The sequence below is a fragment of the Polaromonas sp. A23 genome, assembly GCF_002001015.1.
Lineage (GTDB): Bacteria > Pseudomonadota > Gammaproteobacteria > Burkholderiales > Burkholderiaceae_C > Polaromonas.
On record NZ_MUNO01000018.1, the window covers coordinates 222,392 to 279,920 of the forward strand.

The window sequence follows — 57,529 nt, forward strand, 5'->3', positions numbered from 1 at the left end:
GTGCGTAACATGCTGGACGAGGCGCAGGCCCTGCAGATCGTCCGCGAAATCCGCCTGCCGCGCACGGTGGGCGCCTGGCTGGCCGGTGCCCTGCTTGGCCTGGCCGGCGCGGTGGCGCAAGGCCTGTTTCGCAACCCGCTGGCCGACCCTTATTTGCTGGGCAGCGCCTCGGGTGCCTCGCTGGGCGTGGCCAGTGCCATGGCGCTGTTCGGCGTGTCGCCGTTGGCCATGCACTGGCTCGCGCGCATCGGGCTCACCGGCGCGGCATTTGTCGGCGCCGTGCTGGCCGTGCTGCTGACCCTGCTGCTGGCCAAGGGTGTGCAGCACACCCTGCGCCTGTTGCTGGCCGGCGTGATCGTCGGTGTGGTGTTGGGTGCTTTCACCTCATTGATCCTGCTGCTCACGCCCGAGATCATGCAGGCCATGCAGTCTTTCATGCTGGGCAGCACCGGCTTTGTCGGTTGGACCGCGTGTGCGTTGATGGCGGTGGTGCTGGCCGTCACCGTGCTGGCCGCCTGGATGATGAGCCATGTACTCGATGGCCTGGCCCTGGGCGAGTCCACCGCGCAAAGCCTGGGCCTGCGCCTGCCCCAAATGCGGGTGGCACTGGTGGCGGTGCTGGCGCTGGCCACCGGCACCGCCGTGGCGCAAACCGGACTGATTGCTTTTGTCGGCCTGGCCGCACCGCACCTGGTGCGCTCTGTCGTCAAGACCACCCACGGCCGCCTGATTGTGCTGGCCAGCCTGATGGGCGCGGTGCTACTTACGGCCGCCGACACCCTGGCGCGCTGGCTGGTGGCGCCGCAGGAGCTGCCAGTGGGTGTGCTGACGGCCGTGCTGGGCGGCGGTTACTTGCTCTGGCTGATGCACCGGCACACCGGAAGAGGGGCAGGCCTGTGATGCCAATCACCTCTTCGGTTGCTATGGATTCAATAGCTATCGATGCCCGATTTATAAGGGCCAGGCTCGGAAATATCGAGGTATTGCACGACATTTCCCTGGCGCTGCCGGCTGCGCGCTGGACCAGCATTGTTGGCCCCAACGGCGCCGGCAAATCCACCCTGCTAAAGGTGCTGGCCGGTTTGCTGCCGCACCACGGCGAGGTGGCCTTGCTCGGCCATCCGCTGCTTGCCATGCGCGCGCGTGAACGCGCGCAGCAGCTGTCCTGGCTGGGCCAGAACGAAAGCTCGGCCGACGACCTGACCGCTTATGACGTGGCCATGCTGGGGCGCTTGCCGCACCAGGCCTGGCTGGCCCCGCCCAGCGCGCAGGACCATGCCGTCGTCGAACGCGCGCTACAGGCCACGCAGGCCTGGGACTGGCGCAGCCGCGCCCTGGGCCAGCTCTCCGGCGGCGAGCGCCAGCGTGTGCTGCTCGCGCGTGCGCTGGCAGTTGAGGCGCAGGTGCTGCTGATGGACGAACCGTTGGCCAACCTCGACCCGCCGCACCAGGCCGACTGGCTGCGCATGGCGCGCGAACTGGTGAACGCCGGCAAAACCGTGGTCAGCGTGCTGCATGAAGTTTCCTTTGCGCTGCAGGCCGACGACCTGGTCGTCATGGCTTCAGGCCGGGTCACGCACCAGGGCGCCTGCGGCGCTGCGGCCACGCACCGCGCGCTCGAAGAAGTGTTCGACCACCGCATCGCCGTTCATCAACTCGCCGGCCAGTGGCTGGCCGTGCCCAGAATCTGAAAGACCTCACCATGCAAATAGAAGCACCCCCGACAGAAAAGAGCTACGAGAAACCCGAGGGCGAACGCCGCGGCCTGATCATTGTCAACACCGGTGACGGCAAGGGCAAAAGCACGGCAGCTTTCGGCCTCGCCCTGCGCGCCCACGGCCGCCACCATGTGCATGGCAAGGCCGTCAAGATTTTCCAGTTCATGAAGGTGCCGAGCGCGCGTTTCGGCGAGCACCGCATGTTCGAGCAGATCGGCATTCCCATTGAAGGCCTGGGCGACGGCTTCAGCTGGAAGAGCCAGGACCTGGAACATTCGGCCCAGCTCGCGCGCAACGGCTGGGAGAAAGCCAAAGCCGCCATTCTCGGCGGTGAAAACTTCATGGTCGTGCTGGACGAACTGACCTATCCACTGATCTACGGCTGGATGCCGCTGGACGATGTGCTGCAGACGCTGAAGAACCGGCCGAAGGATGTTCACGTTGTCATCACCGGCCGGCGCTGCCCTCTCGAGATCATCGAGCTGGCCGACACCGTGACAGAGATGACCCTGGTCAAACATGCGTTCAAGGCGGGTATACCAGCCCAGCGCGGGATCGAAGACTAGAAGATGCGAATAAATCTACTGCGCCCACCGATCTCGCACCTGCGGTCCTCACCGTACGTGTGTACGGCTCCGGTCCTTGATGCAAGCTCGGCGCGCTCGCTACGATTTCTTCGCACCTTCTGAGCGCTCAACATGAGTGGTCAATCCCCGAGTCACGCCTTTTCCCTGCCCGAGATAGCAGCGGTCTACCGCGCCATTGACGAGCGGCGCGACATGCGGCATTTTGCCGGCGGTGAGGTGGCGCCCGAATTGATGCGACGTCTGCTGCAGGCAGCGCACCACGCGCCCAGCGTGGGCTTCATGCAGCCCTGGCGTTTCATCCGCATCTCGACGCGTCCGCTGCGCGAGACGCTGCATGCATTGGTGGAACAGGAGCGTGTCCTGACGGCGCGCGCCCTCGGCGAGCGCGAGGAAGAGTTCATGCAGCTCAAGGTGGAAGGCCTGCTCAGTGCAGCAGAGGTCTGGGTGGTGGCGTTGGCCGATGGCCGCGAGAAACATGTGTTCGGCCGCCGGACCCTGCCGCAGATGGACCTGGCGTCCGCCGCCTGTGCCATCCAGAATCTCTGGCTGGCCGCCCGCGCCGAAGGCCTGGGGATGGGCTGGGTGTCGTTGTTTGAGCCGGCGGCAGTCAGTGCGCTGCTGCAGATGCCGGCCGGTGCTGAACCGATTGCCTTGTTATGCCTCGGGCCGGTGAGCAAGTTCTATGAAGAGCCGATGTTGCAGCGGGAGCGCTGGGCGAGGCGTTGCGCGTTGGAAGACCTGGTTTTTGAAAACAGCTGGGGCCGGCCAATGGCCCCGGCTCTTCCTGTTGCCGCCGGCCCGATACTGCCGCTGGCCCGCTGATGCTGCTCGCCCTGTATGTCCCGCACAACCCGATGGGTCTGGCTCTTCTGGCCGCTGGTTTGCTGCTCGCCCTGTGGCTAGCGCTGGTGATCGACTGGCGCTGGGGCGAGCCCGCTGCGGCCTGGCATCCGGTGGTCTGGATGGGGCGTTACCTCGGCGTCTGTGGCAGGCGCCTGACAGCCTGGCCACCAGCCGCAGCTTTCGCCGGCGGCGCGCTGGTCTGGTGCGCCGGCGCTGCTGTGGTAGGCGGGCTCGCGCTCGGACTGCAGTGGCTGTTCGTGCGCCAGCTGCTGCGCCTTGACATCGCTGCAGTCGGAAATGGACTCCCGGCCGTGGCGCTGGTGCTGCTGCTGGCAGTGCTGCTCAAACCCATGCTGGCCTGGCGCATGTTGCGCGAGGAGGTGCTGGCCGTGGAAGCCGCCTTGCAGACTTCGCTTGCGGCGGGTCGGGAGCGCTTGTCGTGGCTGGTCAGCCGCGATGTCAGCCAGCTCACGGAGGGCGAGGTGCGTGAAAGCGCGATCGAGTCGCTCGCCGAAAACCTCAACGACTCCGTGGTGGCGCCCGTTTTCTGGTTTGTGCTGTTTGGTTTACCCGGTGCAGCCGTTTACCGCTTTGCCAATACGGCGGATGCGATGTGGGGTTACCGAGGTGAATGGGAATGGGCGGGCAAGTGGGCCGCGCGCGCCGACGATGTGTTGTCGTGGTTGCCCGCCCGTTTGGCTGCGGTTCTGATATGGCTGGTTGCGGGCGAGTTTCGCTTGGCGGGCCTGCGCAAGGAGGCGCTACAAACCCCATCGCCCAACAGCGGTTGGCCCATGGCCGCCATGGCGTTGGCTCTGGGTGTTTGCCTGCACAAACCCGCGGTGTACGTCTTGAACAAGGCTGGCAGGACGCCACAGGCTGTGGACACGGCTCTGGCCGTCAGTATTGCATCAAAAGTGGTGGTTGCCCTTATTCCCTGTGCGCTACCAGCTACTTTTTTGATAGCGCTAGGAGTCGCCTGATGGAAGACGGGAAAACGTTTCCAGCACGCAGCCACGGCGGCGCCGACGGCGAGGGCGTGCCGCTGCATGACTTCTCGACCAACAGCAATGCCTGTGGTCCGTGTCCGCAGGCGCTGCTCGCTGTGCAGCAGGCCGACGCGTCGGCCTACCCCGACTCCAGCTACACGGGTTTGCGTGCGCAGCTCGCTGCTTTCCATGGCGTGCCGGCGCAGCAGGTGCTGTTGGCGGGCAGTGCCAGCGAGTTCATTTTCCGCGTGACCTCGCTGGCCGCGCAGCGTACCGGTGCAGCCGTCTGGTTACCGCCCTACAGTTATGGCGACTACGCGCACGCAGCGCGAGCCTGGAAGCTGCCGGTGGTGGCCGATCCGGCGCAGGCACAACTGCGCTGGGCCTGTGACCCCTCCAGTCCACTCGGTAAGGGGCAGGCCGCGCTTGACCAGCTGATAGATTCGGCTGCGCTCTGTGTACTCGACCGCGCCTACGAACCGCTGCGCCTGGGTGACGCCCCCGCCTGGCGCGCCGAAGTCCTGCAGCAGTTCTGGCAGCTTTGGACTCCCAACAAGGCGCTGGGGCTGACGGGCGTGCGTGCCGCCTATGTGGTGGCTCCTCCGGGCTCGGAAGACCTGGTGGCGCAACTGGAGAGCCTGGCGCCCTCGTGGCCAGTGGGGGCGCACGGGGTTGCGATGCTTCAGGCTTGGGCATTGCCCACTGTGCAAGCTTGGCTGGCGGGCTGTCTGCCAGTCTTGCACGAATGGAAGTCGCGGCAAATCGCGTTGTGTGAGGCATTGGGTTGGACCTGTCTGCCCAGCGAGGCCAACTTCTTTTGCGCCCAGCCTGCCTTGCCGAAGGGAACGAGTCTGCAGGACGCATTGGTGCAGTTGCGCCGGCACGGTATCAAGCTGCGGGACACCACTTCATTTGGGTTACCCGGCCATGTGCGGTTGGGCGTGATGCCGCCTGCCGCGCAGGACGCGCTGCACAATGCGTGGCAACACATCGAGGCAGATTCATGAGTGCAAAAAGCGTGATGGTTCTGGGCACCACCAGCGGCGCCGGTAAAAGCTGGCTGACCACCGCCCTGTGCCGTTACTACGCGCGCCAGGGCCTAAAGGTTGCGCCCTTCAAGGCGCAGAACATGAGCAACAACGCCCGGGTAGTTTCCGGTGGAGAGATCGGCAGTGCCCAGTATTTTCAGGCGCTCGCGGCAAGTGCTGTACCTGAAGTCCGCATGAACCCCTTGCTGCTCAAGCCCGAGAAAGACACGCAAAGCCAGGTCGTCCTGATGGGCCAGGTCAACGCCGAGCTTTCGCGCATGGCATGGCGTGGCCGCAGTGCCTCGGTCTGGCCCGTGGTGGCGCAGGCGCTTGACGAGTTGCTGGAAGAAAACGACGTGGTCGTGATCGAGGGTGCGGGTTCACCCGCCGAGATCAACCTCAAGCACAGCGACATCGTCAACATGCGGGTTGCGCTACATGCCAATGCAGCTTGTCTGTTGGTCACCGACATCGACCGCGGCGGTGCGTTTGCACACCTGTACGGCACTTGGGCGATGCTCAATGAAGCAGAGCGGCAGTTGATCAAAGGTTTCGTACTCAACAAATTCCGCGGGGACGCAACTTTGCTGGCACCCGGCCCGCAGATGTTGCAGGATTTGACTGGTGTGCCCACGGTGGCCACGCTGCCCATGTGGTGGCAACACGGCTTGCCGGAAGAAGACGGTGTTTTCGACGACCGCAGCAAGGCATCGGGCGCAGTGACCAGAACGGTGGCCGTGATTGCCTACCCACGCATCAGCAACCTTGACGAATTCCAGCCCCTCAAAAACATGCCGGGCATTCGCCTGACGTGGGTGCGCAGCCCGGCCGAACTTGCTGCCATGGCACCCAGTGACTGGATCATCCTGCCCGGTTCCAAACATACCAGCGGCGACCTGGCCTGGCTGCGCGGGCAGGGGCTGGACCAGGCCATCGCGGCACACGCAGGCCGGGGTGGGGTGGTGCTTGGCATTTGCGGCGGCTTGCAGATGCTGGGCGAAGCGCTGATTGACCCGCACGGCATTGATGGCAACGGGCCCGGCCTGGGCCTGCTGCCTGTGGTGACACTGTTTGAAGAAAGCAAAACCGTGCAGCACCGGCAGGCCGGCTTTTCATCCGTGAAGGGAGCGTGGGCGGCACTGTCGGGCGTGCAGGTGCAGGGCTACGAGATTCACCATGGCCAGACCGCACCGCACAGCGCCATGGCCGCGGCCGGCGATGTGGCATATGCCGTCATGCCGGATGGGCTCGCCTGGCAAAACGGTGGCGGTAATGTGCTGGGCATTTACCTGCACGGCCTGTTTGAAGACCCTGCGGTGCTGCATGCCCTGTTCGGCGCGAATGTCCCAACGCTTGATTCGGTGTTCGATGGCCTGGCCGACTACATCACACAGCATTTCCAACCCGGGGTGCTGGATGCGCTGGCTGTCTGAGGTCCGAGCGCCTATAGTTCGCCTGTCTTCAACAACCCTTTGCACCGGTCCAACGTGATCACCATCGTCCTGGTAAATATTGCAGTCGTCCTGGTTGCCGTGGTCATTCACTACGAATTCCTGTTCCGACTGACCCGTTGGTTGCCGAAGGTCCGGGTCAGGCATCGGTTCAAGGTGCTGCTGGGTGTCGGTGGCGCCCTGGTCGCCCATGCGGTAGAGGTCTGGCTTTTTGCTGTCGCCTATTACCTGATGCACCACGCCGAGGGGTGGGGCCGCCTGACAGGCAACTTCAACGGCAGCTTCATGGACTGCGTTTACTTTTCTTTCACCACATTCACCACCCTGGGCTTTGGCGATATCCAGCCCATGGGTGACTTGCGCTTCCTCACCGGTATCGAGTCCCTGACCGGCCTGGTGCTGATCACCTGGACCGCATCATTTCTGTTTGTGGAGATGCAGAAGTTCTGGGATTCGAAGTAAGGCAGAGCGAAGAGCAGTCCAGGAAGTCGAGAGGCTGGCTACAATACTGGCTATCCATACAGTCTATAGCCAGCAAGCCCACCCATGACCGCCGCCCCCCACACGGACACGCCCTATGTGGTGGCCGTGCGTGCGCTGTGCGATTTCACCGCCAAGCTGGGCGACCTGGACCTGCGTTTCACACCTTCGCCGTCCGCGCTGGAAGGCATGGCCGGTCACCGCATGGTGGCACTCCGCCGGCCAGCGCACTACCAGACCGAAGTCAGCCTGAGCGGTGACTACAGACATTTGCGTGTGCGCGGCCGTGCCGACGGCTACGACGCGGAGCTGGGTCAGCTTGAGGAAATAAAAACATATCGCGGCAATCTGGACGCGATGCGGGACAACCACCGGCAACTGCACTGGGCGCAACTCAAGGTGTATGGCCATCTGCTGTGCCGCAAGGAAGACTTGCCCGGTATCAAGCTGGCGCTGGTGTACTTCAATGTCGCCACCCAGGACGAAACGCTGATCATCGAATCGCACAGCGCGCAAGACCTGCGGGTCTATTTTGAACAGCAGTGTGAAAGCTTCCTGGCCTGGGCGCAGCAGGAGCTTGCGCACCGCAGCGCGCGCAACGAAGCGCTGCAGACCCTGGCGTTTCCGCACGAGGGTTTTCGCCCCGGGCAGCGTGAACTCGCCGAAGCGGTCTACAAGTCGGCCAGCAGTGGCCGCTGCCTGATGGCGCAGGCGCCCACCGGCATTGGCAAAACCATAGGCACGCTTTTTCCGTTGCTCAAGGCTTGCCCTACGCAGCAACTCGACAAGGTGTTCTTTCTTGCCGCCAAGACGCCGGGCCGGCAACTGGCGCTGGATGCCGTGGCCCGCATCAAGCACAGCGCCCCGCATGTGCCACTGCGGGTGCTGGAGCTGGTGGCGCGTGACAAGGCTTGCGAGCATCCCGACAAGGCCTGCCACGGCGAGTCGTGTCCGCTGGCCAAAGGTTTTTACGACCGTCTGCCTGCAGCGCGCCAGGCTGCCGTGGACGCATCGGCTTCCGGCGCGGGCGCGCTGGACAAAACAACGCTGCGCGAAGTTGCCCTGGCGCATCAGGTCTGCCCCTATTACCTGGGCCAGGATCTGCTGCACTGGAGCGACGTGGTGGTCGGCGACTACAACTACTATTTCGACGTCAACGCCATGCTCTACGCCCAGGCCCAGACCAGCCAGTGGCGGGTGAGCGTGCTGGTGGACGAGGCGCACAACCTGGTAGAGCGGGCGCGCAAGATGTATTCAGCCGAGCTCGACCCAGCCCACCTTGCACTGGCAAGGCAGGCTGCGCCACCGGCCATCAAGACTGTGCTGGGCCGTCTCGGTCGTGCCTGGCAGGAGCTGTACCAGAACCAGGTCGAGGAATACCAGGTTCACGACGAGGTGCCGCAGGTTTTTTGCGGGGCGCTGCAGCAGACGGCGAGCGCTATTCTGGACCACTTGGCCGACCATCCGTCGGGCATTGACGCGCGGCTACAGAATTTCTTATTTGAAGTGCTGCATTTTTCGCGCATGGCGGAATTGCTCGGTACCCATTCACTGTTTGACATCACGCTGGTGGAGGGCGGGGCGATGCTTTGCCTGCGCAATGTCGTGCCCGCGCCTTTCCTGGCACCGCGTTTTGCCGCGGCCCGCTCAGCCGCGCTGTTTTCCGCCACGCTGGGGCCGGCCCACTATTACAGTGACCTGCTGGGGCTGCCCGACAACACCGCCTGGATCGACGTGGCTTCGCCTTTCAGGGCCGAGCAGTTGTCGGTGCAGGTGGTGAGTGACGTGTCCACGCGCTTTCAGCACCGGGAGAGTTCACTGTCTCCCATGGTGGACCTCATGGCCCGGCAATACACCGCCGAGCCGGGTAACTACCTGAGTTTTGTCAGCAGCTTCGATTACCTCCAGCAGTTGGCCGATCTGTTCAAGGCTCGTTACCCTGCTATTCCCGTGTGGGAGCAGTCGCGCGGCATGGAAGAGGGCGCGAAGAAGGAGTTTCTCGAGCGCTTCACCCCGGCGTCCCGCGGCATTGGTTTTGCGGTGCTCGGCGGTGCGTTTGCCGAGGGTATCGATTTACCCGGCAAACGGTTGATTGGCGCGTTCATCGCCACGCTGGGTTTGCCACAGATCAATCCCGTCAACGAGCAGATCCGCCAGCGCATGGAGGCCAGCTTTGGCAAGGGGTACGACTACACCTATCTGTACCCGGGCCTACAAAAGGTGGTGCAGGCCGCAGGCCGGGTGATCCGTACCGAGGCTGACGAGGGCGTGGTCTACCTGGTGGACGACCGCTACGCACAGCCCGAAGTGCGCGCACTGTTTCCCGGCTGGTGGCATGTGGGCTTTCAGCAGGCGCGAATACAAGGGCGTCGAGTTGCCTGAGCTTGCGGTGAAACGGCCGCTCCGACGTCGGTAGACCCGGTTTGGTAACAAATCGGTCTCCTGCCCAATGTACACCTGGGCTGACAGCTATCAAAAACAGAGCGATTCCACACAGGGATGCATATATGCGGGTGCAGGGCAGATCGTACCGCCGGCCCGGGATGTAGCGCGTGGCTTCAGTCCACGAAGGTTTGCACAAAGTCGAGGGCCGACACCACGCCTTTGATGTCGTTGCCGTCCATCACCACCACGTGGTGGATATTCGATTCGATCATCAACCTGGCGACCTCACGCAGCGTGGCGTCCGGGCGCACCGTGACAGGCTTGTAGGTGCACAGCTGCCAGGCGCTGACTTTGGGGGTAAGCATTCCACCGGCATGGTGACGCAACAGGTCGGTGCTGCTGATGACGCCCAGCACGTTGCCGCCGTCGACCACCGGCACCCAGCTAAGTCCGTTGGACACCAGCTTGGCTTCCACGGACTGCAATGTATCGTCGGGAGCTGCGGTGTACACCTCGCGGTGCATCAATGAAGCAATGGTCAGGTTCATGACGGTTTCCTGGTGAAAGTGGAAAAGGTGGGCCCGGTCGCCGTGTTGCGCGGCGCACGCCCCAACCTTGCTTCGACGGCGAGCACGTCGCGGGTGGTTCGCAGCAAGGTGTCGGGCGTGACGCTGATGGAGTCAATGCCGAGCTCCACCAGGTACTGCGCAATCTCCGGATAGTCCGAAGGTGCCTGGCCGCAGATGCCCACATGGCGCTGATTGCGGTGTGCGCCTTCAATGGTTTGCCGGATCATCTCCTTGACGCCCGCGTCGCGCTCGTCGAAGTCGAAAGCCACGATGTCCGAGTCCCGGTCCACCCCGAGGACCAGCTGCGTAAGGTCGTTGGAGCCGATCGAGAACCCGTCGAACAGCCGGGCAAAGGCATCCACCTGGATGACATTGTTGGGAATCTCGCACATCACGTAAATCTCCAGTCCTTTATCCCCTTTATCGTCTGCTTGCCCGCCGCGTGCCAGGCCGTGGCTCGCCATGGCTTGCAGCACGCGCTCGCCTTCCTCAACGCGCCGGCAAAACGGAATCATCAGCTTCACGTTGGTCAGGCCCATGTCGTCGCGCACACGTTTCATGGCCGCGCATTCCAGTGCAAAGCCCTCTGCGTAAGCCGGGTGCGCGTAGCGCGAGGCACCACGAAACCCGATCATCGGGTTGGCCTCGGCTGCCTCGAACCAGCGTCCGCCAAGCAGGCTGGCATATTCATTGGTTTTGAAGTCGGACATGCGCACAATCACCGGCTTGGGGTAAAAGGCCGCGGCGATGGTGGCCACGCCCTCTGACAGCTGACGCACAAAATAATCCGCCGGCTTTGCATGGCCGCGCGTGAGGTGGGCGATCTCATCGCGTACGGAGGCGTCGTCAATTTTCTCCGGGTGAACCAGCGCCATGGGGTGCGCACGAATGTGTTCAGCCACAATGAATTCCATGCGTGCCAGCCCCACGCCGTCATTGGGCAGCTGTGCCACCTGGAAAGCGGTGTCGGGGTTCGCAATGTTGACCATCACATGGGTTTGCGGCCGTGCGAGACCGGCAACATCGATGTGTGTGGTGGTGAAAGGCAGCAGGCCTGCGTAGATGTGTCCGGTGCTGCCTTCAGCGCAGGACACGGTGATCTCGTCGCCGGTGCGGATGGCGGTGGTTGCGTTGCCGCAGCCCACCACAGCCGGTATGCCCATCTCGCGCGCGACGATGGCCGCGTGGCAGGTTCTGCCGCCGCGGTTTGTTACCACGGCAGCGGCGATTTTCATCACCGTGCCCCAGTCAGGCATGGTGGTGTCCGCCACCAAAACCTCTCCGGGCTGGAACTGGTTGAGCTCGCTGACATCATGAATGACGCGCGCCCGGCCCGAAGCAATTTTTCCGCCCACGGCGCCTCCGCTTGCCAGCACGGGGCCCTTGGCGTTGAGCCGGAAGTCGTCAACCGTTCCCGGCGGCTTTTGCGCTGCCACGGTCTCGGGGCGCGCCTGCACGATATAGAGCTTGCCGTCCAGGCCATCCCTGGCCCATTCGATGTCCATCGGCATGGGCGATCCAGACCTTCGGCTGTAGTGGGCTTCAATCGTGACGGCGGCATCGGCCAGTTCCAGCACCTCCTCGTCGCTGATGCAGTAACGCGTCTGGTCTTCCAGCGGCGTTGGCATGTTGCGCGTGGTCTCGCGCCCGGCAGCTTTGGCATACACCATGCGTATTTCCTTGCTGCCAAGCTTGCGTCTGAGCACGGTGCGATAACCCTGCTTCAGCGTGGGCTTGAACACATAGAACTCATCCGGATCGACTGTTCCCTGCACCACGTTTTCGCCCAACCCCCAGGCCCCGGTGACAAACACCACGTCCCGAAAACCAGTCTCGGTGTCCAGGGTGAAGATCACGCCGCTGGCACCGCGGTCAGCGCGCACCATCTTCATTACACCGACCGACTGGTAAACCTTGAAGTGATCAATACCGTGGTCCACACGGTAGGCAATGGCGCGGTCCTTGAAGAGGCTGGCAAAACACTGGCGCACCGCATCCAGCAGGCGGGCCTGCCCTGCGATGTTGAGAAAGGTTTCGTGCTGGCCGGCAAAGCTGGCCGTCGGCAGGTCTTCTGCGGTGGCCGAACTGCGCACTGCCAGGGTCAGCGTCTCGCCGTACTCGGCTTGCAGCCGGGCGTACGCAGCAGTGATGTCGGCCACCAGGTCTTCGGGCAGGGGCGCGGACTGGATGATGTCCCGCGCCTGCTGCGCGCGCCGCGCCAGGTCGTCCACGTTCTTGACGTCCAGGCCGTCGAGCGTTGCGCGCAAACCCGGCCAGGCGTTCGCCTGATCGAGCACGTAACGGTAGGCTTGCGCCGTTACCGAGAAGCCGTTGGGCACGCGTACGCCCTGCGAGCCAAGTTCGCGGACCATTTCGCCGAGCGAGGCGTTTTTGCCGCCCACCAGCGCGACGTCGTCAGCGCCGGTTTCTGCAAACCAGCGAATATGGGCTTGTGTGTTCATGGCGTGCCGGTTTCCGTTACCTGTAACACTGCCTACCTTAGGCGCCCGGAACCGGTGTTGTTTTGCGCAAGATCAAACGCAGGGCTGCATCGGCGCCTGGTGCCGGCCCGCGACCTCCGGGCTACCCGAGCCAAACTGAATGGTGGTGTGAACGCTGCCTTGCGGTCTTCAGGCTGGCGTCACGATCACTTCTCGACTGAACCGCTCGACATCCGACGGCTGGCAAAGCGCGGTGCCCGGTGTAAGCAGCGCGGCAGCGCTTGCGGCCATGCCGTGGCGAAAAGCGTCGTCCAGGCCCTGGCCGCGATTCAGTGCCCAGACCAGCCCGCCCACAAAGCTGTCGCCTGCACCAATGGTGCTGGCCACCTGAACCTGCAGGGCGGATGCCCGCAGCGCCTTGTTGGCCGTCACCAGCAGTGCACCGTCTGCCCCCAGGGAGAGGGCCACGATCTCGGCCTGGCCCTGGGCGATGATGTCTTGCGCTGCTTCGCGTTGTTGCGCTGTGTTTTCCAGCGGCTGTCCGGTCAGCTCGCGCAACTCACGCAGGCTGGGCTTGAACAGGTACACGCCCTCAGCCAGCGCTGCCACCAGCGCCGGCCCCGAGGCATCGACCACCATCCGGCTGCCGCGTGCCTTGGCCAACCGGGCCAGCCGGGCATAAAAATCAGGAGGTACGCCGGGCGGCAGGCTGCCGCTGGCCACCACATCGCGCGGCGGCGTTGCAAGGCCGCTTACGTAGTCCAGGCAGGCTTGCCATTCGGCCGCCTCCAGCGAGGGGCCGGGCAACACAAAGCGGAAGTCATTACCGCTGGAAGTTTCGTGCACGGAAAAACTCTCGCGCGTTTCGCCGGCAATGCGCCAGCAATGGCGCGGCACCTGCTCCTGGTCCAGCATCTGGCCCAACCGCTCGCCCGTAACGCCGCCTGAGGGGTAAATCGCCAGGCAGCGGCTGCCCAGCCGGTGCAAAACGCGGGCCACGTTGATGCCGCCACCTCCGGGGTGAAACTGTGCGGCCGCGCAGCGCAGCTTGTGGGTATCGACAACCTTGTCCGTCGACGTTGATACGTCCAGGGCGGGGTTCAGGGTGATGGTCAGGATCTCGGGCGTGTGCATGGTTTCACTTTACTCCGCCCGTTCGTTTGTTCGCGTACGCCGCGCCGGTAAGGCGTCAGGTTCGCAGCTGTTGCGCCAGCAGCAGCGCCACGTGAATCGCCTCGCGCTGTGCTCCATCGCGTATCTGGTGTCTGCAACTGGTGCCGTCTGCCACCACAATCGCATCGGGTTGCCGGCGAATCGCGGGCAGCAGGCTCAACTCGGCCATCTGCATCGACACCTCGTAATGACTGGCTTCATAACCAAAGCTGCCGGCCATGCCGCAGCAACTGGACTCGATCAACTCCGGTGCTGCGCCGGGTATCAGTTTGAGCACATCCATGATGGGGCTCACCGCGCCAAACGCCTTCTGGTGGCAATGGCCGTGCAGCAGGATGGCTTCGTCCACCGGATGTAGCCTGGACTTGAGTTCGTCAAGCCTGCCCGCTGCGGCTTCGCGCGCAAGAAACTCTTCGAACAACAAGGCTTGCTTGCCGATGGTTTCCGCCGCGTCTCCCAGACCCATCACCAGCATTTCGTCACGCATCGTCAACAGGCAGGACGGCTCCAGCCCGACGATGGCAATACCCCGGTCTGCAAAGGGCAGCAGCGCGCTCACAAGTTCGGTGGCCTTGGCCTTTGCCTCGTCCACCATGCCGCTGGCGAGGTAGGTGCGGCCGCAACACAGGTGTTTTCCATCTGCTATCTTTTTGGTAGCTATATGCACCGTGTAGCCGCCGGCTTGCAGCACTTTTAATGCTGAAAAAGCGTTATCGGATTCAAATGTGCCGTTGAAGGTGTCCACGAAGAGCACCACCGGTTTGTTGGCTGCCAGCACCTCTTCCCTCGTGGCACTCCTGGGGGCGTGGTTGAAAAAAGTTCGCGTTTTCCATTGCGGCAATGTGCGCCTGGCAGAAAACCCCATGATCTTCTCGCTCAGCACGGCCAGCCCCGGAATCCGGTCGCGCAGGTTCAGCAGGGGGGCCCAGCCGCTGGCCCGGTGAGCGTAGTCGGGCAGGCGTGCAACCAGCTTGTCTTTCAGCGTGTGGCCGTGCCTGGCCTTGTAGTGGTGCAAAAACTCCACCTTCATCTTCGCCATGTCCACGCCGGTGGGGCAGTCACGCTTGCAGCCCTTGCAGCTCACGCACAGGTCCAGCGCGTCCTTCACTTCCTCGCTGGTGAACGCGTCGCGGGCGTTCAAGCCCTCCAGCTGGCCCGAGAGCGCCAGCCGCAAGGTGTTGGCCCGTCCGCGGGTCAGGTGTTTTTCGTCACGCGTCACGCGGTAGCTCGGACACATGGTCCCCAGATCGAACTTGCGGCAGTGCCCGTTGTTGTTGCACATCTCCACCGCTTTGGCCAAGCCATGCGCCGGGTCGCCGCCGCTGCCGGGCGCGCTGGTTTTTTCTGTCACTGGATCGTTCTGCACATTCCACGCGCTCCAGTCCAGCGCCGTCTTGATGGGGATCACCTTGTAGCCGGGTGCAAAACGCATCAGCCGCGTGTCGTCCATCTTGGGCGGGTCAATCATTCGGCCGGGGCACAGCAGATTGATCGGGTCCATGGTGTGTTTGATGGCGGCAAACGCTTCGTCGATCTGCGGGCCGAACTGCCACTTGATCCACTCGCCGCGGCACAAGCCGTCGCCGTGCTCGCCGCTGTAGGCGCCCTTGAACTTGCGCACCAGCTCCGAGGCTTCCTCGGCAATGGCGCGCATCTTGGGCGCGCCTTCTCGCCGCATGTCGAGAATCGGCCGCACATGCAGCGTGCCTACCGAGGCGTGCGCATACCAGGTTCCCTTGCTGCCGTATTTCTGGAAAATTTCGGTCAGTGCGTCGGTGTATTCGGCGAGGTGCTGCAGCGGCACGGCGCAGTCTTCAATAAAACTCACCGGTTTGCCGTCGCCCTTGAGGCTCATCATGATGTTGAGCCCCGCCTTGCGCACTTCCCACAGATTCTTCTGCGGTGCGTCATCCACCAGTTCAACCACCGAGCCGGGCAGCAGCAGATCACCCATCAATTCGCTCAGGCGTTTGAGTTTGGGCAGCAGCGCCGTCTTGCTCGCGCCGGAAAACTCGACGAGCAAGATGGCCGCAGGCTGGCCGATCAGTGCGCTGCGAATGGTGGGCGCAAAAGCCGGGTTCTGCAGCGACAGATCAATCATGGTGCGGTCCACCAGCTCAACCGCCGTCAGCGTGCCGCCACCAATCTTCACAATGTGCTGCGCCGCGTCCATGGCGCGGTAGAAGGTGGGGAAGTTCACCACGCCCAATACCTTGGCGCGAGGCAACTCGCTCAGCTGCAGCGTCAGTGATTTGGTCAGCGCCAGCGTGCCTTCACTGCCAACCAGCAGGTGTGCCAGGTTGACCGAGCCGTCGGCGGTGTAGGGCCGCTCGCTCTGCGGGTCAAAAATGTCCAGGTTATAGCCGCCCACACGCCGCATCACCTTGGGCCAAAGGCGTTTGATGGACGGCGCCAGTTCTTCCGCCAGCGAGCGCACCTGGTTGCCCAGTTCGCGTGCTTTGCCGCTGCTTGTGCCGTAAGGCCCGAGCTGCAGCAGCTCGCTGGCCGAAGTCCAGGCCTGCATGCCCAGCACGTTGTGCACCATGTTGCCGTAGGCAATGCTGCGGCTGCCGCAGGAGTTATTGCCGGCCATGCCGCCCAGCGTGGCCTGCGCGCTGGTGGAAACATCCACCGGAAACCAGAGGCCGTGCTTTTTCAGATTGGCGTTCAGGTCGTCCAGCACAACGCCGGGCTCCACCTCGGCGGTGCGATTTTCAACATCCACATCAATGATGTTGCGCAGGTGTTTGGCGCAGTCGATCACCAGTCCGGCGCCCACGGTCTGGCCGCACTGGCTGGTGCCGGCGCCCCGCGCGACTATTGGCACGCCCATGTCGCGGCAGACGTCGAGTGCGGTTTTGACGTCGGGTGCGCTGCGCGGCACAAACACGCCGACCGGCATCACCTGGTAAATGGAGGCGTCGGTGGCATAGCGGCCGCGGTCTGCCGATGAGAACATCACTTCGCCGCCGGTTTCACTGGCCAGCCGGGCGGCCAGGCGGCCGGCCACTTCATTGCTGATGCGTGCAACGCTGTCATAGGCGTGCGCCGCTGTTTCCTGCGCCACTTTCACGGGTAAGGGGGCGTTCATGGGATGGCTCAAGCGGTGGCCGCCGGCCGTGCCGCGCGCAGTTGCTCCATCACCACGTCACGCTTGTTCTGCAAATGGGCCAGCAGCACCGCGCGCATGGCAGGCGCATCGCGGCGGCTCAGGGCGTCAATCATGGTTTCATGCTCTTTCACCGCGGCGTTCCATTTCTCGCCATCCTGGTTGGAGCGAAAGCGCAGCGCTTGCAGCCGCGCGTTGACCTGATCGTAGGTTGCGGTCAGCACCGGGTTTTTGGCCGCGGTGTTGATGGCGCGGTGAATGGCCGCGTTGAGTCGGTAGTAGGCGGGCAGGTCGCGCCGCGTCCAGGCCGCCAGCATTTCGTAATGCATCGCCTTGATCTCGTCCAGCTCGGCATCGGTGATGCGCCCGGCGGCCAGCTCGCCAGACAGCGCTTCCAGCCCGGCCATGACTTCAAAGGTGTTGAGCACATCCGTCTCGGACAACTCCACCGCAATCGCTCCGCGGTTGGGCAGCAGCTCAACCAGCCCTTCGGCGGCCAGCATCTTGATGGCCTCGCGCAGCGGCGTGCGCGAGACCTTGAGCACTTCACTCAGCTCGCGTTCATTGAGCTTGGCGCCCGGGGCGATGCGGTTCTCAACCAGCATCTGGCGCAGGCGGTGGGCCACCTGCTCATGCAGGGCCGCGCGCGGAATGGAAATGATGTCAGCAGTCATAAGTCAATTTTGTATGCAAAAAATACCTGTGTCAAACCCTATAAATGGCAAAAATAGATTGACAAATGAATTTTGTATGCAAAAAATGCGACATCTACGGAGTTTTATCTTTTACTTATGTTGACTCTCGACTTCCATCCCACAGGCCGTCACTTCCTGCAGATTCCCGGGCCTTCACCCGTGCCCGATCGGGTTTTGCGCGCCATGAGCCTGCCCACCATTGACCACCGCGGCCCCGAGTTTGCTGCGCTGGGGCTGAAGGTGCTGGCAGACATCAAAAAGATTTTCAAAACCAGGCAGCCGGTCATTATTTACCCGGCATCGGGTACCGGCGCCTGGGAGGCCGCACTGGCGAACACGCTGAGTCCAGGAGACCACGTGCTCATGTACGAAACCGGCCACTTCGCCGCCTTGTGGGAAAAGCTGGCGGCGCGTATGGGCCTGAAGACAGAGGTCATGAGTTACCCCGGCCCGGACATGTGGCGCCACGGCGTGCGTGCCGACCTGATTGAAGAGCGCCTCAAGGCCGACACCCAGCACAGCATCAAGGCCGTGTGCGTGGTGCACAACGAAACCTCCACCGGTGTCACCAGCAACATCGCTGCCGTGCGCAAAGCCATCGACGCAGCCAAACACCCGGCGCTGCTTCTGGTGGACACCATTTCCGGCCTGGCCTCGGCCGACTACCGGCACGACGAATGGGGCGTGGATGTCAGCATCAGCGGTTCGCAAAAAGGCCTGATGCTGCCGCCGGGCATCAGCTTCAATGCGGTGTCCGTCAAGGCGCTGGAAGCCAGCAAGACTGCCAGGCTGCCCAAGGCCTTCTGGGCCTGGGACGAAATCATCGAGATGAACAAGGCAGGTTACTGGCCGTCCACTCCCAACACCAACCTGCTTTATGGCTTGAATGAAGCCTGCGACATGTTGCTTGAGCATGGCCTGGACGTGGTGTTTGCGCGCCACCAGCGCTGGGCCGAGGGCGTGCGCGCCGCCGTGCGCGCCTGGGGCTTGCAGATCCAGTGTGCCGACGCAGCCGTGTATTCGCCTGTCCTCACCGGTGTGATGATGCCCGAAGGCGTGGACGCTGACGCAGTGCGCAAGATCATTTACGAACGGTTTGACTGCTCGCTCGGCACCGGCCTGGGCAAGGTCAAGGGCAGGATGTTCCGTATCGGCCATCTTGGCGATTGCAATGACCTGACGCTGATGGCGGCGCTCTCCGGCTGCGAGATGGGCCTCAAGCTCGCGGGCGTCAAGCTGGCCGGCTCCGGCGTGCTCGCGGCCATGGACCATTTCTCAAACCACGCGGCCGTCGTGCCGCTGCGCAAGGCGGCATGAAATTGTGTACGCGTTTGCGGGCTTGACGCGCGGGCCGTGTTGGTTCACCGTGATAGAAATCGGGTCACATCCGGAGTGACCGGCAGAGAAAGTTGAATTCAAGGAGACAAACATGCAACGCAGAACCCTTATCACCGCCGCAGCTGCCAGCGCTGCCCTTGTGGCTGCCCCCGCCTTGCGGGCGCAAAACCTGCCCGCCGGAACGGTTCGCATCGTTGTGGGCTTTCCGCCAGGCGGCGGCACGGACGCGCTCGCGCGTGTGGTTGGCCAGAAGTTGGGAGTCATGTGGAATGTTTCTGTGGTCATTGAAAACAAGGCGGGTGCGGCCGGCGTCATTGCCGCCGACTATGTGGCCAAGCAGCCTGGCGACGGCAACACGTTGCTGATGGCGCACATCAACAGCCATGCGCTGGCGCCGGCACTGGGCATCAAGCTGGGCTACAACGCCGAGCGCGACTTTGTGCCCATCAGCATGGTGGGCGTGACGCCCAACATTCTGGTGTGCAATGTGGACCAACCTGCCAAAATCGTGAAAGACGTGGTGGCGCTATGCCGGGCCAAGCCCGGGCAGATCAGTTTTGCCTCGGCCGGCGGTGGCTCTGCCCAGCACTTTGCGCTGGAGATGTTCAAGCTGCAGGCCAAAATTTTTGCACTGCATATTCCCTACCGCGGCTCCGGCCCGGCCCTGGTTGACTTGATTGGCGGTCAGGTCAACTACTGCTTTGAAACCATGACGTCGGCCACGCCGCACATCAAGAGTGGTAAAGCGATCGCCATTGCGCAAACCCGGCTCAAACGCGCCAAGGGCCACCCCACAGTGCCGACCATGGACGAGTCCGGTTTTCCCGGGTTTGAAGCAACGGTGTGGTACGGGCTGATGGGCCCTTCCAAAATGCCACCGGCCATGGTGCAGCGCATGAACGATGACGTGAACAAGGTCCTGGCCATGCCCGACGTCCAGGAAAAAATGGAGCAGTATGGTGCAGAAGACGGTGGCGGCAGCACCGAAAAGTTTGCATCTTTCATTCGTGAAGAGCAGAAGAAGTGGGCGCAGGTGGCGCAGCAGGCCAAGGTTCGGGTAGACGCCTGATCAGGGAAGTCCGGCCTGGAAGAGGGGCAGTTACCTCAGGCCTGGTCGCGATAATGCGCGCACAGCGTTTCGATCAACGACTCGGCATAACGCGGCAGCGCATCGCGCTTGCGCACCAGGATGTAACGCTCGCGCACGCTCCAGGGCTCCAGCAGCTCGATCAGTGTTATGCCCATGGCCACCTGGTTGCGCCGCGCGGCTGACTCTGGAACAATGCCCACGCCCACGCCGGCACCAATCATGCGGCACATGGCATCAAAGCTCGAGAGCTGGATGCGCAACTTCAGCGGCTTGCCCAGGCTTTCGACCACCTGCGCCAGAAAGGTTTGCAGCGTGCTGCCCGACTGCATGCCTACCGCGTCTTCATCCAGCGTTTCTGCAAAGGCAATTTTTTTGCGGCGTGCGAAGCGGTGGTTTTTGGCAGTGGCCAGCACCAGCCGGTCGGTGCTGAAATGAATCGCCTCCAGCCCCAGCGTGTCCACCTTGCCGGCGACGATGCCGATGTCGGCCCGGCCGTCCAGCACGCCGCGCGCGATCTCGGCGTTGGGTTTCTCCTGCAGGTCGATGTTGATCTTAGGGTTCGCCGACAAAAAGTCCGGCAGGATTTCCGGCAGGAAGTCCGTCACCGCGGTGGTGTTGGCAAACACCCGCAAATGGCCGCGCAACCCGCCGCCGTATTCCTGCAGGTCGCTTCGCAACTGCTCGGCCTGGCGCAACACGCCGCGCGCGTGGAATAAAAAGGCCTCCCCAGGCGGCGTCAGCCGCACGCCGCGCGCTTCGCGGTAGAGCAGGCTCAGGCCGGACTGGGCTTCGAGCGCCTTGATGCGCGCACTGGCCGCGGCCAGCGACAGGTGCTGGCGCTCGGCGGCACGTGTCATGTTGCCTTCGTCGGCCGTTGCCACAAAAAGCCGCAGGTCCGTCAGGTCGAATTGCATGCGCCATGCTAACGCACGGTTGCCTGAAGTCTTCGGCGGTGACTAAGTCTTGAGATCAGGGTTTACCCTTTGTTTTGGATATTCCATTGGAGAAATTCTCTTCTGTGGCATGAAGAGACTTCCAAATTTCAGAAGTCTGGCTGCTGAAATGGCAGATTGTTGATTGGCCCGCTTGCGGCGACGATGCCTGCTCTGCCCCAAAGGGCGTTTACGACAGCAGGAATCAACAATGAGCGGAACAGGCATGCTGGAAGGCAAGGCAGTGGTCGTCACCGGTGCCGGTGGCGGTATCGGGCGGGACATCGCCTTGGCGATGGCGCGTGAAGGCGCGCGTGTCGTGGTCAACGACATAGGTGCATCGGTGGCGGGCGAGGGCAGTGACGCCGGCCCCGCGCAGGCGGTGGTCAATGAAATACGCGCTGCCGGCGGCGAGGCCGTGGCCAATACCGACAGCGTGTCCGAGGCGCAGGCTGCGCAGCGCATCATCACCACGGCCATGGACAGTTTTGGCCGCATCGACTGCGTGGTCAACAACGCCGGCATCCTGCGCGACCGGTTTTTCCACAAGATGGGCGACGACGAATGGGACGCCGTGATCAAGGTGCACCTGTATGGCGCTTATTACGTGAGCCGCGCTGCCGCGCCGCATTTCAAGGCCCAGGCCTCCGGCAACTACATCCACATGACCTCGACCTCCGGCCTGATCGGCAATTTCGGCCAGGCCAATTACTCGGCAGCCAAGCTCGGCGTGGCTGCGCTGTCCAAGTCGATTGCGCTGGACATGCTCAAGTTCAATGTGCGCTCCAACTGCATCGCCCCGTTTGCCTGGAGCCGCATGATAGGCGCCATCCCGACCGACACACCCGAAGAGCAGGCCCGCGTCGACCGCATCAAGCAGATGACGCCGGCCAAGATTGCACCGCTGGCGGTCTGCCTGGCCAGCGAGGAAAGCCGCGGGGCCAACGGACAGATTTTTGCCGTGCGCAACAACGAGATCTTCCTCATCAGCCAGCCACGCCCGGTGCGCTCGGTGCACCGCTCCGAAGGCTGGACCCCGGCAACGGTGGCCAGCCACGCGCTGCCGGCGCTCAAGGCCAGTTTTTTTGATCTGGACCGTTCGGGCGACGTGTTCAGCTGGGACCCCATTTGAAGCGGATGACAGCCATGAGCCAAGAAGCAAGCAACCCGCCTCCATCACCCGGACCTTCCGACACTGGTGTCCAGGCCTTTCATCAAGCGGCGCTCGACAGCGGCCGTTTTCTTATCCAGCAATGCAAGGAGTGCCGCAAGCACGTTTATTTTCCGCGGGAAATATGCACGCACTGCGGTTCGGCAAAACTGGACTGGGTCACGCCTTCCGGCGGCGGCACGGTGTATGCGGTGACGACGGTACGGCGCAAACCCGATGCGGGAGGCGACTACAACGTCTCGCTGATCGATCTCGACGAAGGCGTACGCCTGATGAGCCGGGTCACCAATCTCCAGCCCGATGCGGTGCGCATCGGTCAGCGCGTGAAGATGCACGTGCAGCTCACCGACGGCTGCGGCCTGGTGCTGGCCTCTGCGCTCGAAGGGGGGGCGGCATGAGCGGGTCCCTGAACCATCTGCGCGGCAGTGCTGCGATTGCCGGCGTCGCCACCTTCGGTTGCGGGGAGGCCCCCGGTTTTACCAATATGGAGTTGCTGGCCCGCGCGGCCCATGCGGCAGTCGCTGACGCCGGCCTGAAGATGAGTGATATCGACGGACTGTGCACCGCCAGCGCGTCGGCCACCATGTGGTCCATGCCCGTGGTGGAGTACCTGGGAATCAATCCGCGCTATATCGACGCCACCATGATTGGCGGCTCCAGCTTTATCGCGCATTTGTTGCCCGCCATGTATGCCTTGCAGTCGGGCCAGTGCAATGCGGTGCTGGTTTGTTATGGCAGCGCCCAGCGCACGGCAGCTTTTGGCCGCAAGGAAATCGTCGCCAGCCGGAAGTTCCTGGACCCCCAGCCCTACGAGTACCCCTACGAGCCGATGTCACCGCTTTCCGCCTATGCGCTGGCGGCTTCGCGCCATATGCACCAGTTCGGTACCACGCGCCGCGATCTGGCTGAAGTGGCGGTGGCCGCGCGGGCATGGGCGCGGCTTAATCCCGAAGCCTTCATGCGCGGCCCGTTGAGCATCGAAGACGTGTTGTCTGCCCGCATGGTGTCGGATCCGCTTTCCGTGCGCGACTGCTGTCTGGTCACAGATGGCGGCGGCGCCTATGTGCTGGTGCGTGCCGACCGGGCCAGGGACTTGCCGAAAAAGCCGGTCTATGTGCTGGGCAATGCCACGGCGGTGTGGAACCGGCAGGTCTCGTCCATGCACGACCTGACGGTTACCGCAGCCAGCCAGTCCGGCCGCGAAGCCTACGCCATGGCGGGCCTGTCGGCGAAGGACGTTGGCGTGGCGCAGCTTTATGACGCTTTCACCATCAACACCTTGTTGTTCCTGGAAGATCTGGGGTTTTGCGCCAAGGGTGAAAGTGGGGCGTTTGTGCAGAACGGTGGCATTGGCCCCGGTGGCCACCTGCCAGTCAACACCAATGGCGGAGGTCTGTCGTGTGTGCACCCCGGCATGTACGGCATCTTCGCGCTGATCGAGGCGGTACGCCAGTTGCGCGGCGAATGCGGCGACCGCCAGGTGGCAGGCGCCGAGACTGCGATTGCCCATGGCAACGGGGGCACCTTGTCCAGCCAATCCACAGCATTGCTCGGCACGGCCAGCACCTTGTAAGGCACCCCATGTTCAAAGACGACCTTCTCCAGGGCAAACGCATTCTCGTCACGGGTGGGGGCTCCGGCCTTGGTCGTGAAATTGCGGCCCGATACCTTCAATTGGGCGCAGAGGTCTACATCTGCGGCCGGCGCAAGCCGGTGCTGGATGAAACAGCGGCCGAACTCATGAAACTTCATGGCGGCAGCGTGAAAACCTTTGCCGTCGACATCCGCAGGGCTGCCGACGTGGCGCAAATGGTCGACGCGATCTGGGCCGATGGCGGCGCGCTGCACGGCCTTGTGAATAATGCGGCGGGCAATTTCGTCAGCCGCACGCAAGATCTGTCGCCGAACGGTTTCGATGCTGTCGCCAACATCGTGCTGCACGGAACCTTTTATGTCACGCAGGCCGTGGGCAAACGCTGGATAGCCGACAAGCTGCCCGGTTCCATCGTGTCGGTTGTGGTGACCTGGGTGCGCAGCGGTGCGCCTTTTGTGGTGCCCTCGGCCATGTCAAAAGCCGGCATCGATGTCATGACCAAATCATTGTCGGTGGAGTGGGGGCCTTACGGTATCCGGCTCAACGCGATTGCGCCGGGCATTTTCCCCACCGAAGGCGCCAACAAGCGCCTGAGCCCGAACGCCGACTGGAAAGACGGTGTGGTGCGCAACCCGATGAACCGGGTCGGCCGCATGAACGAGCTGCAGAACCTGGCCGTGTTCCTGATGGCCGATGGCGTGGAGTGGCTCACGGGAGAAACCATTGCCATCGACGGTGCCGGCCACCGCCAGAACGGTGCGTCGTTCACCGACCTGGCCGACCTGAGCGATGAGCAGTGGCAAGCCATGCGCGAAGCGATCCGCAAAAGAGACGAACAAGACAAGAAGAATCAGGCGACATCGACCTGATCCTGCTGATAACACGTGAAAACCCAAGGAGACAAAAAATGATCACTCGACGCCGCGCTATCGCTCGTCTGTCCGTTGCCGCTGGTGGAGCGGCCATGCTGGCCAGCCCCCATGTTCTTGCCCAGGGGTTTCCTGACCGCCCCTTGCGATTGATCACCCCGTATGCGGCGGGTGGCTCCGCCGATGGACTGGCACGCGGGGTGGCCGAGCAGATGCGAAAAATTCTGGGGCAATCCGTGTTGGTCGACAACAAGCCGGGGGGCAATACCGCCGTCGGGGCGCAATTGACGGCCGCGGCTGCACCGGACGGCTACACCTTGCTCATCTGCACCGGCTCGACCGTCGTCACCAACCCGCTGCTCTACCCCAAGCTGAGCTACAACCCGGAGCGCGATCTGGCACCCGTTGCCCGTGTCGCTGTCAGCCCACTGGTTGTGTCTGTCAACCGCGCGCTGCCGGTTCAAACCTTTGCCGACCTGATCCGGCTGGCCAAGGCGCAACCGGGCAAGCTCAACTACGCCTCCACGGGCACCGGCAGCGTTTTGCACCTGGCCAGTCTTTTCCTTGAAGCGCAAGCCGGTCTGGACATGACGCACATACCTTTCAACGGTAGCAGTCCCGCCCTTGCTGCCGTCATGGGAGGAGAAGTTCAGCTGTTTATCGATTCAATTGCAAGCTCGCTGCCCCAGATCAAGGGTGGGAAGCTGCGCGCTTTGGCCGTGACCACCCCTGATCGGCTGCAGGTGCTGCCCGACATTCCTACCGTCGCAGAAAGCGGTTTTCCCGGCTTTGACGTGAGCGCCTGGTACGGCATCATGGCGCCGGCCAAAACACCGCCGGACATCATCGCGCGGCTCAATGCGGCCATTGGCAAAGGGCTGGTGGACAAAGCCTTTCGTGAGCAGTTCGAGGCGCTGGGCCTGGTGATACCTGCACCCACCAGCCCGCAGGCTTACGGCGACTACATCCGCCAGGAGCGCGACAAGTGGGGCCCCATCATCAAGGCCAAAAAGATCACTCTGGAATGAATCGCCGTGCGCATTGACTGCCTTGTAGACAATGTCGCCGCCAGCCCGGACGGCGCCCGCACGCTTGCCTTGCTGGCCGAAGACGGCAGCTCCCTGACTTACGCGGCGTTGTCCGCGCAGATCACGGCCGCCGCGAGCGCCTTGGCGCAGGCTGGCCTCGGCCCGGGGCAACGTGCTGTGCTGGTGGGTGAAAACAGTGTGGACATGGTGGTGATGCTGTTCGCGGTCATGCGTTTGCGTGCCTGGGCCGTGCCTCTGAATGCGCGCATGTCCCAAACTGAAATCGATGAAATTTGCGCACACTGCCAGCCGCGCCTGATTTACTTCGCAGCGCAGTCTTCGCCGGAGGCGGCCGGCCACGCGGCGCATCATGGCGCGCAGGTGGTGGCGGGGGAGAGTCTGTCGCAAGGGCTGGTCGCGCTGCGGCACGCGCACGTAGAGGCCGACGGCAGCGACGACGGTACGGATGATGATGTTGCGCTGATGATTTACACCTCAGGCAGCACCGGCATGCCCAAGGGCGTGATGTTGACCCATGCCAATCTGGACTTTGTGACCAAGGCCTCGCTGGCGCAACAGGTGTTGCTGCCGGGGGATCGCATCTTTCATGCCTTGCCTATTTCCCATTCCTTCGGCCTGGTGTCAGCCTTGCTGTGCGGCCTGCGGGCTGGTGCCACTTTTCAGCTGGTCACGCGGTTCAGCCCGGAAAAAATGGCTAACGCGATCCTTCGCGATGGCATCACTGTGTTTCAGGGCGTGCCTGCCATGTATGCGCGTCTGTTTGAATGGTCAGCAAAAACCGGCACGGCCTTGAAGCCCAACCGGCTTCGCATGCTCTACATCGGTGGCTCGCAAATTGATGCCACCCGGAAAGCCCAGACCGAGGCACTGCTCGGGGTGCGGCTGCATCATGGCTACGGGTTGACCGAGTCCGCACCAGCGGCGACGCGGACTTTCGGCCATCCGCCGCCCACGGATGTGACGGCCGGCTGGCCGATTCCCGGCATCGAGGTTGTACTGCGCGACGAGGCGGGAAACGTAGCGGCAGCAGGTGCGCGCGGGGAGGTGTGCATCCGTGGGCCGAATGTCATGAAAGGCTATTTTCGTGACCCGGAGCAAACCCACGCGGCGATCGATGCGCAAGGGTGGCTGCACACCGGTGACATCGGCGTGTTTGGCCCCGACGGTGATTTGTCCATCGTTGGCCGCATCAAGGACATGATCATCCGCGGTGGCTTCAATGTCTACCCTGCTGAAATAGAAAAAGTCATCGCCACCTGGCCGGGTGTCGCGCAAAGTGCTGTCGTCGGACGCAGCACTGGGGGGGACGAGGACATTGTGGCTTTTGTTGAGCCCCTGGGCGGATGCACGGTGGATGCCAGCGCTCTGGGCGTGCACTTGCGCCAGCATCTGGCGCCCTACAAGGTGCCCGGTGAAATTGTGTTGATGACGCAATTGCCTGCATCGGGCACAGGCAAGGTGCTCAAGGCGGTGCTTAAAAAACAGCTTCTTGACGCAGCTCGAACGGCTGCCATCCATTAACCAAAGAAGGATTTTCATGCCTATTACAACCTGCATTTGGCACTGCGGCTGCGTTGCACCAAGCTTTCAGAGGGCTTCATCATGATCAGGGACCCGGAAACCATGACGGCGCTGCTGGACACCGTGAGCCGCTTTGTGCGCGAGCGCCTGGTGCCGGCAGAAAAAACCGTCGAAGAAACCGACCAGATCCCGCCGGCGATTGTTCAGGAGATGAAAGACATGGGCCTGTTCGGGCTGACCGTACCCGAAGAATACGGCGGCTTTGCGCTGACCATGGAAGAAGAGGCCCAGGTGATCCTGGAGCTCGGCAAGACATCGCCCAGCTTTCGCTCCCTGATCGGCACCTCGGTCGGCATCGGCTCCCAGGGTATCGTCCTCGACGGCACGCCGGAACAGAAAGCCAGATACCTGCCCAGGCTGGCAACCGGCGAGATCATTGCCTCCTTTGCCCTGACCGAGCCCGATGCCGGTTCGGACGCTGCCTCGCTGCGCACCACCGCCATCCGCGACGGCGACGACTACATCGTCAACGGCACCAAGCGCTACATCACCAATGCGCCGCTGGCCGGCATCTTCACCTTGATGGCCCGCACTGACCCGGCGAACAAGGGCGCCGGTGGCGTCTCCGCCTTCATCGTCGAAGCCGGCACGCCCGGCTTGAGCATTGGCAAGATCGACAAGAAGATGGGGCAGCGCGGCGCCCATATTGCCGACGTGATTTTCGAGAATTGCCGCGTGCCGGCCAGCCAACTCATAGGCGGCAAGGAAGGCCAGGGTTTCAAGACCGCCATGAAGGTGCTCGAAAAAGGCCGTATCCACATTGCCGCCCTGTGTGTCGGCGTGGCCGAACGCATGCTCAACGACGCGCTGAATTACGCCATTGAGCGCAAGCAGTTCGGCGAGGCCATTGCTGGTTTCCAGCTGGTGCAGGCCATGCTGGCCGACAGCCGAACTGAGTTGTACGCGGCGCGCTGCATGGTGATGGACGCCGCCCGCAAGCGCGACAACGGTGATGACGTCTCGATCGAGGCCTCGTGCTGCAAGCTGTATGCGTCAGAGATGTGCGGGCGTGTGGCCGACCGCGCGGTGCAGATCTTCGGCGGTGCCGGCTACCTGGCCGAGTACAGCATCGAGCGCTTTTACCGCGACGTGCGCATCTTCCGCCTGTACGAGGGTACCAGCCAGATCCAGCAGATCGTCATTGCACGCGGCATGGTGCGCGAGGCCACCGCGTGAAAACGTCAGAGAAAGAGAGAAAGAGTAAGTCAGTAGAAGTCAATCATCAACCACCCCCGAGGAGACAAGACATGCGTAACCCATTTTTCCAGTTCCACTTTTCCCGCCGTAGCCTGGTGGCGGGGCTGATGGCCAGCGCAGTGCTGGCGGCGGCCCCGGCGGGTGCCCAGCCCGACTCCGACCAGCCTGTGCGCTTGATCGTCGGTTATGCGGCAGGCGGTCCGGTGGACGCTGCAGCCCGGTTGTTTGCCCCCGTGTTTGCCAAGGAACTGGGCCGGCCGGTGGTGGTTGAAAACCGGCCCGGCGCCGGTGGCGTCATGGGTGGCGATACGGTGGCCAAAGGCAACCCCAACGGATCGGTGCTGTTTTTTGCGGCCAGTCCCACCATCACCATCAGTCCGCATATCCTGAAAAAAATGGCCTTCGACCCGGCAAAGGATCTGAAGCCCATTGCCCCCATCCTGAGCTACGCGAACGTGCTGGTGGTTGGCAAGGACCAGCCCTTCAAAAACGTCAAGGAGTTGCTTGCCTACGCCAAGGTCAATCCCGGAAAACTGACCTATGGCTCGGCCGGTGTGGGCGCTTCCAACCACCTGAGCGGCGAGCTGTTTGCCAAGCGGACCGGCAGCGAGTTCAATCACATTCCCTACAAAGGCAATGCCCCGGCCATGACCGACGTGATAGGCGGGCAGCTCAACATGATGTTCGACATCGTGGGTAGCGCCCGCAACCACATCGCCTCCGGACGAGTGCGTGCGCTTGCCGTGACCTCGCGGGAGCGCAATGCCTCGATGCCTGATGTGCCGACCATGCGCGAAGAAGGCATTGCCGACTACGAGGTGAACGGCTGGTATGGCCTGTACGCGCCGGCGAAATTGCCCGCCGGCATCGCGGCCCGCTACAGCGAAGCCACACGCAAGGCGCTGGCCCAGGCGGCGTTGCGCGACAAGCTGGTCGAGCAGGGTTACGACCTGTGGCTGGGGTCACCCAAGACCCTGTCGGACCGCGCAGCGAAAGAGCTGGCGATGTGGGCCACGGTGACCAAGGGCATCCAGATCGAGTGAGCCCCTTCTTGCTTCTTTCCTGCAGGACATCATGACCCATCACCGCATTCATTCGCTGTTTGACCAACGCCGCAGCGCGTCACCCGACAGGCCTTTTCTGTTGTTGCCCGACGCGAGCATGAGTTATGCCGAACTGGACGCCTGGGTCACGCTTTTAGCGCAGGAGCTGCTGGACGACGGCGTACGACCCGGGGACAGGGTCATGGTCCTGGCCGAGAACTGCGCGGAACACGTTGCGCTGATCCTGGCCTGCAGCCGTGTCGGCGCCTGGTCCTGTGGCATCAATGCCCGCATGTCGCCCGGCGAGGTCAAGGCCTTTGTGGACAAGGCCGACCCGCGCGTGGTGTATTTCACCAGCGCCGTCTCGGAGGCGGCTCAACAGCACGCAGTTCGCGCCGATGCGCGGCCCTCGGTCCTTCCCGCCTTGCAGCGCAGCCCGGTGCGGGCCGCCGCGCTGGCGGCTCAGGGTGAGCTGGTGGAACGCGTCGCCGCCGTGATTTTTACCTCCGGCACCACAGGCGCGCCCAAGGGTGTGCTGGTCACCCATGCCGGCCTGCTGCAGTTCGCGCGTGTGTCTGCAGCCTCCCGCGCATTGGGGCCGGACGACCTGTCTTATGCCTACCTGCCCATGACGCATATCTTTGGCCTGGGCACCGTGCTGATGGCTTCGCTGCAGGCCGGTGCCGGCCTGGTGATGCGCAGCCGCTTCGATCCTGCTGATGTGTTTGATGCCTTGGCCCGGCTCGGCGTGTCCAACCTGCAGGGGCCGCCGGCCATGTTCACGCGCCTGCTGGCCTGGCTGGACGAGGCTGGCATCGACAAGCCGCATTGCCCCGGCTTGCGTTATGTTTACACGGGTGCCGCGCCGCTGGACATGGCGCTCAAGCAGGCGGTTCAGCAGCGCTTCGGGCAGCCGCTTTACCACGGCTATGGCTTGTCGGAATACGCCGGTGCCCTGTGTCTGACCCCGCGAGGCGTGCAGCGCGAGGACACCTCGGCGGGGTATCTGGTGGAGGGCGCCGAACTGCGTATCGTCGACGGCGACGGGCGCGACCTGCCGTCCGGTGAACGCGGCGAGATCTGGATGCGCGGTGTCGGCCTGATGCCCGGTTACCTCGGCGACGAAGCATCCACGGCCCAGGTGATGCGTCCCGGCGGCTGGTATGCCAGCGGCGACCTGGGCTACCTTGCGCCGGACGGTGCGTTGTTTGTGGTGGGCAGGCTCAAGGAAATGATCATCCGCTCGGGCTTCAATGTCTACCCCGGTGAAGTGGAAGCGGTGCTCAACAGCTTTGCCGGTATCCGTTGCAGTGCGGTGGTCGGGCGGCGCGAGTCCGACGGCAATGAAGAAATACTTGCGTTTGTCGAGCCGGTACCTGAAGTGACGATAGACATGGCGGCGCTGCAGGCTTTTCTCAAGGAGAACCTGGCGCCTTACAAGCGGCCGGAGCGGGTGGTGTCCATTCCAGTCCTGCCGATGACCCACAGCGGCAAAGTGCTCAAGCGCAGCCTGTTGGAGCTGTATCCACAACCGGCGACAGGCTGATGAATACTGACATTCGAACCCTGGACGCCACCATGCTGGCAAAGTTGCAGGGCTGGGTCGGAAAAACCGAAACCCTGCGCGACGACATCACGGCCGCGCCACTGCGCAGCCTTTCGGCCACGCTGGACCGCGCCGATCCGCTACCCGCAGAGGGCACCGCCGTGCCGCCGCTGTGGCACTGGTTGTACTTTTTGCCGTCCCAACCCCAGTCGGAAATCGGTCCCGACGGGCACCCGAAGCGCAGTGGCTTTCTGCCGCCCGTGCCTCTGCCGCGCCGCATGTGGGCCGGCGGGCGATTGCAGTGGCACCAGCAGGTGCTGCAGGTCGGTGATGCGGTGACCCGGACCTCCCGCATTGAATCAGTAACCCACAAGTCGGGCCGCTCCGGTGACCTGGTGTTTGTGCTGGTCAAACACGAGGTAGGCAATGCTCGGGGCCTGGCGTTGACAGAAGAACACGACATTGTTTACCGCGCCAATCCGCAGCCCGACGACCCCGTTCCGCCGCCACAGGCCGCAGAAAAAGACGCGGCCTGGTCAGACATCGTCAAGCCCGACGATGTGCTGCTGTTCCGCTACTCGGCGCTGACCTTCAACGGCCACCGCATCCACTATGACCGCCGTTATGTCACCGAGGTCGAAGGCTACCCGGGCCTCGTCGTGCACGGCCCGCTGATCGCCACCTTGCTGGTGGATCTGCTGCGCAGGAACATGCCCGGTGCCCGCCTGCTGGGTTTCCAGTTTCGTGCGGTGCGGCCGGTGTTCGACATCGCGCCCTTCAAGTTGCACGGCAGGCCATCACCTGACGGCAAGATCGTGCAGCTCTGGACCGAAGACCATGAAGGCTGGCTCACCATGCAGGCCATGGCGACGCTCGCCTGAAATTTGACCGACGAAGAAAAGACATCCATGAAAACCCAAATCCCCACTCCCGACGCCTACCAGGACATGCGCGAAGCACTGCGCGGCATGCTGGCCTCGTTTGACTCCGCCTACTGGCAGAAAGTCGACCACGAGCGCGGCTACCCCGAAGCATTTGTCAACGCGTTGACCGAAGCCGGCTGGCTGGCCGCGCTGATTCCTGCCGAGTACGGCGGCTCCGGCCTGGGCCTGGCCGAAGCCTCGGTCATCATGGAAGAGATCAACTTCGCTGGTGGCAACGCCGGTGCCTGCCACGGCCAGATGTACAACATGGGCACCTTGCTGCGCCATGGCTCGGACGCGCAGAAGAAACTCTATTTGCCGAAAATCGCGAGCGGCGAGTTGCGCCTGCAGTCCATGGCCGTGACCGAACCCACCACCGGCACCGACACCACGCAGCTTAAGACCATGGCGTTGAAGAAGGGCGGCAAGTACGTCGTCAACGGCCAGAAGGTCTGGATCTCGCGCATCCAGCATTCCGACCTGATGATTTTGCTGGCGCGCACCACGCCGCTGGCCGAGGTGAAGAAAAAGTCCGAAGGCATGTCGATCTTCATCGTCAATCTCAAAGACGCCATCGGCCAGGGCATGGCGGTGCAGCCCATTCCCAACATGGTGAATCACGAGACCAACGAAGTTTTTTTCGACAACCTCGAAATCCCTGCGGAGAACCTGATCGGCGAGGAAGGCAAGGGCTTCAAGTACATCCTTGACGGCCTGAATGCCGAGCGCACGCTGATTGCCGCCGAATGCATCGGCGACGCCTACTGGTTCGTCGACAAGGCGCGCCGCTACGCCAGCGACCGCGTGGTGTTCAATCGCCCTATCGGCCAGAACCAGGGCGTGCAGTTCCCCATGGCCGACGCGTATATCGAAACCGAAGCTGCGAACCTGATGCGCTTCAAGGCCTGTGAGTTGTTTGATGCGGGCAAGCCCTGTGGCGCGGAGGCCAACATGGCGAAGTACCTGGCTGCAAAGGCTTCCTGGGAAGCGGCCAATATGTGCCTGCAAACCCATGGTGGGTTTGGGTTTGCGAATGAATATGACGTGGAGCGCAAGTTCCGCGAAACCCGGCTGTACCAGGTGGCGCCGATTTCCACGAATTTGATTTATTCGTATGTGGCGGAGCATTTGCTCGGGTTGCCGAGGTCGTTCTGAACGCCGGACTGCATACATGAAGTCTTTTCCTCCAGCGGTGGTGTTTGCCAATAAGCCGGGTCTCGCCCCGGCGGGCGAGGTGCGCCGGCTGCCGTTCCCTGGTGCCGCTCGGGCTGAGCTTGTCGAATTCGTCTTTGCCTCTTGCGCCGGAGGTGTGCCAACAAGCCGGGGGTTGCCCGGCGGCAACTCACTTTCTTTTGCTTCGCCAAAAGAAAGTAAGCAAAGAAAAGGCGACCCTGCTGTCTGCGTCCCTCCTTCGCTGACGCTGCGGAGGGAAACCTGCGGTGCTCGGTCCAGCCGGGGCCGGGCTCGAACTCGCTACGCTCAGACAATCGCCCGTCCTGATCCGTCTGGCCCTGCGCTCCTCGGCGCATACAGAAGGGTGGGGGAATCGGAGTCGGGAGCGGGTTCGGATTCGCAATCGGGTTCCGGCGAGGACGCGCTTTGCGCGTCCTCGCCTCCCCGCATTTGCATTCGTTCCCCCTACCCGTCGGGCCGGGCCGAGGAGCACAGCCGAAATCGGATCAGGGCGAGCGATTGTCTGAGCGCAGCGAGTTCGAGCTCGACCCCGATTTCGGCGAGCACCGCAGGTTGCCCGCAGCGAAGCGGAGGGACCCGGACCATCGGGTCGCCTTTCTTTTCCTTAGGTTTCTTTGGCGAAGCAAAGAAAAGTAAGTCGCCCGCCGGGGCGAGACCCGGCTTGCAGCCCCGCCACCATCGTCTCATCACAGCCCCAGCCAAGGCAAACATTCCCCGGGATCCTTCATGAACCACCAAACACGGCCGTTGGATGGCATCACCGTCGTCTCCCTCGAACACGCCATCGCCGCCCCGTTCTGCACCAGGCAGCTCGCCGACCTCGGTGCGCGTGTCATCAAGGTCGAGCGTCCGGGCGTCGGTGACTTTGCGCGGGACTACGACCAGCGGGTTGACGGCATGGCCTCGCATTTCGTCTGGGTGAACCGGTCCAAGGAAAGTTTGACGCTGGATCTGAAACAACCCGCGGCACTGGCTGTCCTGAAGGAGCTGCTGGCCACGGCCGATGTGCTGGTGCAAAACCTGGCACCTGGCGCGGCAGCGCGCATGGGTCTGGGCTTTGATGAGTTGAGCGCCGTTTATCCCAAGCTCATCGTCTGTGACATCTCGGGTTATGGCGAAGACGGCCCTTACCGCGACAAGAAAGCTTATGACCTGCTGATCCAGAGCGAGGCCGGTTTCCTTTCAGTCACCGGCACGCCCGACGAGCCCAGCAAAGCGGGAAACTCGATTGCCGACATCGCGGCCGGCATGTACGCCTACAGCAGCATCCTGGCGGCGCTGCTGCAGCGCGGCAAGACGGGCCAGGGCTCGCACATCGACGTGTCCATGCTGGAATCGCTGACCGAGTGGATGTGCTTTCCCATGTATTACGCCTATGACGGCGCCGCGCCGCCGCCGCGCAGTGCGGCATCACACGCCACCATTTATCCCTATGGCCCGTTTGCGGCCAGTGACGGCACCGTCATGCTGGGCCTGCAGAACGAAAGAGAGTGGCTGGTGTTTTGTGAAGTTGTGCTGGCCCAGCCCGCGTTGGCCCAGGACCCGCGCTTTGACAGCAATGCCCGGCGCAACGAACACCGCGATGCGCTCAAGGCCATCATCCTTGCAGCTTTTGCCAGCATGAGCACCAGTGACGTGACGCGTAAGCTTGACGAAGCGCAGATTGCCAACGCCCGCATGAACAGCATGGCCGAACTCTGGGCGCATCCGCAGCTCAAGGCGCGCGATCGCTGGCGCCAAGTGGGCTCACCCGTGGGCGACATTCCTGCGCTGCTGCCGCCCGGTCGCGTCAACAGCTTTGAGTACCGCATGGACCCGGTCCCCGCCCTCGGCCAGCACACGCATGCCATCCTGCGCGAACTGGGGCAGGGCGATGACGGCATCGCCGAGCTGCAGCGAGCGGGCGCTATTTAATTGATAGCTATCTGCGCACGCTACATAGGGGCCGAACGCCTATTTTGCTTGAAGAACATACCGTGAACATGAACCACACCGCCACTGCCCAACTCGCCGCTTTTGCGGCCAAGCTGCGCTTCGACGCTATTCCTGCACCCGTCGTGCACAAGGCCGAAGATCTGATGGTGGACTGGTTCGGCTCGGCGATCGCCGGCAAGGGTTCGCGTCCGGTCGAGACCATCACAAGCTTTGCGGCCAGCATGGGGCCCAACGAAGGCGCTGCCGAGGTGTTGATTAACCGAAGTCGCAGCAGCGCCTACTTTGCCGCCATGGCCAATGCCGCGGCCTCGCATGTGGCGGAGCAGGACGACGTGCACAATGGCTCGGTCTTTCACCCGGCCACCGTGGTGTTTCCCGCCGCGCTGGCGATGGCGCAAACCCTGGGCAGCAGCGGCAAGGCTTTGCTGACGGCGACGGTGGCCGGCTACGAAGTTGGCATCCGTGTCGGCGAGTTCCTCGGGCGCTCCCATTACAAGGTGTTCCACACCACCGGCACCGCCGGCACGCTGGCTGCTGCCGCGGCTGCCGGCAGCCTGCTCGGTTTAACGCCTGCGCAGATGCAGCATGCCTTCGGCTCGGCCGGCACGCAGTCGGCAGGCCTGTGGGAATTTTTGCGTACCGCCGCCGACTCCAAGCAACTGCACACCGCACACGCCGCTGCTGCCGGTTTGATGTCCGCCTGCCTGGCGCAGGACGGCTTTACAGGTGCGGCGCAAATCCTCGAGGGCCCGCAAGGCATGGCCGCCGGCATGTCCAGCGACGCTGATCCCGCCAAGCTCGTCGATGGCCTGGGCACACGCTGGGCCACCGCCGAAACTTCCTTCAAATACCACGCGTCCTGCCGCCACACCCACCCGGCGGCCGACGCGCTGCTGCAGGTGATGCAGGCCAACGACCTGAAACCGACCGACCTGGCGCGTGTGGTCACGCATGTACACCAGGGCGCGATCGACGTATTGGGCCCGGTCGTCAACCCCGCCACCGTGCACCAGAGCAAGTTTTCCATGGGCACGGTGCTGGCCCTGGTGGCGCGTTTCGGTCACGCCGGCCTGGTCGAGTTCGACAAACATTTCCAGGACGTGCTCACTGTCGCGCTGCGTGAGAAGGTCGTGATGGCGCTTGACGCCGAAGTGGACGCTGCCTACCCGCGCCGCTGGATAGGCAAGGTCACCGTCACCACCACCGACGGCCGCGTGCTGCAGGGCAGGGTGGATGAACCCAAAGGGGACCCCGGTAACACCCTGAGCCGCGAAGAGATCACCGCCAAGGCGCAGCGCCTGGCTGCTTTCAGTGGCGGCGCGACGGAAGCGGAGATGGCGCGCGCCATTGACAGCCTTTGGGCCATCGCCCAAAGCAGCAAGGTCGGGCGGCTGCTGGGAGGCGCGGCATGAGCATGATTGCACTGGCGCGTTCCTTCCTTTTCGTGCCGGCCAACCGGCCCGAGCGTTATGCGAAAGCGCTGGCCTCGGGTGCCGGCGCCGTGATCATCGACCTGGAAGACGCTGTGGCACCCGATGCCAAGGCGGTGGCGCGTACGCAACTGGCCGGGGGTGTGGCCGCCATGTCAGCCGCCGACCGGGCTCGTCTACTGGTACGTATCAACTGCGGCGGCACGCCCTGGCACGAGGACGACCTGTCGCTCCTGGGCCGGCTGGCCAGGGATGGCTTGGGCGGCGTGGTGCTGCCCAAGCTGGAAACGCTCGTCGAACTCGGCCGCGTGGCGGCGGCTGCCGGCCCGGCCTGTGCGCTGCTGCCTATGCTGGAGTCTGCCGCCGGGCTGGCTGCATTGGATGTGTTGGCCGCCGGCCCGGGTGTCACCCGCCTGGTCTTCGGCAACCTTGATTTCCAGGCTGACCTGGGCATGGCCTGTGGGCCGGATGAGGCCGAGTTGCAGCCGGTGCGCCTAGCGCTGGTGCTGGCCTCGCGCCGCGCCGGCCTGGCCACGCCGGTGGACGGCGTGACACCTGGCACCGGTGACTTGGCGCAGGTGCAGCGCGATGCTGAACGCAGCCGGCGTGGCGGCTTTGGCGCAAAGTTGTGCATCCACCCGGCGCAGGTCGCCGCGGTCAACACGGCCCTGGCGCCGACAGCTGCCGAGCTGGAATGGGCACAACGTGTGGTCGAAGCCAGCCACAACGCAGGCGGTGTGACGACCCTGGACGGCCGCATGGTGGACGCCCCGGTGCTGCGGCTGGCGCAACGCACGCTGGCGCTGCAGGCGGCGCTTTCAGATTCAGGTGGCCAGCACGCGCGGGCGGCAAGGTGATCATTCCGGTCAAGCGGTTTGAACGCTCCTGCCATTGCCGGGGTACCTAGACTGAGCCGCCGCAGTTCCTGAAAGCCTTTCATGCCCAATTCTCCCGATTCTTTTTTGCCAGAAAATCCTCCCGCCGCGCGTGGCGCTCCCCTGCAGGGCGTGCGCGTGCTGGACCTGACGCGCCTGCTTCCCGGCCCCATGTGCACGCTGCACCTGGGTGACCTGGGTGCGGACGTGATCAAGGTGGAAGACACGGGCGCGGGTGACTATGCGGCCGAAGCGGTGCGCACCCTGGTCAATCGCAACAAGCGCGCGATCTGCATCGACCTGAAGCAGCCGGAGGGCGTGGCCGTGCTGCTGCGCCTGTGCGAGCAAGCCGATGTATTGGTTGAAGGATTTCGTCCTGGAGTGATGGAACGGCTTGGTGTGGGCTACGCGGCGGTGGCACGGGTCAATCCGCGCATCGTTTACTGCAGCCTCAGCGGCTACGGCCAGACCGGCCCTTACCGCAACGCGCCGGGACACGATGTCAACTACAGCGCGTTTGCCGGCGTGGCCGACCAGATGGGCAGCGACGCACAGTCGCTGGCCTTGTCGAATGTGCCGGTGGCCGACCTGCTGGGCGGCTCCATGACAGCCGTCATGGGCATCCTGGCCGCACTGTTTGACGCCGCGCGGGCCGGCGCCGGGCGCCATGTGGACGTGGCCATTGCCGACGGCTTGCTGGCGCATGCGGTGGTGCCGCTGGCCGGGTTCAATAGAGACGGCCAGACGCGGCCTGCCGGCGGCGACAAGCTCACCGGCGCCTTGCCCTGTTATGCGATGTATGAAACATCCGACGCGCGTTTTGTGGCGGTGGGGGCACTGGAAGAAAAATTCTGGAAAGCCTTTTGCGAGCTGATTGAACGGCCCGACCTCGCGCAGCATCATCACCCCATCACACCGGCCCAGGCCAGCCTGGTTCGCGCGGAACTCAAAGCGGTCATCGGCGCTCAGTCTCTGGCCTGGTGGACAGAGCGGCTGCGCGGCACGGATTGCTGCGTGACCCCGGTGCTGACCCTCGAAGAGACGCTATCCAACGAGCAATTCCTGGCGCGCGGCATGGTGCTGCGCAGCACGGCAGCCGACGGCCGGCCCTTTGCCCAGCTGGCCTGTCCGGTCAAGATGACGGGTTTCGAATTTGCCGTGCGGCACCCGGCACCGCGCCAGGGGCAGCAAACCGGCGACATCCTGCGCGAGGCAGGGTATACCGAGGAGGAGGTGCGGGCCATGCGCGGACAAGGTGCGGTGGCCTGATGCCATGCCGCCGGAACTTTTGTTTGGCGCTTGCTGCGCCGGCTACTAAACTGGGCTGATGGCGGCACCGATTACCCACCACACCATTGCCATCGCGCAGGTGATCCAGATCGTGCAGGGCGCCCGCCAGCACGGGCTGGATGTGGATGCCATCCTCAAGCGATCAGGCATTGCTCCGGCCCTGCTCGACTCCCCGTTGTCACGTGTCACCCAGGGCCAGTACGCGGCGCTGATCATTGTCTTGCGCCGCGTGATGCACGATGAGCTGTGGGGCCTGTGCCGCCACCCGCTCAAGCTGGGCAGTTTCGTGCAGTCCTGCCGCCTGCTGGTGCAATGCCGCACGCTCGGGGAGGCGCTGCATACCGGCTTCCAGTTCTACCACCTGATGCTCGACGACTTCGTGCCCCGCATGGCGGTGAGCCAGGGTGTGGTGTCGGTCCGGCTGGTGTCCCGTGGCGAAAGGGATACCGCACTGGCCTACGCAGAGCGTTCATTCTGCTTTTTTTCCTATGGCCTGGCTTCTTGGCTGGTTGCGCGGCGCATTCCGCTGCTCGATGTGACGTATCCCGAGGCCGATGCCCCGTACACCACCGATGCTGAACGGTTGTTCCAGGCGCCGGTGCGTTATGGGCGTTGCAGGCTGGGCTTTCGTTTTGATGCGCGCTGGCTGGACCTGCCGGTGGTGCAGAACACACAAAGCCTGAAGGAGTTTTTGCTGCAGGCGCCGGCCAGCCTGCTGGTCAAGTACCGCGACCAGTCCAGCCTGACCGAGCGCATCCGCCGTCTGCTGCGACGCCACCTCGCGGCGGAAATGCCTTCGCTCGAGGCTGTCGGCCAGGCGTTGGCCATGACGCCGCAAACTCTGCGCCGCCGCCTGCGGGATGAAGGGCAGGGCTATCAGGCGATCAAGGACGACCTGCGCCGTGACGTCGCCATTGAGTACCTGGGCCAGCCCGAACTGACCTTGCCCGACATCGCCCTGCACCTGGGGTTCTCCGAGGCCAGCACCTTTCACCGTGCTTTCAAGGGCTGGACCGGCCTGTCGCCCGGGGTTTATCGGCAAACCCACTTGCCGCCACCCGGTGCCTGATTGTTTGCGCGCCGGCCGGGGCTGACCTGTCGCCGAGTCCCGTGTCGCTTTGATCTTTTTTGCCAATCATTTTGAATACTTCGGCGATTGTTCCGGCTCCTGCGTCCGCCCACACTCCAGTCATGCACCACAAGCTTTCAGGAGATGCCATGAATTCCAGATCCCGCCATGCCTTGTCCCAGCCCACCCGGAGGGAGGCCGTATGAGCCGCATGCAAAGAGCCGTTCACGTCGTGGGTGTCGGCATGATCCCGTTCACCAAACCCGGCGCCAGCGAGCCCTACACCGTGATGGGCGCGCGCGCAGCCAAGCTTGCACTCGACGACGCCGGCGTGGACTACGCCGAGGTTCAGCAAGCCTATGTCGGTTATGTCTACGGCGACTCCACGGCCGGCCAGGCCGCGATCTACGGTGTGGGCCTGAGCGGCATTCCGGTGTTCAACCTGAACAACAACTGCTCCACCGGCTCCAGTGCCTTGTTCCTGGCACGCCAGGCCGTGGAAAGCGGCGTGGTGGAATGCGCGATTGCACTGGGGTTTGAGCAGATGGTGGCCGGCCCGCTCAAGGGCGCCTACGATGACCGTCCTTCGCCGATGGGGCGGTTTGCAGAAGCCATGTTGGCGCACCAGGGCTACCTGGAAAATACACCGCGTGCGGCCCAGTTCTTCGGCGGCGCCGGTCGCGATTACATGAAGCAGTACGGCATACGCGCCGACACCTTCGGCCGCATTTCGGTGAAGGCGCGCCAGCACGCCGCGCGCAATCCCCTGGCCGTCTTCCGCCAGACCCTGACGCTTGACGAAGTGATGGCATCACCCGCCGTGTTTGATCCGCTGACGCGTTACCAGTGCTGCCCACCGACCTGCGGCGCGGCGGCGGCCATCGTCTGCTCGGCCGATTTCGCCAGGAAGCACAAGCTCGACATGCGTGTCGTCATCGCCGCCCAGGCCATGACCACTGACACGGCCAGCACCTTTGAAAGCGGCGACATGCGCAAGGTGGTTGGCTATGACATGACGGCCGCTGCCGCAAAGCAGGTCTATGAGTCAGCCGGCATCGGCCCGGAAGACCTGGACGTGGTGGAACTGCACGACTGCTTCACCGCCAACGAACTCATCACTTACGAAGGCCTGGGGCTGACACCCGAAGGCACGGCCGAAAAATTCATCATGGACGGTGACAACACCTACGGCGGGCGCATCGTCACCAACCCTTCGGGCGGTTTGCTCTCCAAGGGCCACCCGCTGGGCGCGACCGGCCTGGCGCAATGTGCCGAGCTAGTGTGGCAACTGCGAGGGCAGGCCGACCAGCGCCAGGTCGAAGGCGCGCGCCTGGCGCTGCAGCACAACCTGGGCCTGGGCGGCGCCTGTGTGGTCACGCTGTACCAGGCGGTTTGAGGCGGTATCGAGAAAACGCGTAGCGCACGCGACAGTGCCGCGCAAAAGGAGACAAAATGAAACATGACGGGTCGAGCGGACCGCCTCGAGCGCCTACGCTGTTGCAGGTGCGCGAAGTGACGCTTCGCTTCGGCGGCGTCGTCGCACTCGACGGCGTGTCGTTCGAAGTCGAACAGGGCCAGATCTGCGGCCTGATCGGCCCCAATGGTGCCGGCAAGACCACGCTGTTCAATTGCCTGTCGCGCCTGTACGCCTGTGATGGCGATATCCGTTTCGCGGGGCAAACTCTCGCCCGGCTACCGCGGCACCGCATGGCAGACGCAGGCATCGGCCGTACCTTTCAGAACCTCGCGCTGTTCCGCAGTCTCACTGTGCGCCAGAACATACTGGTGGGCGGCCATTGCCGACGGCGTGCGGGCTTTCTGGCGCATGCATTGCGCCTGCCCGTGGTGGCGCGCGAGGAGGCGCTGCACGGGCGGCGCGCCGACGAACTGATCGACTTGTTGGCGCTCGGCGACGTGGCCCATGTACCGGTGGCGCTGTTGCCATTCGGAACGCAAAAACGCGTCGAGCTGGCGCGTGCGCTGGCGGCGTCCCCCCGGCTGTTGCTGCTCGATGAACCGGCGTGCGGGCTTAATCACGAGGAGGTCAAACAGCTGACCGCGCTGCTGCGCGAAATCCGGCAACGCTTCGCGCTTACGGTCTTGCTTGTTGAACACCACATGGGCCTGGTGATGGCTCTGTCGGACAAGATTGTCGCGCTTAACTTCGGCCGCAAGATCGCCGAAGGCACGCCCAGCGAAATGCGTCACAACCCCGAGCTGATCGAGGCTTACCTGGGCGTATCGCCATCTGCCGCCCAATCGTCTGGGGAAGCTCGTGCCCCAGAGCGCAGCACGGAGGTCATCCAATGAGCGAAGTTCTCCTCGACGTGCGCGGCCTGGAAGCGGGCTACGGCCCGACCCGCGCTTTATTCGGCATCGACCTGCAAGTGAACGCGGGTTCGATCACGGCGCTGCTGGGCGCCAATGGCGCGGGTAAGACGACAACGCTTCGCGCCCTGTGCGGCATGATCCGCCGGCAAGGCCACGTCACATTCGCCGGCCAGCGCATCGACGGCATGGCCACCGAGGACATCGTCCGACTGGGCGTGGCGCATGTGCCCGATGGGCGCGGTACCTTCACCGGACTCACCACCGAAGAGAACCTGCGGATGGGGGCCTGCACACGGCGCGACAAGGCCGGCGTGCGTGAGGACTGCGAGCGCTTCTACGAATACTTCCCCCGGCTGAAGGAACGGCGCCACCAGCAGGCCGGCACGCTGTCCGGTGGCGAGCAGCAGATGCTGGCCATCGCACGCGCGCTGATGCTGCGGCCGCGGCTGCTGCTGCTGGACGAACCGTCCTTCGGGCTGGCGCCGCTAATGGTGCAGGAGATTTTCCGCATCATGGGGCTCATACGCGAAAGCCAGAACGTCGCCATTTTGCTGGTGGAGCAAAACGCCTCCCTTGCGCTGGAACTGGCCGACACGGCCTATCTGCTGGAGACCGGCCACATCGTGCTTGCTGGAACGGCCGCGGCGGTGCGCAGCAACGACGCCGTGCGAAGCGCCTACCTGGGTGGAGATCAATCCCTATGAACGCATTCCTTTCGCAACTGCTGGCGGGTCTCGCCACCGGCGGCATCTACGCCAGCATGGCGCTGGCCCTGGTGATGATCTACCGCAGCACCCACCACGTGAACTTCGCACAGGGCGAGATGGCGATGTTCTCGGCATTCTTCGCTTCCATGCTGATTCAGGTGGGCTGGCCCTACTGGGCGACCTTCTTCGCGACAGTGGTTTTCGCCTTCGCGATGGGCGCGGCGATCGAATTGGTACTGATCCGGCGCCTGCGCAACGCACCCATCTTGTCCATCGTGGTGGTGTTCGTCGCGCTGCTGGTCATCCTGCACAGCCTGGCGGGCTGGCTGTTTGGCTACACGATCCGGTCGTTTCCAAGCCCGTTCGGCGAGAACGCCTGGTACGGCAGCACCCTGTTGTCGCCGCACCAGATCGGCGCCATCGGCATCACGCTGCTGATGCTGGCACTGGTCTATGTGTTCTTCCGCTTTTCGCCCCTGGGTCTTGCGATGCGGGCCACCGCGGAGAATCCCGTGTCCAGTCGCTTGGTCGGCGTGCGGGTCAACCGTATGCTGGCCCTCGGCTGGGGACTCGCCGGTGCCATCGGCGCGGTCGCAGGGATGATGATTGCGCCGGTGGTGTTCCTGGACGTGCACATGATGTCCGGTGTCCTGATCTACGCATTCGCCGCAGCGGTGCTGGGGGGCATCGCCAGCGCGCCGGGTGCCGTGGTTGGCGGCTTCATCGTCGGCGTACTGGAGAACTTGCTGGGCACCTACGTGGTTGGCTCGGAGCTCAAATTGTCCGTGGCGTTGGTGCTGATCATCGGCGTACTGGTGGTGCGCCCGTCCGGCCTGTTCGGCAAAGCTGTTGTGGTGAGGGTCTGAGCATGAGACCACGACTTCTCCTGGCCGCGTTGATCGCCGCAGCCTGCGTGCTTCCCTTTGTCCTGCCGAACTACATGGTATTTCAGATGACCATGGTGCTGGCCTATGCGCTGGCGCTGCTCGGTCTCAACTTGCTGGTCGGCTTCAATGGCCAGATTTCGCTGGGCCACGGCGCATTCTTTGCGCTGGGCGCCTACACGGCAGCCATGCTGATGGAACACGCGGGCTGGCCCTACTGGGCGACGATTCCTGCCGCGGCACTGGCTGGCGGCATCGTCGGTTACCTGTTCGGGCTGCCCGCCCTGAAGCTCGACGGCGTGTACCTGGCGATGGCTACCTTCGCACTGGGCGTCGTCACGCCGCAACTGCTCAAGTACAAGGGCCTGGAGGTGTGGACCGGTGGTTCGCAAGGCCTGGTGCTGCTCAAGCCTGATGCTCCTTTCGGCTTGCCGCTGAACCCGGACCAATGGCTGTACTTCTTCTGCCTGGGCGTCGCAATAGCGCTGTTCGTGGTCGCGCACAACCTGTTGCGCGGCGCCATGGGACTGAACCTGGTAGCGGTACGCGACCACCCGATCGCGGCCGAGGCCATGGGTGTGAATAACGCGCGCATCAAGAGTGTCACCTTCGGCATCTCCGCCCTGTACACCAGCGTGGGCGGCGCACTGTCCGCAATTGTGGTGCAGTTCGTCGCGCCCGACAGCTTCAACGTATTCCTGTCGATCACCTTGCTGGTAGGCGCCGTGGTCGGTGGGCTGTCGTCGCTGTCCGGCGCCTTGTTCGGTGCGGTGTTCATTCAATTCGTTCCGCGCTTCGCGGAACAGGTGTCCAAGGCCGCGCCCTGGGCCGTGTACGGCGTCATCCTGCTGGTGCTGATGCTGCTCTGGCCCGCGGGCGTAGCTGGCGGCATTGCACGGCTGCGTACCTGGTTTTTTTCAAGGAGACAAACATGAAGACAATCGCTCTCGCACTCACGGTGGCCCTGACTCTGGCCTGCAGCAGCGTCTCGGCTCAGAAGAAGAAATACGACCCCGGCGCCTCGGACACCGAAATCCGCATCGGGCAGACCATGCCTTACAGCGGGCCGGCCTCGATCTACGGTGAAGTGGGCAAGACCCAGGCGGCCTACTTCCGCATGGTCAATGACCAGGGCGGCGTCAATGGCCGCAAGATCAACTTCCTGAGCCTGGACGACGGCTACTCGCCGCCCAAGACGGTGGAGGGTGTGCGCAAGCTGGTCGAGCAGGACGAAGTGCTGCTGCTGTACGGCATGTTCGGCACGGCCACCAACAGCGCCATACACCGTTATGTCAACGCAAAAAAGATCCCGCACCTCCTGCTCCTCACAGGCGCTTCGAAGTGGAACGATCCGCAGAAAAACCCCTGGAGCATGAGCTTCTATCCCGACTATCCGTCCGAGGCAAAAGTCTATGCCCGGCAGATCCTGGAAACCAAGCCAGGCGCCAAGATCGCCGTGCTGTACCAGAACGACGACTACGGACGCGACTACCTCAAGGGCTTCAAGGAAGGTCTGGGCGCCAAGGCCAAGGCAATGATCGTGGCCGAGGCGTCGTACGAACTCACCGACCCCACGGTTGACTCGCAGATCGTGCAGTTGCGCGGGTCCGGCGCGGACGTGCTGGTCAGTTTCAGCACCGCCAAGGCGGCGATACAGACGCTGCGCAAGGTGCATGACACCGGCTGGAAGCCGACCCACTATTTGGCCCAGGGCGCCGCGCTGATCGGCGCGGTATTCAATCCCGCGGGGCCGGAGAAAGCCGCCGGCGTCATTTCCACCGCCTACTCCAAGGACCCGAACGACAAGCAGTGGGAAAACGATGCTGCTTTCCAGGACTGGCTGGCCTTCATGAAGAAATACCGGCCCGAGGCAGATCTCCGTCTGGGCTCGCACGTCTATGCCTACTCCAGCGCACGCCTGATGGTGGACATCCTGCGTGCCTCCGGCGACACCCTCACGCGTGAGAACGTGCTGAAGCAGGCCGCTTCCATCAAGGCCGTGCAATTGCCCATGTTCCTGCCTGGTGTGGTGGTCAGCAGCGGGCCGGACGACTACCGCCTGATCAAGTCCCTGCAACCTGTTACTTTCGACGGCAAGCGCTGGAACAAATTGGGCAGCTTTGTCTCGATCAACTAGAAAACCCATGCATCCTTCATTCAAGACTCTGCGGCTACCGGTCATTGCCGCGCCGCTGTTCATCATCAGCACGCCGCGGCTGGTGATTGCACAGTGCAAGGCCGGCATCGTCGGTTCGATGCCGGCACTCAATGCCCGCCCGGCCGAGCTGCTGGACGACTGGCTCGCCGAGATCACCGAAGCGCTGGCTGCGCACGATCGTGCCAACCCGGAGTCGCCGGCGGCGCCCTATGCCATCAACCAGATCGTGCACAAGAGCAATGACCGGCTGCAACGCGACATGGAAGTCTGCGCCAGGTACAAAGTGCCGATCGTCATCACCTCTCTGGGCGCGCGGCCCGAGATCAACCAGGCCGTGCACAGCTGGGGCGGCATCGTGCTGCATGACGTGATCGACGATCGCTTCGCCCGCAAGGCGGTGGAAAAGGGCGCCGACGGCCTGGTCGCCGTGGCGGCGGGAGCCGGAGGGCACGCAGGCACCACCAGCCCGTTCCCGCTGGTGCAGGAGATTCGCCGCTGGTTCAAGGGACCCCTGGCCTTGAGCGGCGCCATTGCGTCGGGCAACGCCATCTTGGCCGCGCAAGCGGCGGGCGCAGACTTCGGCTACATCGGCTCGGCCTTCATCGCCACCGAGGAGGCACGGGCCGATGACGCGTACAAGCAGATGATTGTGGAGAGCAGCAGCCGCGACATTGTGTACAGCAACCTGTTCACCGGCGTGCACGGCAACTACCTGCGCGGGTCTGTGGTGCGGGCGGGGCTGGATCCCGATGCGCTGCCGCACAGCGAGGCCAGCCAGATGAACTTTGGCAGCGACCGCGTCAAGCCATGGAAGGACATCTGGGGCTGCGGTCAGGGCATAGGGGCGATCGAGCAGGTTTTGCCGACCGAGGCTTTGGTGGCGCGGTTGCAGCGTGAATATCAGTCGGCGCGCGAGCGCCTGAGCCTGGAGACACTGGTATGTATCTGACGCAAGGCTTGCACCGCACATTGCAGCAGCGCCCGGGCGCCGTGGCAACCGTGTTCGGCCAGCGCCGGACAAGTTTTTCGGGACTGGCAGGCCGCGTCGCCCGGGTGGCCGGCGCGCTGGCGAAGCTCGGCGTAACGAGCGGCGACCGCATCGCCTTGCTGGCGCAGAACAGTGACCGCTATGTCGAGGGCCTGCTCGCTGTCTGGTGGCTGGGCGCAGTGGCCTGTCCGCTGAACACGCGCTGGAGCGTACCGGAGATCGCTTACGCCCTGAACGACTGCGGGATACGCGTGCTGGTGGTTGACGACACGTTCGCGCCATGGGTTGCGGAACTCAAGGCCCAGGCACCGGCGCTGGGCCCGGTCATCCACGCCGGCGAACAGGCCACGCCTGAGGGGCTGCTGGCCTGGGAAGATTTGATCGCCGCTGGTGAGCCGCTGGAAGACGCACGTCCGGCCGCCGACGCACTGGCGGCCATCCTCTACACCGGCGGCACCACCGGCACGCCCAAAGGCGTGATGCTGTCCCACGCGAACTTCTGGATCTCGTCGGTAGCGCGCATGGCCGAAGTACCGAACCCGGCACACGCCGTGAGTCTGCTGGTGGCGCCGTTGTTCCACGTGGCGGGCCTGGGCCGTGTGGTGTCGCAAATCGTGACCGGATCGACCAGTGTGCTGCTGCCGTCGTTTCGCGCCGAAACCGTGCTGGCGACGCTGCAGGACGAGCATGTCAGCGATGTCGTGCTGGTGCCCAGCATGCTGCAGATGCTGCTGGATCATCCGTCCTTTCCGTCGTGCGACTTGCGCCACCTTGATCGCATCATTCACGGTGCGTCGCCGATCTCACCCGGGCTGCTGGAGCGCGCCATGAAAGCTTTGCCGAATTGCGGATTCCAGAGCGCCTATGGCATGACCGAAACCGCAGCCACGGCCTGCAGCAATGGGCCTTACCGCTGGAGCGAGGGCACGACGCTGGGGCCGCACGAGCTGGCGGCGGGGCGGGTGTGTTATGGCAACGAGGTACGCGTGGTCGATGTCGGCGGCCGCGAGGTGCCCTGCGGCACGGTGGGCGAGATCACGATCCGCGGCGCCAACGTCATGCAGGGGTATTGGAACAAGCCGGCGGAGACCAGCGCGGCCCTGCGCAGTGGCTGGCTTTTCACTGGCGACGGCGGCTTCATGGACGAAGCCGGTTATGTGCACGTCGTCGACCGCGTCAAGGACATGATCATCAGCGGCGGCGAGAACGTCTATTCGGCCGAGGTGGAGGGGGCGCTGTCGCACCATCCCGCGGTGGCTGCCTGCGCCGTCATCGGAATCCCGAGCGCCACATGGGGTGAGGCGGTGCACGCCATCGTCATATTGCGCCCCGGCGCGTCGTCCAGTGACGAGGAGCTTCGAGCGCATTGCCGCACCCGCCTCGCAGGCTACAAATGCCCCAAGAGCATCGAGTTTCGCGACGCCTTGCCACTGTCACCGGCAGGCAAGGTGTTGAAGACCGTGCTGCGGGAGCCATTCTGGAGTGGCAATGCGCGACAGATCAATTAAGGCTGCAGCGCTGCACGCTTCAGGCATCACCTTACACAACTCTCAAGGAAGTTCCATGACAAGAATGTCACGCTGTACCAGGCGGTTTGAGGCGGCGCGATGATAGACCGCCGCTACATCGGGCACACCATGCCGGCCTTTGCGGTCGGTGTCGAGACAGGGCGGTTGCGGTTTTTCGCCAAGGCCACCGACCAGTCGGACCCTGTCTATATTGACGAGGCCGCTGCGAATGCGGTAGGTTATCCGGGCCTGCCCGTGCCGCCTACCTTTTTCTTCTGCCTGGAGATGGAGTCACCCAACCCGGCCGCTGTTCGCGACCTGCTGGGTCTGGATTACCGCCGTCTGCTGCATGGTGAACAAGGTTTTACTTATCACACCATGGCCTTTGCCGGTGACACGCTCACCTTCGAGCAGCGCATCGAAGACATCTACGACAAGAAAAACGGCGCACTCGAGTTCGTGGTGCGCAAGACCCGTGTGAGCAACCAGCGCGCGGAGCTGGTGGCCGAACTGCGCTGTATCACGGTGATGCGCAATGACTGAGATTTCCATGACAACCATCAAACCCACACCCGTTTTTGATGAGGTGCAGGTGGGCGACTCCCTGCCTTCGTTTGAAACGCCGCCGATCTCGCGCCTGGCGCTGGCCCTGTACTGCGGTGCGTCCGGCGACCACAACCCCATCCATGTGGACAGCGATTTCGCCAAGTCCGCCGGCCTGCCTGACGTGTTTGCCCACGGCATGTTGTCCATGGCCTGGCTGGGGCGTCTGCTGACCCACTGGGTGGCCCAACCGGCCATCCGCACGTTCAGCGTGCGCTTTTTATCGATCACCCATGTGGGTGAAAGCATCACCTGCACCGGCAAGGTGGTGGAAAAGTTCGAGCAGGGCGGTGAGCGCTGCGTGCGGCTCGAGGTCAGCACCACCAGCCAGGGTGGCCAGGTCAAGCTGGCGGGTGAAGCCGTGGTCGTTCTGGTCTGAAGCGTGAATGGATTCAAGGAAAAAAGCATGAAAAAACTGGATGGCAAGGTGGCCTTGGTATCGGGTTCGGGTCGCGGCATTGGCCGTGAAATCGCGCTCAAACTCGCGGCCGAAGGTGCGCGCGTGGTGATCAATGACCTGGACGCCGAACCGGCGCAGCAGACCGTTGCCGACATCGTGGCGCGCGGCGGCCAGGCCGTCGCCTGCGTCGGCAGCGTGACCGATGCCGACTTTGGCGCGCGGTTTGTCCAGCAGGCGCTGGACAGCTTTGGCGGCATCGACATCATCGTCAACAATGCCGGCTACACCTGGGACAACGTGGTGCAGAAGATGAGCGACGAGCAGTGGGAGGCGATGCTGCAGGTGCACCTGACAGCGCCATTCCGCATTCTGCGCGCCGCCTCGGGCTTTATCCGCGAGGCTGCCAAGAAGGAAGCCGAAGCCGGCCAGATGGTGTTCCGCAAGGTGGTCAACATATCTTCCACTTCTGGTGTTTATGGCAACGCCGGCCAGGCCAACTACGCGGCGGCCAAGGCCGGCATCAACGGCCTGACCAAGGCGCTGGCCAAGGAGTGGGGCCGCTACAAGGTCAACGTCAACAGCGTGGCCTTTGGCCTGATCATGACGCGCCTGACCGAAGCGCCGGCCGATGCCGACGCCAGCATCGACATCGCCGGCCAGCAGATCAAGGTGGGCGTGAATCCACAGGTGCTCAAAAACGCCGAGGCCCTGATTCCGCTGGGCCGTGGCGGCACACCGGAAGAAGCCGCCGGCGCGGTCTACATGTTCTGCATTCCGGAATCCAACTATGTGAGCGGGCAGGTGCTGGTCTGCGGCGGTGGACGTCCATGAGTTCCCCGCCGGTCCACGGAGCCCCCCGCACGGCCGGCATACGGCCTGCGCCGCGTCCCTGGATGGATGCCGACCTGGAGATGCTGCGTGACACCGCGCGCAGGTTCTTCGAGCGCGAATGTGTGCCGCACGAAGCGCGCTGGACGGCGCAGCATCACGCTGACCGCGATATCTGGAAAAAAGCCGGACAGGCCGGCCTGCTCTGCGCCAGCATTCCCGAGGAATACGGCGGTGGCAGCGGCAGTTTCCTGCATGAAGCCGTGATCTGCGAAGAGCAGGCCACCGCCATGGTTGCCGCTTTCAGCAACAACGTGCACAGCGGCATCGTGGCCCACTACATCCTGGCCTATGGCAGCGAAGCGCAAAAGCGGCGCTGGCTGCCGCGCATGGCCACCGGTGAGCTGGTGGCCGCCATCGCCATGAGCGAGCCCGGCGCAGGTACCGACCTGCAGCGCATCAAGACCAGCGCCCAGCGTGACGGCGGCGACTACCTGATCAGCGGATCCAAGACTTTCATTACCAACGGCCACCATGCCAACCTGGTCTGCGTTGCCGTCAAGACCGATACTGCGGCCGGTGCCAAGGGCGTGTCCCTGGTGATGGTCGAAACCGATGGCCTGGAGGGTTTCCGCCGTGGCCGCCTGCTTGAAAAACTCGGCCAGAAGACGATGGACACCACCGAGCTCTTTTTTGACGGCATCCGCGTGCCCGCAGACAATCTGCTCGGCGGCGAGGAAGGCCGGGGCTTCACCCAGCTCATGCAGCAACTGCCGCAGGAGCGGCTGCTCATTGCCGTCGGCGCCGTGGCGACCATGCACCGCGCCATTGCGGAAACCACGGACCACGTCCGTCAGCGCGAAATCTTTGGCAAACCCCTGATGGCCCTGCAGAATACCCGCTTCAAGCTGGCCGAATGCCAGACCCAGGCCACGGTGGCGCGCAGCTTCGTTGACGACTGCATCGGACGCTTGCTGCGCGGTGAACTTGATGTGCCCACCGCAGCCATGGCCAAATGGTGGACCACGCAGACCAACTGCCAGATCGTCGACGAGTGCCTGCAGCTGTTCGGTGGTTACGGCTACATGACCGAATACCCGATCAGCCGGCTGTATGCCGATGTGCGCGTCGGCAAGATCTACGGCGGCGCCAATGAGGTCATGAAGGAGATTATTGCCCGCGCCATGGACCGGTAGTGCTGCACCGAGAACAAAGAGAGACAAGACATGCCTGCCCCCCATCACCGCTTCTGGCCCAAGGGCATCCCGCACGAGCTGCGTGTGCCGCGGGTCAGCCTGGTCCACTACCTGGACGTGGCGGCCCAGCGCTACCCCGACAAGCCCGCCATCGTGTACTGCGGCGCGGTGCTCACTTATGCCGCACTGAAGACCAGGGTCGATGCCATGGCCGCCTGCCTGCAGCAGCGCCTGGGCGTGCGGCGCGGCGACCGCGTGTTGCTGGTGAGTCAGAACTGTCCGCAGTATGTGATTGCCCATTTCGCCGTGCTGCGCGCGGGTGCCGCAGTGGTGCCGGTCAACCCCATGAGCACCGCGCATGAGCTGCGTTACTACCTGGCCAACAGTGGCGCCAAAGTGGCGTTTGCCGCCCAGGAACTGCTGCCGCAGGTGCTGGCCTGCACGGCCCCGGCGCTGGAAGGTGGTCTCGAAGCGGTGCTGGTACACGCCTACAGCGATGGCGTGCCGGCTGCCGGCGGTGATGAGCTACCCGACTGGGTGCTTGCGCCGCGCTTGCCCTTACCCAGTGCTGTTTGCCACGGTTTTGAAGACGTACTGGCGCAGCCATGGCCGCCCTCCGATGACCTGAGCGAGCACGATGGCCTGGCGGTGTTGCCCTACACCTCGGGCACCACCGGCCACCCCAAGGCCTGCATGCACACCCATGCCACCGTGCTGGCGTCCAGCCAGGCGTCGCAACGGTGGAAAGAGCTCAACACCGATTCGGTTTACCTCTGCGTGGCGCCGCTGTTCCACATGCTGGGCATGCAAAACGGCATGGTGGTACCGATCACGCTGGGCGGCACCGTGGTGATGATGCCGCGCTGGAACCCGGTGGTGGCGGTGCGCCTGATCGAGCGCTACCGCGTGACGGCGTGGACCGCGCCGCCGGCCATGGTGATCGACTTTTTTGCGCAGCCGGAAGCCTTGCAGCGCGACCTGTCCAGCCTGTGCCTGCTGTCCGGTGGTGGTGCGGCCATGCCCGAGGCGGTGGCGGCCATGCTGGACCAGCGTTTCGGCCTGAGTTACAACGAAGCCTACGGCCTGTCGGAGACCGCCGGCTTCCTGCATGCCAACCCGCTGCAGCGCTGCAAGCGCCAGTGCCTGGGCATGCCCACACAGGGCGTGGATTCGCGCATTGTGGATCCGCTCACGCTGCAGGAGTTGCCCCAGGGCGAGGTGGGCGAGCTGGTCACCCGCGGTCCCCAGGTCATGACGGGTTACTGGAACAACGACGAGGCCAACCGCAGCGCGTTTGTCGAGATCGCCGGCGAGCGCTTCTTCCGCACCGGTGACCTGGCGTATGTGGACGAGGAAGGTTACTTCTTCATGCGAGACCGGCTCAAACGCATGATCAATGCCTCGGGTTTCAAGGTCTGGCCGGCCGAAGTGGAAAGCGCCATGTATGAACATCCCGCCATCCACGAGGCCTGTGTGATCGGGGTGGAGGACGCGAAACGCGGCGAAACCGTCAAGGCGCTGGTGGTGCTCAAGCCCGGCCAGCGCGGCCAGGTGTCCGAGCAGGACATCATCGACTGGAGCCGCCAGCGCATGTCGGTCTACAAGGCGCCGCGTATCGTCGAGTTCATGGACAGCCTGCCCAAGTCGGGCACCGGAAAAATCCTCTGGCGCGAACTGCAGGAGGCGCAGCGCGAGCTTGCAGTCCGACCATGAGCACCTTCTTTTTTTGACAACAGGACTTCGCATGGACATCCATGATTTCAAGGGCCGTGCCGTTTTTGTGGCCGGCGGCAGCAGCGGCATCAACCTGGGCATAGCCAAGGCCTTCGCGGCGCGCGGTGCCCATGTGGCCATTGCCAGCCGCTCGCCCGAACGGGTGGCCGGGGCGGTGGCCGAACTGCGCGGCTTGGCCGCCGCCGATGCGCGCATCGAAGGCTACAGCGCCGACGTGCGCGATGCCGAAGCGATTGCTGCAGCGCTGGCCCAGGCCCATGCCGCCATCGGCGACTTCGATGTGCTGGTGTCCGGCGCCGCAGGTAATTTTGTTGCGCCTGCACTGGGCATGTCGGCCAAGGGTTTTCGCACCGTGATCGACATCGACCTCAACGGCACCTTTCATGTGCTGCGCGGTGCGCATGCGTTTCTGCGCAAGCCGGGCGCCTCGGTCATCAGCATTTCGGCACCGCAAGCCTACAACCCGACCATGTACCAGGCCCATGTGTGTGCCGCCAAGGCCGGTGTGGACATGCTCACCCGGGTGCTGGCGATGGAGTGGGGGCCCGAAGGCATTCGTGTCAATTCGATTGTTCCCGGCCCGATTGGCGACACCGAAGGGGTGCGCCGCCTCGCGCCCACGCCCGAGGCGCTGGCCCGCATGGCCGCTTCTGTGCCGCTGGGCCGCATGGGCACCACCGCCGAGATTGCGGACATGGCGCTGTTCCTGAGTTCGCGGCACGCACAGTTCGTGACCGGTGCCGTGATTCCCGTGGACGGCGGCAGCTCGCTGGCCGGCGGCCGGGACCTGGGCGCTGCATTGGCCCACTGACAAGCTGAAACCAAAAGAAGAGAAACATCATGCCCAACACATTCAAGACCCTCCGCTTTGAAGTGGTCGACCAGGTGGCCACCCTGACCCTGGACAACCCCACCAAGCGCAACGCACTCGACGCGGCCATGCGCGAAGAGTTTTCCGAGGTGGTGCGCCTTGTGCGAAGCGACCGCGGCATACGCGCGCTGGTCCTCACAGGGGCCAACGGGCATTTCTGCTCAGGCGGTGATTTGCGCAACATTGCCACAGCGGGGCTGGACAACGCCGGCTGGCGCAACCGCATGCAGGACCTGCACGCCTGGCTAAGCGAGCTGCTCACGCTGGACCGGCCGGTGATCGCGGCGGTCGATGGCGCGGCCGCAGGCGCGGGCTTCAGCCTGGCGCTGGCCGCCGACTTCGTGCTGGCCACGCCGCGCGCGCGCTTCTGCATGTCCTTTCTCAAGGTGGGCCTGGTGCCTGACTGCGGCGCCTTTTACAGCCTGCCGCGTTTTGTCGGCGTGCAGCGCGCCAAGGAACTGATGCTCTCTGCCCGCGACGTCGACGGCGCCGAGGCCCTGAAGCTGGGTCTGGCCATGGAGCTCCACTCGCCCGAGCAACTGCTGGCGCGCGCGCAGGCCATGGCGGCCAGCTTTGTTCATGCGTCGCCCCTGGCCGTGAGCCTGGTCAAGCGTGCGCTGGCGGACTGGGGTGCCGAGCTGCCGGCTTTGCTGGATCAGGAAGCCAACGCCCAGGCCCTGGCCATGGGCAGCCCTGAACATCGCACCGCGGTTAACCGCTTTGTCAACAAGGAAGCGCCGCTGTTCCAGTGGCCTGTCTTGCCATGAATGCTCCTAAAACAATAGCTGCTTGCGACCGTTCCGTAAGGGCTGGATGCCTATTTGATTGCATAAAAGCAGACCATGAAGCCAGATGCAGGCGTTTAGGCCAGGATCATCAAGGACGCCAACATTCGGATCAACCATGACAACTGCAACAAGAGCCGCACCTGACAGCCCGGCCGCCGACACCTCCGCCCTGTTCGTCCAGGTGGCCTTCAACCGCCTGCTCGACCTGCGCCGCGAGTTTGCAGAAGCCGGCGTGGCGCGCCTGAGTCTGCAGGCGCGGCCGGAATTGACCAACAACTTCCATGTGCTGCATGGCGGCGTGATCATGACCATGCTGGACGGCGTCATGTCCAGCGCGGCACTGTCAAAGTCGGGCTTCACGCGTGCTGTTGTCACCATCGACATGTCAACCAGCTTCATCAAGCCGGCGCGCGGCCGGCTCGTGGCGCACGGGCAAGCCGTTGGTGGTGGCCGCTCGGTCTGTTTCTGTGAGGCACGCATCGAGGACGAAGCGGGCGAGCTGGTCGCCAAGGCCATGGGCACTTTCAAGTACGTTGATCCCTGATGGGTAAACGCTGGAAGGACCGCCACCGACTCGAAGTTCACGCTCGACACCGCAGCGCTGGCCATGGCGGTGGCCTGTTCGGGGATGCTTCGCGCAAGGGGTGAACCCGGTTGCCACCGGCAGCTAAAGCTCGTAGGCTGTCGCGATGAAAACCATTCGCATCTTCCGCCTGTTTTGCGTCCTTCTTGTCGCCGCAACGCTTGCGGCCTGTGCAGGTGCACCTGGGGTGGCGCCCCGGCCCAAGCTGGTGGTGTTTCTGGTGGTCGACGGCTTGCCGCAACGCCAGATCACCAGCTACCGCGACCAGCTCGCGCCCGATGGCCTGGCGCGCTTCCTGGACCGAGGTGCCTGGTTTGCTGACGCGCACTACGGCCACGCCTACACCGTCACAGCGGCCGGACACGCAGCCATGCTGACCGGCGCTTATCCGCATCGCACCGGCATCATCGGCAACGACTGGCGCGATGTGGCTACCGGCGCGCAGGTCTATAACACCGGCGATACAGGTGCGACCTACATCGGCCACACCACCCAGGCCCTGGACGGTACCAGCCCGAAAAACCTGAAGGTGGAAACGTTGGGCGACGTGCTGCGCGGTGTTGACGCGCGCAGCAAGGTAATCGGCATCTCGGGCAAGGACCGCGGTGCCATCCTGCCTGCCGGCAAGCGCGGTACAGCCTACATGTTCATGGGCGCCAGTGGCCAGTTCGCTTCGACCACCTACTACATGAAAGAGCATCCCGCCTGGGTAAACACCTTCAATACCGGCAAACCGGCCGACCGTTACTTCAAGACCGATTGGAAGCCGCTGCTGCCGGAAGCCGCCTATGCGCGTTCCATTCCCGACGGCCAGATCTGGTTCGGCCCGCGCGGAGGCAAGCTGCCGATGATGATGGGCGTGCCCGCCGACGACGCGCCAAGCCCTGCGTTCTACGCGGCCTTGCTGCGCAGCCCGTTTGTCGATGCGCTGTCGCTCGACTTTGCGCGCGCCGCCATTGCCGGCGAGCAACTGGGTCGCGACGACGCGCCCGACATCCTGTCGGTGAGCCTGTCCGGCCACGACTATGTGAACCACGCCTGGAGCGCTGAGTCGCGCCTTTCGCACGACCATCTGCTGCAGCTTGACCGTTTGCTCCAGGCCTTTTTCCGCGACCTCGACAGCACGGTGGGCAAGGGCAACTATCTCGCCGTGCTGACGGCCGACCACGGCTTCATGCCGGCAGCTGAACACAGCCAGTCGCAGGGGTTGTCGGCAGGGCGGACGTCAAGCACCCAACTGCTGAACCGCGTGAACGATGAGTTGCAGCGAAAATTCGGTGTGCCCAAGCTGGCCGCCTTCCTTTCGGCTTCCGCGCTGGTGCTGGACCGCCAGTTGCTTGCACAGCGCAGCCTGGACTTCAACACCGTGGCGGATGCTGCAAGAACCCTGCTGCTGGCCGACCCCATCATCGCCGCGGCCTACACCCGGCGTGAGCTGGAAACCGGAAGCCGCACCGGCGAACCGTTCTTCGGGCAGATGCGCAAGACCTGGCACAAGGACGTGTCGGGCGACGTGCAGTACGTGCTCAAGCCCCTGTGGATGTTTGGCCCCCCCACCTCGGTCGCTACCCACGGCTCACCACATCCTTACGACACCCATGTGCCCATCCTCATGTACGGGCCGGCCTGGGTGAAACCGGGCCGCATCGACAGCCGGGTCGAGGTGGTGGACATTGCCCCCACCCTGGCGCGCCTGCTGGGTGTGGCGGTGCCGTCGGCGGCTGAAGGCAAGCTGCTGCCGCTGCTTGCGCCCTGAACTGGATTTCAGAGTCAAAAAGGCGAATAGCCCCTTACGGACGGGCGCAAGCAGCTATCAATAAGGTAGCAAATGGAAATTGCGGACCAAGCCCGCAATCACAGCTCCTCCTCAGTCGGCCGTGATGCCGGCCTGCCTGATGATTTTTGCGTAGATATCTGCGTCCGTCTTGACGCTGCGGGCAAATTCTTCCGGTTTGTTGCCCACCACGGTCAGGCCCAGGTCGGCGACTTTGGCTGCTATCTCCGGAAAGCGCAGGATCTTGCCGACCTCGTTGGAGAATTTGTTCACCACTGATTTGGGCGTGGCCGAGGGCATGAACAGGCCGAACCAGCCATAGAGGCCGTAGGAGTGGTAGCCGAGCTCGGTGAATGTCGGCACGTCGGGCAGCGATTTCATGCGCTGGGCGCCGGTGACGGCCAGCACCCTGAACTTACCAGTATTCAGATGCGGACGGGCAGTGGCAGCATCCACAAACGCCGATGACAGCTGCCCGCCTATCAGGTCGGTGACCAGAGGCGCAGCGCCCTTGTAGGGGATATGGGTGAGGTCCAGACCGGCCTGCAGGTTCAGCAGCGAGCCCTGGATGTGCGAAGAGGT

The 57,529-nt window shown here is 63.7% G+C and carries 51 protein-coding genes (2 of these 51 cut by a window edge); 44 read left to right on the plus strand and 7 right to left on the minus strand.

The features are described 5' to 3' along the window. From B0B52_RS09975 to B0B52_RS10015, 9 genes are all read left to right on the plus strand, one after another. Positions 1–900: the 3' portion of a FecCD family ABC transporter permease gene (locus B0B52_RS09975; RefSeq protein ID WP_371327391.1), read on the plus strand. Its footprint begins 129 nt before the window's first position; the window shows 900 of its 1,029 coding nt (coding positions 130–1,029); its start codon lies beyond the left edge, outside the window; the stop codon is at positions 898–900. A 23-nt stretch (positions 901–923) separates the two neighbouring features. Then, the gene (locus B0B52_RS09980) at positions 924–1,691 is read left to right on the plus strand and encodes an ABC transporter ATP-binding protein (RefSeq protein WP_077593473.1); all 768 of its coding nucleotides are present in this window, start codon (positions 924–926) and stop codon (positions 1,689–1,691) included. An 11-nt stretch (positions 1,692–1,702) separates the two neighbouring features. After that, positions 1,703–2,284, plus strand: coding sequence for a cob(I)yrinic acid a,c-diamide adenosyltransferase (cobO, locus tag B0B52_RS09985; protein WP_077593577.1), 582 nt, complete (start codon positions 1,703–1,705; stop codon positions 2,282–2,284). 132 nt (positions 2,285–2,416) lie between these two features. Next, on the plus strand, positions 2,417–3,127 hold the full coding sequence (bluB, locus tag B0B52_RS09990; RefSeq protein WP_077593474.1) for a 5,6-dimethylbenzimidazole synthase: 711 nt from the start codon (positions 2,417–2,419) through the stop codon (positions 3,125–3,127). Further along, the gene (cbiB, locus tag B0B52_RS09995; protein WP_371327392.1) at positions 3,127–4,131 is read left to right on the plus strand and encodes an adenosylcobinamide-phosphate synthase CbiB; all 1,005 of its coding nucleotides are present in this window, start codon (positions 3,127–3,129) and stop codon (positions 4,129–4,131) included. The genes bluB and cbiB overlap by 1 nt, the downstream gene beginning before the upstream one ends. Next, positions 4,131–5,144, plus strand: a complete 1,014-nt coding sequence (locus B0B52_RS10000) for an aminotransferase class I/II-fold pyridoxal phosphate-dependent enzyme (protein WP_077593475.1) — start codon at positions 4,131–4,133, stop codon at positions 5,142–5,144. Before cbiB ends, B0B52_RS10000 begins: the two co-directional genes overlap by 1 nt. Then, positions 5,141–6,598, plus strand: a complete 1,458-nt coding sequence (locus B0B52_RS10005) for a cobyric acid synthase (protein ID WP_077593476.1) — start codon at positions 5,141–5,143, stop codon at positions 6,596–6,598. The genes B0B52_RS10000 and B0B52_RS10005 overlap by 4 nt, the downstream gene beginning before the upstream one ends. A gap of 54 nt (positions 6,599–6,652) precedes the next feature. Beyond that, positions 6,653–7,078: a potassium channel family protein gene (locus B0B52_RS10010; protein ID WP_077593579.1), complete on the plus strand. Its 426-nt coding sequence runs from the start codon at positions 6,653–6,655 to the stop codon at positions 7,076–7,078. 84 nt (positions 7,079–7,162) lie between these two features. Next, positions 7,163–9,478, plus strand: coding sequence for an ATP-dependent DNA helicase (locus tag B0B52_RS10015; protein WP_077593477.1), 2,316 nt, complete (start codon positions 7,163–7,165; stop codon positions 9,476–9,478). A gap of 176 nt (positions 9,479–9,654) precedes the next feature. Here B0B52_RS10015 and B0B52_RS10020 read toward each other — a convergent pair whose 3' ends face one another. The 5 genes from B0B52_RS10020 to B0B52_RS10040 form a co-directional block, all read right to left on the minus strand. Then, positions 9,655–10,029 carry an HPP family protein gene (locus B0B52_RS10020; RefSeq protein WP_077593478.1) on the minus strand — a complete coding sequence of 125 codons (375 nt, stop codon included), beginning with the start codon at positions 10,027–10,029 and terminating at the stop codon, positions 9,655–9,657. Then, positions 10,026–12,512: a phosphoenolpyruvate synthase gene (gene ppsA, locus B0B52_RS10025; RefSeq protein ID WP_077593479.1), complete on the minus strand. Its 2,487-nt coding sequence runs from the start codon at positions 12,510–12,512 to the stop codon at positions 10,026–10,028. Before ppsA ends, B0B52_RS10020 begins: the two co-directional genes overlap by 4 nt. A gap of 168 nt (positions 12,513–12,680) precedes the next feature. After that, positions 12,681–13,625 carry a 1-phosphofructokinase family hexose kinase gene (locus B0B52_RS10030; protein WP_077593480.1) on the minus strand — a complete coding sequence of 315 codons (945 nt, stop codon included), beginning with the start codon at positions 13,623–13,625 and terminating at the stop codon, positions 12,681–12,683. Between the two features lie 55 nt (positions 13,626–13,680). Next, positions 13,681–16,755, minus strand: a complete 3,075-nt coding sequence (locus B0B52_RS10035; RefSeq protein ID WP_077593481.1) for an FAD-binding and (Fe-S)-binding domain-containing protein — start codon at positions 16,753–16,755, stop codon at positions 13,681–13,683. A gap of 8 nt (positions 16,756–16,763) precedes the next feature. After that, entirely contained in the window at positions 16,764–17,447 is a 684-nt protein-coding gene (locus B0B52_RS10040; RefSeq protein ID WP_077593482.1) for a GntR family transcriptional regulator, read from the minus strand. Between the two features lie 117 nt (positions 17,448–17,564). Here B0B52_RS10040 and B0B52_RS10045 point away from each other — a divergent pair, with 117 nt between their 5' ends. Both B0B52_RS10045 and B0B52_RS10050 read left to right on the plus strand, forming a co-directional pair. Then, complete coding sequence (locus tag B0B52_RS10045; protein WP_077593483.1) at positions 17,565–18,785, plus strand: alanine--glyoxylate aminotransferase family protein; 1,221 nt, start codon at positions 17,565–17,567, stop codon at positions 18,783–18,785. Between the two features lie 112 nt (positions 18,786–18,897). After that, positions 18,898–19,875, plus strand: a complete 978-nt coding sequence (locus B0B52_RS10050; protein WP_077593484.1) for a tripartite tricarboxylate transporter substrate binding protein — start codon at positions 18,898–18,900, stop codon at positions 19,873–19,875. Positions 19,876–19,910: 35 nt separating this feature from the next. Here B0B52_RS10050 and B0B52_RS10055 read toward each other — a convergent pair whose 3' ends face one another. Continuing rightward, positions 19,911–20,810 carry a LysR family transcriptional regulator gene (locus tag B0B52_RS10055; RefSeq protein ID WP_077593485.1) on the minus strand — a complete coding sequence of 300 codons (900 nt, stop codon included), beginning with the start codon at positions 20,808–20,810 and terminating at the stop codon, positions 19,911–19,913. A gap of 244 nt (positions 20,811–21,054) precedes the next feature. Here B0B52_RS10055 and B0B52_RS10060 point away from each other — a divergent pair, with 244 nt between their 5' ends. From B0B52_RS10060 to B0B52_RS10225, 33 genes are all read left to right on the plus strand, one after another. Next, the gene (locus tag B0B52_RS10060) at positions 21,055–21,960 is read left to right on the plus strand and encodes an SDR family NAD(P)-dependent oxidoreductase (protein WP_077593580.1); all 906 of its coding nucleotides are present in this window, start codon (positions 21,055–21,057) and stop codon (positions 21,958–21,960) included. 14 nt (positions 21,961–21,974) lie between these two features. Then, a complete protein-coding gene (locus tag B0B52_RS10065; RefSeq protein ID WP_077593581.1) occupies positions 21,975–22,397 on the plus strand; it encodes a Zn-ribbon domain-containing OB-fold protein in 423 nt (140 codons plus the stop codon). Continuing rightward, the gene (locus B0B52_RS10070) at positions 22,394–23,572 is read left to right on the plus strand and encodes a thiolase (RefSeq protein ID WP_077593486.1); all 1,179 of its coding nucleotides are present in this window, start codon (positions 22,394–22,396) and stop codon (positions 23,570–23,572) included. The genes B0B52_RS10065 and B0B52_RS10070 overlap by 4 nt, the downstream gene beginning before the upstream one ends. 8 nt (positions 23,573–23,580) lie before the next feature. After that, positions 23,581–24,462, plus strand: a complete 882-nt coding sequence (locus tag B0B52_RS10075; RefSeq protein ID WP_077593487.1) for an SDR family oxidoreductase — start codon at positions 23,581–23,583, stop codon at positions 24,460–24,462. Between the two features lie 38 nt (positions 24,463–24,500). Continuing rightward, positions 24,501–25,490, plus strand: coding sequence for a tripartite tricarboxylate transporter substrate binding protein (locus B0B52_RS10080; RefSeq protein WP_077593488.1), 990 nt, complete (start codon positions 24,501–24,503; stop codon positions 25,488–25,490). Positions 25,491–25,496: 6 nt separating this feature from the next. After that, complete coding sequence (locus tag B0B52_RS10085) at positions 25,497–27,032, plus strand: class I adenylate-forming enzyme family protein (protein WP_077593489.1); 1,536 nt, start codon at positions 25,497–25,499, stop codon at positions 27,030–27,032. A gap of 81 nt (positions 27,033–27,113) precedes the next feature. Continuing rightward, positions 27,114–28,268, plus strand: a complete 1,155-nt coding sequence (locus B0B52_RS10090; protein WP_077593582.1) for an acyl-CoA dehydrogenase family protein — start codon at positions 27,114–27,116, stop codon at positions 28,266–28,268. Positions 28,269–28,339: 71 nt separating this feature from the next. Continuing rightward, on the plus strand, positions 28,340–29,332 hold the full coding sequence (locus B0B52_RS10095; RefSeq protein ID WP_077593490.1) for a tripartite tricarboxylate transporter substrate binding protein: 993 nt from the start codon (positions 28,340–28,342) through the stop codon (positions 29,330–29,332). 31 nt (positions 29,333–29,363) lie between these two features. Further along, positions 29,364–30,878 carry a class I adenylate-forming enzyme family protein gene (locus B0B52_RS10100; protein ID WP_077593491.1) on the plus strand — a complete coding sequence of 505 codons (1,515 nt, stop codon included), beginning with the start codon at positions 29,364–29,366 and terminating at the stop codon, positions 30,876–30,878. Then, a complete protein-coding gene (locus B0B52_RS10105) occupies positions 30,878–31,759 on the plus strand; it encodes a MaoC family dehydratase N-terminal domain-containing protein (protein ID WP_077593492.1) in 882 nt (293 codons plus the stop codon). Before B0B52_RS10100 ends, B0B52_RS10105 begins: the two co-directional genes overlap by 1 nt. Before the next feature lie 27 nt (positions 31,760–31,786). Next, entirely contained in the window at positions 31,787–32,956 is a 1,170-nt protein-coding gene (locus B0B52_RS10110) for an acyl-CoA dehydrogenase family protein (RefSeq protein WP_077593583.1), read from the plus strand. A gap of 765 nt (positions 32,957–33,721) precedes the next feature. Continuing rightward, positions 33,722–34,909, plus strand: a complete 1,188-nt coding sequence (locus tag B0B52_RS10120) for a CaiB/BaiF CoA-transferase family protein (RefSeq protein ID WP_077593493.1) — start codon at positions 33,722–33,724, stop codon at positions 34,907–34,909. Positions 34,910–34,977: 68 nt separating this feature from the next. Further along, on the plus strand, positions 34,978–36,342 hold the full coding sequence (locus B0B52_RS10125) for an MmgE/PrpD family protein (protein WP_077593494.1): 1,365 nt from the start codon (positions 34,978–34,980) through the stop codon (positions 36,340–36,342). Next, on the plus strand, positions 36,339–37,217 hold the full coding sequence (locus B0B52_RS10130) for a CoA ester lyase (protein ID WP_077593495.1): 879 nt from the start codon (positions 36,339–36,341) through the stop codon (positions 37,215–37,217). Before B0B52_RS10125 ends, B0B52_RS10130 begins: the two co-directional genes overlap by 4 nt. Before the next feature lie 81 nt (positions 37,218–37,298). Continuing rightward, on the plus strand, positions 37,299–38,504 hold the full coding sequence (locus tag B0B52_RS10135; protein WP_077593496.1) for a CaiB/BaiF CoA-transferase family protein: 1,206 nt from the start codon (positions 37,299–37,301) through the stop codon (positions 38,502–38,504). 58 nt (positions 38,505–38,562) lie between these two features. After that, positions 38,563–39,594, plus strand: a complete 1,032-nt coding sequence (locus B0B52_RS10140) for an AraC family transcriptional regulator (RefSeq protein WP_077593497.1) — start codon at positions 38,563–38,565, stop codon at positions 39,592–39,594. A gap of 211 nt (positions 39,595–39,805) precedes the next feature. Beyond that, a complete protein-coding gene (locus tag B0B52_RS10145) occupies positions 39,806–40,990 on the plus strand; it encodes a lipid-transfer protein (RefSeq protein ID WP_174575486.1) in 1,185 nt (394 codons plus the stop codon). A gap of 56 nt (positions 40,991–41,046) precedes the next feature. Then, complete coding sequence (locus B0B52_RS10150; protein ID WP_077593499.1) at positions 41,047–41,904, plus strand: ABC transporter ATP-binding protein; 858 nt, start codon at positions 41,047–41,049, stop codon at positions 41,902–41,904. Beyond that, positions 41,901–42,629: an ABC transporter ATP-binding protein gene (locus B0B52_RS10155; protein WP_077593500.1), complete on the plus strand. Its 729-nt coding sequence runs from the start codon at positions 41,901–41,903 to the stop codon at positions 42,627–42,629. Before B0B52_RS10150 ends, B0B52_RS10155 begins: the two co-directional genes overlap by 4 nt. Further along, positions 42,626–43,498 (plus strand): branched-chain amino acid ABC transporter permease, encoded by an 873-nt coding sequence (locus tag B0B52_RS10160; protein ID WP_077593501.1) that lies wholly within the window; start codon positions 42,626–42,628, stop codon positions 43,496–43,498. The genes B0B52_RS10155 and B0B52_RS10160 overlap by 4 nt, the downstream gene beginning before the upstream one ends. A 2-nt stretch (positions 43,499–43,500) precedes the next feature. After that, positions 43,501–44,451, plus strand: a complete 951-nt coding sequence (locus B0B52_RS10165; protein WP_077593502.1) for a branched-chain amino acid ABC transporter permease — start codon at positions 43,501–43,503, stop codon at positions 44,449–44,451. Further along, a complete protein-coding gene (locus B0B52_RS10170) occupies positions 44,448–45,653 on the plus strand; it encodes an ABC transporter substrate-binding protein (protein ID WP_077593503.1) in 1,206 nt (401 codons plus the stop codon). Before B0B52_RS10165 ends, B0B52_RS10170 begins: the two co-directional genes overlap by 4 nt. A 7-nt stretch (positions 45,654–45,660) precedes the next feature. Further along, complete coding sequence (locus B0B52_RS10175; protein ID WP_077593504.1) at positions 45,661–46,623, plus strand: nitronate monooxygenase family protein; 963 nt, start codon at positions 45,661–45,663, stop codon at positions 46,621–46,623. Then, on the plus strand, positions 46,614–48,170 hold the full coding sequence (locus B0B52_RS10180; RefSeq protein ID WP_077593505.1) for a long-chain-fatty-acid--CoA ligase: 1,557 nt from the start codon (positions 46,614–46,616) through the stop codon (positions 48,168–48,170). The genes B0B52_RS10175 and B0B52_RS10180 overlap by 10 nt, the downstream gene beginning before the upstream one ends. Before the next feature lie 99 nt (positions 48,171–48,269). Beyond that, entirely contained in the window at positions 48,270–48,713 is a 444-nt protein-coding gene (locus B0B52_RS10185) for a MaoC family dehydratase N-terminal domain-containing protein (RefSeq protein WP_077593506.1), read from the plus strand. 7 nt (positions 48,714–48,720) lie between these two features. After that, the gene (locus B0B52_RS10190; RefSeq protein ID WP_077593507.1) at positions 48,721–49,152 is read left to right on the plus strand and encodes a MaoC family dehydratase; all 432 of its coding nucleotides are present in this window, start codon (positions 48,721–48,723) and stop codon (positions 49,150–49,152) included. A gap of 27 nt (positions 49,153–49,179) precedes the next feature. Continuing rightward, positions 49,180–50,004 (plus strand): SDR family NAD(P)-dependent oxidoreductase, encoded by an 825-nt coding sequence (locus B0B52_RS10195; protein ID WP_077593508.1) that lies wholly within the window; start codon positions 49,180–49,182, stop codon positions 50,002–50,004. Further along, complete coding sequence (locus tag B0B52_RS10200) at positions 50,001–51,197, plus strand: acyl-CoA dehydrogenase family protein (protein WP_077593509.1); 1,197 nt, start codon at positions 50,001–50,003, stop codon at positions 51,195–51,197. Before B0B52_RS10195 ends, B0B52_RS10200 begins: the two co-directional genes overlap by 4 nt. Positions 51,198–51,227: 30 nt before the next feature. Beyond that, a complete protein-coding gene (locus B0B52_RS10205; RefSeq protein WP_077593510.1) occupies positions 51,228–52,910 on the plus strand; it encodes a long-chain-fatty-acid--CoA ligase in 1,683 nt (560 codons plus the stop codon). A 31-nt stretch (positions 52,911–52,941) separates the two neighbouring features. Beyond that, positions 52,942–53,742 (plus strand): SDR family oxidoreductase, encoded by an 801-nt coding sequence (locus B0B52_RS10210; RefSeq protein ID WP_077593511.1) that lies wholly within the window; start codon positions 52,942–52,944, stop codon positions 53,740–53,742. A gap of 29 nt (positions 53,743–53,771) precedes the next feature. Continuing rightward, entirely contained in the window at positions 53,772–54,569 is a 798-nt protein-coding gene (locus B0B52_RS10215; protein WP_077593512.1) for an enoyl-CoA hydratase/isomerase family protein, read from the plus strand. Between the two features lie 136 nt (positions 54,570–54,705). Then, positions 54,706–55,134 carry a PaaI family thioesterase gene (locus tag B0B52_RS10220; RefSeq protein ID WP_077593513.1) on the plus strand — a complete coding sequence of 143 codons (429 nt, stop codon included), beginning with the start codon at positions 54,706–54,708 and terminating at the stop codon, positions 55,132–55,134. Between the two features lie 145 nt (positions 55,135–55,279). Then, positions 55,280–56,929, plus strand: a complete 1,650-nt coding sequence (locus B0B52_RS10225) for an alkaline phosphatase family protein (protein WP_077593514.1) — start codon at positions 55,280–55,282, stop codon at positions 56,927–56,929. 111 nt (positions 56,930–57,040) lie between these two features. On the opposite strand, the gene B0B52_RS10230 is transcribed toward B0B52_RS10225, so the two are convergent. Continuing rightward, positions 57,041–57,529, minus strand: the 3' end of a protein-coding gene (locus B0B52_RS10230) for a tripartite tricarboxylate transporter substrate binding protein (protein ID WP_077593515.1). The gene runs 495 nt beyond the window's last position; 489 of the gene's 984 nt are visible here — the last part of the coding sequence; the start codon falls outside the window, past its right edge — the gene reads right to left on this strand; its stop codon occupies positions 57,041–57,043.

Excerpts from the sequence above, each read along its gene's own strand:
- B0B52_RS09980 (WP_077593473.1), top strand. The coding sequence starts at position 924 with ATGGATTCAATAGCTATCGATGCCCGATTTATAAGGGCCAGGCTCGGA.
- cobO (WP_077593577.1), top strand. The coding sequence starts at position 1,703 with ATGCAAATAGAAGCACCCCCGACAGAAAAGAGCTACGAGAAACCCGAG.
- bluB (WP_077593474.1), top strand. The coding sequence starts at position 2,417 with ATGAGTGGTCAATCCCCGAGTCACGCCTTTTCCCTGCCCGAGATAGCA.
- cbiB (WP_371327392.1), top strand. The coding sequence starts at position 3,127 with ATGCTGCTCGCCCTGTATGTCCCGCACAACCCGATGGGTCTGGCTCTT.
- B0B52_RS10000 (WP_077593475.1), top strand. The coding sequence starts at position 4,131 with ATGGAAGACGGGAAAACGTTTCCAGCACGCAGCCACGGCGGCGCCGAC.
- B0B52_RS10005 (WP_077593476.1), top strand. The coding sequence starts at position 5,141 with ATGAGTGCAAAAAGCGTGATGGTTCTGGGCACCACCAGCGGCGCCGGT.
- B0B52_RS10015 (WP_077593477.1), top strand. The coding sequence starts at position 7,163 with ATGACCGCCGCCCCCCACACGGACACGCCCTATGTGGTGGCCGTGCGT.
- B0B52_RS10020 (WP_077593478.1), bottom strand. The coding sequence starts at position 10,029 with ATGAACCTGACCATTGCTTCATTGATGCACCGCGAGGTGTACACCGCA.
- ppsA (WP_077593479.1), bottom strand. The coding sequence starts at position 12,512 with ATGAACACACAAGCCCATATTCGCTGGTTTGCAGAAACCGGCGCTGAC.
- B0B52_RS10030 (WP_077593480.1), bottom strand. The coding sequence starts at position 13,625 with ATGCACACGCCCGAGATCCTGACCATCACCCTGAACCCCGCCCTGGAC.
- B0B52_RS10035 (WP_077593481.1), bottom strand. The coding sequence starts at position 16,755 with ATGAACGCCCCCTTACCCGTGAAAGTGGCGCAGGAAACAGCGGCGCAC.
- B0B52_RS10040 (WP_077593482.1), bottom strand. The coding sequence starts at position 17,447 with ATGACTGCTGACATCATTTCCATTCCGCGCGCGGCCCTGCATGAGCAG.
- B0B52_RS10045 (WP_077593483.1), top strand. The coding sequence starts at position 17,565 with ATGTTGACTCTCGACTTCCATCCCACAGGCCGTCACTTCCTGCAGATT.
- B0B52_RS10050 (WP_077593484.1), top strand. The coding sequence starts at position 18,898 with ATGCAACGCAGAACCCTTATCACCGCCGCAGCTGCCAGCGCTGCCCTT.
- B0B52_RS10055 (WP_077593485.1), bottom strand. The coding sequence starts at position 20,810 with ATGCAATTCGACCTGACGGACCTGCGGCTTTTTGTGGCAACGGCCGAC.
- B0B52_RS10060 (WP_077593580.1), top strand. The coding sequence starts at position 21,055 with ATGCTGGAAGGCAAGGCAGTGGTCGTCACCGGTGCCGGTGGCGGTATC.
- B0B52_RS10065 (WP_077593581.1), top strand. The coding sequence starts at position 21,975 with ATGAGCCAAGAAGCAAGCAACCCGCCTCCATCACCCGGACCTTCCGAC.
- B0B52_RS10070 (WP_077593486.1), top strand. The coding sequence starts at position 22,394 with ATGAGCGGGTCCCTGAACCATCTGCGCGGCAGTGCTGCGATTGCCGGC.
- B0B52_RS10075 (WP_077593487.1), top strand. The coding sequence starts at position 23,581 with ATGTTCAAAGACGACCTTCTCCAGGGCAAACGCATTCTCGTCACGGGT.
- B0B52_RS10080 (WP_077593488.1), top strand. The coding sequence starts at position 24,501 with ATGATCACTCGACGCCGCGCTATCGCTCGTCTGTCCGTTGCCGCTGGT.
- B0B52_RS10090 (WP_077593582.1), top strand. The coding sequence starts at position 27,114 with ATGATCAGGGACCCGGAAACCATGACGGCGCTGCTGGACACCGTGAGC.
- B0B52_RS10095 (WP_077593490.1), top strand. The coding sequence starts at position 28,340 with ATGCGTAACCCATTTTTCCAGTTCCACTTTTCCCGCCGTAGCCTGGTG.
- B0B52_RS10100 (WP_077593491.1), top strand. The coding sequence starts at position 29,364 with ATGACCCATCACCGCATTCATTCGCTGTTTGACCAACGCCGCAGCGCG.
- B0B52_RS10105 (WP_077593492.1), top strand. The coding sequence starts at position 30,878 with ATGAATACTGACATTCGAACCCTGGACGCCACCATGCTGGCAAAGTTG.
- B0B52_RS10110 (WP_077593583.1), top strand. The coding sequence starts at position 31,787 with ATGAAAACCCAAATCCCCACTCCCGACGCCTACCAGGACATGCGCGAA.
- B0B52_RS10120 (WP_077593493.1), top strand. The coding sequence starts at position 33,722 with ATGAACCACCAAACACGGCCGTTGGATGGCATCACCGTCGTCTCCCTC.
- B0B52_RS10125 (WP_077593494.1), top strand. The coding sequence starts at position 34,978 with ATGAACCACACCGCCACTGCCCAACTCGCCGCTTTTGCGGCCAAGCTG.
- B0B52_RS10130 (WP_077593495.1), top strand. The coding sequence starts at position 36,339 with ATGAGCATGATTGCACTGGCGCGTTCCTTCCTTTTCGTGCCGGCCAAC.
- B0B52_RS10135 (WP_077593496.1), top strand. The coding sequence starts at position 37,299 with ATGCCCAATTCTCCCGATTCTTTTTTGCCAGAAAATCCTCCCGCCGCG.
- B0B52_RS10140 (WP_077593497.1), top strand. The coding sequence starts at position 38,563 with ATGGCGGCACCGATTACCCACCACACCATTGCCATCGCGCAGGTGATC.
- B0B52_RS10145 (WP_174575486.1), top strand. The coding sequence starts at position 39,806 with ATGCAAAGAGCCGTTCACGTCGTGGGTGTCGGCATGATCCCGTTCACC.
- B0B52_RS10150 (WP_077593499.1), top strand. The coding sequence starts at position 41,047 with ATGAAACATGACGGGTCGAGCGGACCGCCTCGAGCGCCTACGCTGTTG.
- B0B52_RS10155 (WP_077593500.1), top strand. The coding sequence starts at position 41,901 with ATGAGCGAAGTTCTCCTCGACGTGCGCGGCCTGGAAGCGGGCTACGGC.
- B0B52_RS10160 (WP_077593501.1), top strand. The coding sequence starts at position 42,626 with ATGAACGCATTCCTTTCGCAACTGCTGGCGGGTCTCGCCACCGGCGGC.
- B0B52_RS10165 (WP_077593502.1), top strand. The coding sequence starts at position 43,501 with ATGAGACCACGACTTCTCCTGGCCGCGTTGATCGCCGCAGCCTGCGTG.
- B0B52_RS10170 (WP_077593503.1), top strand. The coding sequence starts at position 44,448 with ATGAAGACAATCGCTCTCGCACTCACGGTGGCCCTGACTCTGGCCTGC.
- B0B52_RS10175 (WP_077593504.1), top strand. The coding sequence starts at position 45,661 with ATGCATCCTTCATTCAAGACTCTGCGGCTACCGGTCATTGCCGCGCCG.
- B0B52_RS10180 (WP_077593505.1), top strand. The coding sequence starts at position 46,614 with ATGTATCTGACGCAAGGCTTGCACCGCACATTGCAGCAGCGCCCGGGC.
- B0B52_RS10185 (WP_077593506.1), top strand. The coding sequence starts at position 48,270 with ATGATAGACCGCCGCTACATCGGGCACACCATGCCGGCCTTTGCGGTC.
- B0B52_RS10190 (WP_077593507.1), top strand. The coding sequence starts at position 48,721 with ATGACAACCATCAAACCCACACCCGTTTTTGATGAGGTGCAGGTGGGC.
- B0B52_RS10195 (WP_077593508.1), top strand. The coding sequence starts at position 49,180 with ATGAAAAAACTGGATGGCAAGGTGGCCTTGGTATCGGGTTCGGGTCGC.
- B0B52_RS10200 (WP_077593509.1), top strand. The coding sequence starts at position 50,001 with ATGAGTTCCCCGCCGGTCCACGGAGCCCCCCGCACGGCCGGCATACGG.
- B0B52_RS10205 (WP_077593510.1), top strand. The coding sequence starts at position 51,228 with ATGCCTGCCCCCCATCACCGCTTCTGGCCCAAGGGCATCCCGCACGAG.
- B0B52_RS10210 (WP_077593511.1), top strand. The coding sequence starts at position 52,942 with ATGGACATCCATGATTTCAAGGGCCGTGCCGTTTTTGTGGCCGGCGGC.
- B0B52_RS10215 (WP_077593512.1), top strand. The coding sequence starts at position 53,772 with ATGCCCAACACATTCAAGACCCTCCGCTTTGAAGTGGTCGACCAGGTG.
- B0B52_RS10220 (WP_077593513.1), top strand. The coding sequence starts at position 54,706 with ATGACAACTGCAACAAGAGCCGCACCTGACAGCCCGGCCGCCGACACC.
- B0B52_RS10225 (WP_077593514.1), top strand. The coding sequence starts at position 55,280 with ATGAAAACCATTCGCATCTTCCGCCTGTTTTGCGTCCTTCTTGTCGCC.